The 56,712-nt window shown below is 51.7% G+C and carries 68 protein-coding genes and 1 other annotated feature (1 of these 69 cut by a window edge); of the genes, 1 reads left to right on the top strand and 67 read right to left on the bottom strand.

Translation table 11 applies throughout. The features are described 5' to 3' along the window. The 60 genes from truA to B1748_RS22935 all read right to left on the bottom strand — a co-directional run. Positions 1-600 carry the 5' portion of a tRNA pseudouridine(38-40) synthase TruA gene (gene truA / locus B1748_RS23225; RefSeq protein ID WP_087570333.1) on the bottom strand. The gene continues 201 nt to the left of window position 1, outside the view, so only the first 600 of its 801 coding nucleotides appear in the window; it begins with the start codon at positions 598-600; its stop codon lies beyond the left edge, outside the window. 216 nt (positions 601-816) lie between these two features. Next, positions 817-1,182: a 50S ribosomal protein L17 gene (rplQ, locus tag B1748_RS23220; RefSeq protein WP_087570332.1), complete on the bottom strand. Its 366-nt coding sequence runs from the start codon at positions 1,180-1,182 to the stop codon at positions 817-819. Positions 1,183-1,234: 52 nt separating this feature from the next. Then, complete coding sequence (locus tag B1748_RS23215; protein ID WP_087570331.1) at positions 1,235-2,179, bottom strand: DNA-directed RNA polymerase subunit alpha; 945 nt, start codon at positions 2,177-2,179, stop codon at positions 1,235-1,237. A 126-nt stretch (positions 2,180-2,305) separates the two neighbouring features. Next, positions 2,306-2,701: a 30S ribosomal protein S11 gene (gene rpsK, locus B1748_RS23210; RefSeq protein WP_028609630.1), complete on the bottom strand. Its 396-nt coding sequence runs from the start codon at positions 2,699-2,701 to the stop codon at positions 2,306-2,308. Between the two features lie 19 nt (positions 2,702-2,720). Continuing rightward, complete coding sequence (rpsM, locus tag B1748_RS23205; RefSeq protein ID WP_087570330.1) at positions 2,721-3,089, bottom strand: 30S ribosomal protein S13; 369 nt, start codon at positions 3,087-3,089, stop codon at positions 2,721-2,723. Between the two features lie 19 nt (positions 3,090-3,108). After that, entirely contained in the window at positions 3,109-3,222 is a 114-nt protein-coding gene (rpmJ, locus tag B1748_RS23200; RefSeq protein ID WP_003333770.1) for a 50S ribosomal protein L36, read from the bottom strand. 46 nt (positions 3,223-3,268) lie between these two features. Then, a complete protein-coding gene (gene infA / locus B1748_RS23195; protein ID WP_015847200.1) occupies positions 3,269-3,484 on the bottom strand; it encodes a translation initiation factor IF-1 in 216 nt (71 codons plus the stop codon). 2 nt (positions 3,485-3,486) lie between these two features. Continuing rightward, positions 3,487-3,768, bottom strand: coding sequence for a KOW domain-containing RNA-binding protein (locus B1748_RS23190; protein ID WP_087570329.1), 282 nt, complete (start codon positions 3,766-3,768; stop codon positions 3,487-3,489). A 1-nt stretch (position 3,769) separates the two neighbouring features. Then, the gene (gene map, locus B1748_RS23185) at positions 3,770-4,534 is read right to left on the bottom strand and encodes a type I methionyl aminopeptidase (RefSeq protein WP_087570328.1); all 765 of its coding nucleotides are present in this window, start codon (positions 4,532-4,534) and stop codon (positions 3,770-3,772) included. Beyond that, entirely contained in the window at positions 4,534-5,184 is a 651-nt protein-coding gene (locus B1748_RS23180; RefSeq protein WP_087570327.1) for an adenylate kinase, read from the bottom strand. Before B1748_RS23180 ends, map begins: the two co-directional genes overlap by 1 nt. A gap of 93 nt (positions 5,185-5,277) precedes the next feature. Beyond that, the gene (secY, locus tag B1748_RS23175; protein WP_087570326.1) at positions 5,278-6,579 is read right to left on the bottom strand and encodes a preprotein translocase subunit SecY; all 1,302 of its coding nucleotides are present in this window, start codon (positions 6,577-6,579) and stop codon (positions 5,278-5,280) included. Continuing rightward, a complete protein-coding gene (gene rplO, locus B1748_RS23170; RefSeq protein WP_087570325.1) occupies positions 6,580-7,020 on the bottom strand; it encodes a 50S ribosomal protein L15 in 441 nt (146 codons plus the stop codon). A 46-nt stretch (positions 7,021-7,066) separates the two neighbouring features. Further along, complete coding sequence (gene rpmD / locus B1748_RS23165; protein ID WP_087570324.1) at positions 7,067-7,246, bottom strand: 50S ribosomal protein L30; 180 nt, start codon at positions 7,244-7,246, stop codon at positions 7,067-7,069. A gap of 13 nt (positions 7,247-7,259) precedes the next feature. After that, on the bottom strand, positions 7,260-7,757 hold the full coding sequence (rpsE, locus tag B1748_RS23160) for a 30S ribosomal protein S5 (RefSeq protein ID WP_068679339.1): 498 nt from the start codon (positions 7,755-7,757) through the stop codon (positions 7,260-7,262). Between the two features lie 25 nt (positions 7,758-7,782). Beyond that, on the bottom strand, positions 7,783-8,151 hold the full coding sequence (gene rplR, locus B1748_RS23155) for a 50S ribosomal protein L18 (protein ID WP_087570323.1): 369 nt from the start codon (positions 8,149-8,151) through the stop codon (positions 7,783-7,785). 60 nt (positions 8,152-8,211) lie between these two features. Continuing rightward, complete coding sequence (gene rplF, locus B1748_RS23150) at positions 8,212-8,754, bottom strand: 50S ribosomal protein L6 (RefSeq protein WP_087570322.1); 543 nt, start codon at positions 8,752-8,754, stop codon at positions 8,212-8,214. 31 nt (positions 8,755-8,785) lie between these two features. Then, positions 8,786-9,184, bottom strand: a complete 399-nt coding sequence (rpsH, locus tag B1748_RS23145) for a 30S ribosomal protein S8 (protein WP_087570321.1) — start codon at positions 9,182-9,184, stop codon at positions 8,786-8,788. 32 nt (positions 9,185-9,216) lie between these two features. Next, positions 9,217-9,402: a type Z 30S ribosomal protein S14 gene (locus B1748_RS23140; RefSeq protein ID WP_013312154.1), complete on the bottom strand. Its 186-nt coding sequence runs from the start codon at positions 9,400-9,402 to the stop codon at positions 9,217-9,219. Between the two features lie 25 nt (positions 9,403-9,427). Continuing rightward, positions 9,428-9,970: a 50S ribosomal protein L5 gene (gene rplE, locus B1748_RS23135; RefSeq protein ID WP_087570320.1), complete on the bottom strand. Its 543-nt coding sequence runs from the start codon at positions 9,968-9,970 to the stop codon at positions 9,428-9,430. Between the two features lie 31 nt (positions 9,971-10,001). Next, positions 10,002-10,355 (bottom strand): 50S ribosomal protein L24, encoded by a 354-nt coding sequence (gene rplX / locus B1748_RS23130; protein ID WP_087570319.1) that lies wholly within the window; start codon positions 10,353-10,355, stop codon positions 10,002-10,004. Positions 10,356-10,404: 49 nt separating this feature from the next. Beyond that, positions 10,405-10,773, bottom strand: a complete 369-nt coding sequence (gene rplN, locus B1748_RS23125; RefSeq protein WP_087570318.1) for a 50S ribosomal protein L14 — start codon at positions 10,771-10,773, stop codon at positions 10,405-10,407. Between the two features lie 46 nt (positions 10,774-10,819). Next, positions 10,820-11,083, bottom strand: coding sequence for a 30S ribosomal protein S17 (gene rpsQ, locus B1748_RS23120; protein WP_068679351.1), 264 nt, complete (start codon positions 11,081-11,083; stop codon positions 10,820-10,822). Positions 11,084-11,134: 51 nt separating this feature from the next. Then, positions 11,135-11,335 (bottom strand): 50S ribosomal protein L29, encoded by a 201-nt coding sequence (gene rpmC, locus B1748_RS23115; RefSeq protein WP_087570317.1) that lies wholly within the window; start codon positions 11,333-11,335, stop codon positions 11,135-11,137. Continuing rightward, positions 11,325-11,759, bottom strand: coding sequence for a 50S ribosomal protein L16 (gene rplP / locus B1748_RS23110; RefSeq protein WP_087570316.1), 435 nt, complete (start codon positions 11,757-11,759; stop codon positions 11,325-11,327). The genes rpmC and rplP overlap by 11 nt, the downstream gene beginning before the upstream one ends. Positions 11,760-11,761: 2 nt before the next feature. Continuing rightward, on the bottom strand, positions 11,762-12,424 hold the full coding sequence (gene rpsC / locus B1748_RS23105) for a 30S ribosomal protein S3 (protein WP_087570315.1): 663 nt from the start codon (positions 12,422-12,424) through the stop codon (positions 11,762-11,764). A 13-nt stretch (positions 12,425-12,437) separates the two neighbouring features. Continuing rightward, positions 12,438-12,773: a 50S ribosomal protein L22 gene (rplV, locus tag B1748_RS23100; RefSeq protein WP_087570314.1), complete on the bottom strand. Its 336-nt coding sequence runs from the start codon at positions 12,771-12,773 to the stop codon at positions 12,438-12,440. 44 nt (positions 12,774-12,817) lie between these two features. Beyond that, positions 12,818-13,099 (bottom strand): 30S ribosomal protein S19, encoded by a 282-nt coding sequence (rpsS, locus tag B1748_RS23095; RefSeq protein WP_087570313.1) that lies wholly within the window; start codon positions 13,097-13,099, stop codon positions 12,818-12,820. A 67-nt stretch (positions 13,100-13,166) separates the two neighbouring features. Next, positions 13,167-13,997 (bottom strand): 50S ribosomal protein L2, encoded by an 831-nt coding sequence (rplB, locus tag B1748_RS23090; protein WP_087570312.1) that lies wholly within the window; start codon positions 13,995-13,997, stop codon positions 13,167-13,169. Positions 13,998-14,014: 17 nt separating this feature from the next. After that, entirely contained in the window at positions 14,015-14,308 is a 294-nt protein-coding gene (gene rplW, locus B1748_RS23085; RefSeq protein WP_087570311.1) for a 50S ribosomal protein L23, read from the bottom strand. Next, positions 14,308-14,931 (bottom strand): 50S ribosomal protein L4, encoded by a 624-nt coding sequence (rplD, locus tag B1748_RS23080; protein ID WP_087570310.1) that lies wholly within the window; start codon positions 14,929-14,931, stop codon positions 14,308-14,310. Before rplD ends, rplW begins: the two co-directional genes overlap by 1 nt. A 30-nt stretch (positions 14,932-14,961) precedes the next feature. Continuing rightward, complete coding sequence (rplC, locus tag B1748_RS23075; protein ID WP_087570309.1) at positions 14,962-15,585, bottom strand: 50S ribosomal protein L3; 624 nt, start codon at positions 15,583-15,585, stop codon at positions 14,962-14,964. A gap of 51 nt (positions 15,586-15,636) precedes the next feature. After that, positions 15,637-15,945: a 30S ribosomal protein S10 gene (gene rpsJ, locus B1748_RS23070; RefSeq protein WP_005544556.1), complete on the bottom strand. Its 309-nt coding sequence runs from the start codon at positions 15,943-15,945 to the stop codon at positions 15,637-15,639. 492 nt (positions 15,946-16,437) lie between these two features. Next, positions 16,438-17,232, bottom strand: a complete 795-nt coding sequence (locus B1748_RS23065; protein WP_087570308.1) for an ABC transporter ATP-binding protein — start codon at positions 17,230-17,232, stop codon at positions 16,438-16,440. After that, positions 17,232-18,143: an ABC transporter permease gene (locus B1748_RS23060; RefSeq protein ID WP_087570307.1), complete on the bottom strand. Its 912-nt coding sequence runs from the start codon at positions 18,141-18,143 to the stop codon at positions 17,232-17,234. The genes B1748_RS23065 and B1748_RS23060 overlap by 1 nt, the downstream gene beginning before the upstream one ends. A gap of 80 nt (positions 18,144-18,223) precedes the next feature. Further along, positions 18,224-19,198, bottom strand: coding sequence for an ABC transporter substrate-binding protein (locus B1748_RS23055; RefSeq protein ID WP_087570306.1), 975 nt, complete (start codon positions 19,196-19,198; stop codon positions 18,224-18,226). A gap of 386 nt (positions 19,199-19,584) precedes the next feature. Further along, positions 19,585-20,775, bottom strand: a complete 1,191-nt coding sequence (gene tuf, locus B1748_RS23050) for an elongation factor Tu (protein WP_087570305.1) — start codon at positions 20,773-20,775, stop codon at positions 19,585-19,587. Between the two features lie 120 nt (positions 20,776-20,895). Continuing rightward, the gene (gene fusA / locus B1748_RS23045; RefSeq protein WP_087570304.1) at positions 20,896-22,977 is read right to left on the bottom strand and encodes an elongation factor G; all 2,082 of its coding nucleotides are present in this window, start codon (positions 22,975-22,977) and stop codon (positions 20,896-20,898) included. A gap of 29 nt (positions 22,978-23,006) precedes the next feature. Further along, the gene (rpsG, locus tag B1748_RS23040) at positions 23,007-23,477 is read right to left on the bottom strand and encodes a 30S ribosomal protein S7 (protein WP_087570303.1); all 471 of its coding nucleotides are present in this window, start codon (positions 23,475-23,477) and stop codon (positions 23,007-23,009) included. Between the two features lie 64 nt (positions 23,478-23,541). After that, a complete protein-coding gene (gene rpsL / locus B1748_RS23035) occupies positions 23,542-23,961 on the bottom strand; it encodes a 30S ribosomal protein S12 (protein ID WP_087570302.1) in 420 nt (139 codons plus the stop codon). A 471-nt stretch (positions 23,962-24,432) separates the two neighbouring features. Continuing rightward, positions 24,433-24,597, bottom strand: a complete 165-nt coding sequence (locus B1748_RS36990; protein WP_179215758.1) for a hypothetical protein — start codon at positions 24,595-24,597, stop codon at positions 24,433-24,435. A 197-nt stretch (positions 24,598-24,794) separates the two neighbouring features. Beyond that, on the bottom strand, positions 24,795-28,421 hold the full coding sequence (gene rpoC, locus B1748_RS23030) for a DNA-directed RNA polymerase subunit beta' (protein ID WP_087570301.1): 3,627 nt from the start codon (positions 28,419-28,421) through the stop codon (positions 24,795-24,797). A 194-nt stretch (positions 28,422-28,615) separates the two neighbouring features. Further along, positions 28,616-32,161 (bottom strand): DNA-directed RNA polymerase subunit beta, encoded by a 3,546-nt coding sequence (rpoB, locus tag B1748_RS23025; RefSeq protein ID WP_087570300.1) that lies wholly within the window; start codon positions 32,159-32,161, stop codon positions 28,616-28,618. A 390-nt stretch (positions 32,162-32,551) separates the two neighbouring features. Continuing rightward, entirely contained in the window at positions 32,552-33,148 is a 597-nt protein-coding gene (locus B1748_RS23020; RefSeq protein WP_087570299.1) for a class I SAM-dependent methyltransferase, read from the bottom strand. A 131-nt stretch (positions 33,149-33,279) separates the two neighbouring features. Next, positions 33,280-33,642 (bottom strand): 50S ribosomal protein L7/L12, encoded by a 363-nt coding sequence (rplL, locus tag B1748_RS23015; protein WP_087570298.1) that lies wholly within the window; start codon positions 33,640-33,642, stop codon positions 33,280-33,282. Between the two features lie 99 nt (positions 33,643-33,741). Further along, complete coding sequence (gene rplJ / locus B1748_RS23010; RefSeq protein WP_087570297.1) at positions 33,742-34,245, bottom strand: 50S ribosomal protein L10; 504 nt, start codon at positions 34,243-34,245, stop codon at positions 33,742-33,744. A gap of 57 nt (positions 34,246-34,302) precedes the next feature. Next, positions 34,303-34,464, bottom strand: a sequence feature (ribosomal protein L10 leader region). Positions 34,465-34,482: 18 nt separating this feature from the next. Further along, positions 34,483-35,175 (bottom strand): 50S ribosomal protein L1, encoded by a 693-nt coding sequence (rplA, locus tag B1748_RS23005; protein WP_087570296.1) that lies wholly within the window; start codon positions 35,173-35,175, stop codon positions 34,483-34,485. A 138-nt stretch (positions 35,176-35,313) separates the two neighbouring features. Beyond that, the gene (gene rplK, locus B1748_RS23000) at positions 35,314-35,739 is read right to left on the bottom strand and encodes a 50S ribosomal protein L11 (protein WP_087570295.1); all 426 of its coding nucleotides are present in this window, start codon (positions 35,737-35,739) and stop codon (positions 35,314-35,316) included. A gap of 65 nt (positions 35,740-35,804) precedes the next feature. Continuing rightward, complete coding sequence (nusG, locus tag B1748_RS22995) at positions 35,805-36,338, bottom strand: transcription termination/antitermination protein NusG (RefSeq protein ID WP_087570294.1); 534 nt, start codon at positions 36,336-36,338, stop codon at positions 35,805-35,807. 24 nt (positions 36,339-36,362) lie between these two features. Continuing rightward, positions 36,363-36,572 carry a preprotein translocase subunit SecE gene (gene secE / locus B1748_RS22990; protein ID WP_087570293.1) on the bottom strand — a complete coding sequence of 70 codons (210 nt, stop codon included), beginning with the start codon at positions 36,570-36,572 and terminating at the stop codon, positions 36,363-36,365. A gap of 18 nt (positions 36,573-36,590) precedes the next feature. Continuing rightward, entirely contained in the window at positions 36,591-36,740 is a 150-nt protein-coding gene (gene rpmG, locus B1748_RS22985) for a 50S ribosomal protein L33 (protein ID WP_082967189.1), read from the bottom strand. A 551-nt stretch (positions 36,741-37,291) separates the two neighbouring features. Continuing rightward, positions 37,292-37,945, bottom strand: a complete 654-nt coding sequence (gene sigH / locus B1748_RS22980) for an RNA polymerase sporulation sigma factor SigH (protein WP_087570292.1) — start codon at positions 37,943-37,945, stop codon at positions 37,292-37,294. 183 nt (positions 37,946-38,128) lie between these two features. Continuing rightward, the gene (locus tag B1748_RS22975; RefSeq protein WP_087570291.1) at positions 38,129-38,659 is read right to left on the bottom strand and encodes an NYN domain-containing protein; all 531 of its coding nucleotides are present in this window, start codon (positions 38,657-38,659) and stop codon (positions 38,129-38,131) included. A gap of 2 nt (positions 38,660-38,661) precedes the next feature. Then, positions 38,662-39,420 (bottom strand): 23S rRNA (guanosine(2251)-2'-O)-methyltransferase RlmB, encoded by a 759-nt coding sequence (gene rlmB, locus B1748_RS22970; RefSeq protein ID WP_087570290.1) that lies wholly within the window; start codon positions 39,418-39,420, stop codon positions 38,662-38,664. A 53-nt stretch (positions 39,421-39,473) separates the two neighbouring features. Further along, the gene (locus tag B1748_RS22965; RefSeq protein WP_373271297.1) at positions 39,474-39,968 is read right to left on the bottom strand and encodes a Mini-ribonuclease 3; all 495 of its coding nucleotides are present in this window, start codon (positions 39,966-39,968) and stop codon (positions 39,474-39,476) included. Continuing rightward, a complete protein-coding gene (gene cysS, locus B1748_RS22960; protein WP_087570289.1) occupies positions 39,965-41,368 on the bottom strand; it encodes a cysteine--tRNA ligase in 1,404 nt (467 codons plus the stop codon). Before cysS ends, B1748_RS22965 begins: the two co-directional genes overlap by 4 nt. Further along, a complete protein-coding gene (cysE, locus tag B1748_RS22955) occupies positions 41,365-42,135 on the bottom strand; it encodes a serine O-acetyltransferase (RefSeq protein WP_087570288.1) in 771 nt (256 codons plus the stop codon). Before cysE ends, cysS begins: the two co-directional genes overlap by 4 nt. Before the next feature lie 763 nt (positions 42,136-42,898). Continuing rightward, positions 42,899-44,359, bottom strand: a complete 1,461-nt coding sequence (gltX, locus tag B1748_RS22950; protein WP_087570287.1) for a glutamate--tRNA ligase — start codon at positions 44,357-44,359, stop codon at positions 42,899-42,901. 40 nt (positions 44,360-44,399) lie between these two features. Then, positions 44,400-44,876 (bottom strand): 2-C-methyl-D-erythritol 2,4-cyclodiphosphate synthase, encoded by a 477-nt coding sequence (ispF, locus tag B1748_RS22945; protein WP_087570286.1) that lies wholly within the window; start codon positions 44,874-44,876, stop codon positions 44,400-44,402. Continuing rightward, positions 44,873-45,637, bottom strand: a complete 765-nt coding sequence (ispD, locus tag B1748_RS22940; RefSeq protein ID WP_087570285.1) for a 2-C-methyl-D-erythritol 4-phosphate cytidylyltransferase — start codon at positions 45,635-45,637, stop codon at positions 44,873-44,875. The genes ispF and ispD overlap by 4 nt, the downstream gene beginning before the upstream one ends. Before the next feature lie 355 nt (positions 45,638-45,992). Then, a complete protein-coding gene (locus tag B1748_RS22935) occupies positions 45,993-47,090 on the bottom strand; it encodes a PIN/TRAM domain-containing protein (protein WP_087570284.1) in 1,098 nt (365 codons plus the stop codon). Between the two features lie 209 nt (positions 47,091-47,299). Between B1748_RS22935 and B1748_RS22930 the strand changes: the two genes are divergently transcribed. Beyond that, on the top strand, positions 47,300-47,695 hold the full coding sequence (locus B1748_RS22930; protein ID WP_087570283.1) for a nucleoside triphosphate pyrophosphohydrolase family protein: 396 nt from the start codon (positions 47,300-47,302) through the stop codon (positions 47,693-47,695). Positions 47,696-47,827: 132 nt separating this feature from the next. Here B1748_RS22930 and B1748_RS22925 read toward each other — a convergent pair whose 3' ends face one another. From B1748_RS22925 to B1748_RS22895, 7 genes are all read right to left on the bottom strand, one after another. Next, complete coding sequence (locus B1748_RS22925) at positions 47,828-49,426, bottom strand: response regulator (RefSeq protein WP_087570282.1); 1,599 nt, start codon at positions 49,424-49,426, stop codon at positions 47,828-47,830. Continuing rightward, the gene (locus tag B1748_RS22920) at positions 49,419-51,203 is read right to left on the bottom strand and encodes a cache domain-containing sensor histidine kinase (protein ID WP_087570281.1); all 1,785 of its coding nucleotides are present in this window, start codon (positions 51,201-51,203) and stop codon (positions 49,419-49,421) included. Before B1748_RS22920 ends, B1748_RS22925 begins: the two co-directional genes overlap by 8 nt. 93 nt (positions 51,204-51,296) lie before the next feature. Continuing rightward, on the bottom strand, positions 51,297-52,517 hold the full coding sequence (locus B1748_RS22915; protein ID WP_087570280.1) for a trans-sulfuration enzyme family protein: 1,221 nt from the start codon (positions 52,515-52,517) through the stop codon (positions 51,297-51,299). Further along, positions 52,487-53,437, bottom strand: a complete 951-nt coding sequence (locus B1748_RS22910) for a uroporphyrinogen decarboxylase family protein (RefSeq protein WP_087570279.1) — start codon at positions 53,435-53,437, stop codon at positions 52,487-52,489. The genes B1748_RS22915 and B1748_RS22910 overlap by 31 nt, the downstream gene beginning before the upstream one ends. A 22-nt stretch (positions 53,438-53,459) precedes the next feature. Then, positions 53,460-54,314, bottom strand: coding sequence for a carbohydrate ABC transporter permease (locus tag B1748_RS22905; RefSeq protein ID WP_087570278.1), 855 nt, complete (start codon positions 54,312-54,314; stop codon positions 53,460-53,462). Between the two features lie 3 nt (positions 54,315-54,317). Beyond that, positions 54,318-55,229 (bottom strand): carbohydrate ABC transporter permease, encoded by a 912-nt coding sequence (locus B1748_RS22900; protein WP_087570277.1) that lies wholly within the window; start codon positions 55,227-55,229, stop codon positions 54,318-54,320. A gap of 29 nt (positions 55,230-55,258) precedes the next feature. Then, positions 55,259-56,596, bottom strand: a complete 1,338-nt coding sequence (locus B1748_RS22895; RefSeq protein ID WP_087570276.1) for an ABC transporter substrate-binding protein — start codon at positions 56,594-56,596, stop codon at positions 55,259-55,261. Positions 56,597-56,712 lie beyond the last annotated feature (116 nt).

Below are 56,712 nucleotides of genomic sequence, written 5' to 3'. Positions count from 1 at the left end.
CATAATGACGCGCACCATATTGTATAAGAACCCGTTACCCGTAATGTACATATGAAGCGCACCTTCCTCCAATTGGAAGCTAGCTTCATAGATCGTACGAATATGGTGAGGTTTGGTGGAGTGAATCGATGTATACGATGTAAAGTCATGTCTGCCTACCAGGTAAGCCAGCCCTTCCTCCATCGCGGCAATATTCAACTTTGTCGGATGATGAAACCTATAGGGCCTCATAAATACGTCAGGAAACTTATTTAAGTCGATCGAGTAACGGTACGTCTTCCGTTTGGCGGAACGACGAGAATGGAATTCAAGCGGGACGTCCCACGCCTCCAGAATAACGATGTCCTTCGGCAACCTCGTATTCAGCGCGATCGCCCAGCGCTCCGTTGGAATCGTCGAAGCCGTATGAAAGTTGAAAACCTGGCCCATGGCGTGAACGCCGGCATCCGTCCGTCCCGAACCGATTATGACAATCTCTTCGCCCGTAAGGTGGCGAATCGCTTTCTCGATTTCGTTTTGAACGGTTCTTCCGTATGGCTGCGATTGGAAGCCGTTAAATCCGCTTCCGTCATAACTAACTTTCACGCCGATGTTGCGCATGCCTCTCCTCCCCGTTCTTCGATAGTCCCGTTGCAATGAGAAATCCCCTATCGAGGTCTTTCAGAGATGAGCGACCGCGTTTAGAGGTAGGATTTATCGCCAAATAGAATTTCGGTTTTCGAATGCTCGAAAACTTATAAATTCTATTGTGGTAAAAAAAAGATGGCCTCGAGGGCCACCCTTCCTTTTAATCAAAGTTCCATTACCATTTATAAACTACGCGCGGTCAACCAGCTCAAGGTAAACCATAGGCGCGGAGTCACCGCGACGCGGTCCAAGCTTCAGGATACGCGTGTATCCGCCTGCGCGCTCCGAATAACGAGTTGCCAGTTCGGAGAACAGCTTTTGGATTGCGTCTTGTTCGCCGTCAACAGTCTCGCGACGTACGAATGCAGCAACTTGACGACGAGCGTGCAGATCACCTTTTTTCGCTTTCGTGATCAGCTTCTCAGCGATAGAACGAACCTCTTTCGCTTTGGCTTCAGTCGTTTGGATGCGCTCATACAGGAACAAATCCGTTACGAGATCGCGGAACAATGCTTTCCGCGCGCTTGCGTCACGGCCCAATTTTTGATATGCCATTTTGTTTTCCCCTCCCTTGCTTTGCGTTTAACATTGCTGTCTGATTACAAGACTACTCTTCCATGCGCAGGCCAAGACCCAGCTCTTCAAGCTTCTCTTGAACTTCTTCCAAGGATTTGCGGCCCAGGTTACGAACCTTCATCATATCCTCTTCGGATTTCGTGATCAGCTCTTGAACGGTGTTGATGCCGGCACGCTTCAAGCAGTTATATGAACGTACGGACAGATCCAGTTCCTCAATAGTCATCTCCAGAACTTTCTCTTTTTTGTCCTCTTCCTTCTCAACCATGATTTCGGCATCTTTGGCTTCATCCGTTAATCCAACGAACAAGTCCAAGTGCTCGGTCAAAATCTTAGCGCCGAGGCTAACGGCCTCTTCAGGGCGAATACTGCCGTCCGTCCAAACTTCAAGCGTCAGCTTGTCATAGTTGGTGACTTGGCCGACGCGTGTGTTTTCTACGCTGTAATTAACCCGAGTAATGGGCGTGTATATCGAATCGACAGGGATGACGCCAATCGGTTGATCGTCGCTCTTGTTCCGGTCCGCTTGCACGTAACCGCGTCCCCGATTAGCAAAAATCCGCATATGGAGCCGCGCTCCGGAGGCCAAGGTCGCAATGTGAAGATCAGGGCTTAAAATTTCGACATCGCTATCAGCTCGAATGTCGCCCGCTGTTACGTTCCCTTCGCCTTCCGCGTCGATCTCCAACACTTTTTCCTCGTCGGAGTGTATCTTCAGCGAGAGGCCTTTCAGGTTCAGAATGATTTCCGTTACGTCTTCAATCACTCCGGGAACCGTAGAAAACTCATGCAGCACGCCGTCGATTTGAACCGACGTCACCGCCGCGCCAGGCAAAGACGACAATAAAATTCGGCGAAGCGAATTTCCAAGCGTCGTGCCGTATCCGCGTTCCAGCGGCTCGACCACGAAACGTCCGTAAGTGCCCTCGTTATTCAGCTCTACGGTTTCGATTTTCGGCTTTTCGATCTCAATCACAAATAGTACCCTCCTTCAAACGTCGCTCCGTTACCTTGTCGTTATTTATGTCAAATCTCGTAGTATGCCAAACCTTCACAACCATTATTCACAAGTTGCAGTCATTTGATACCACAGTGGATCTAACTATACGCGACGACGTTTCGGTGGACGGCATCCGTTATGCGGAACTGGGGTTACATCCTTAATGAGGTTAACTTCCAATCCAGCAGCCTGCAGCGAACGAATCGCCGCCTCGCGGCCAGCGCCAGGTCCTTTAACCATAACTTCGACAGTTCTCATGCCATGCTCCATAGCCGCTTTCGCTGCGGATTCGGCAGCCATCTGAGCTGCGAACGGCGTGCTTTTACGGGAACCTTTGAAACCAAGGTTGCCGGAGCTTGCCCAAGAGATTGCATTACCATGCGGGTCTGTGATCGTAACGATCGTGTTGTTGAACGTCGAACGAATGTGAGCCACGCCAGTGTCAATGTTTTTCCGATCGCGACGTTTTGTGCGAACGACTTTTTTTGGTTTAGCCATTGTCCATTATCCTCCTTTCTTATTTCTTCTTGTTCGCTACAGTACGACGTGGACCTTTGCGCGTACGCGCGTTTGTTTTCGTACGTTGACCGCGAACAGGAAGTCCGCGACGGTGACGAAGACCACGGTAGCAGCCGATCTCAGTTAGACGCTTGATGTTAAGCGAAATTTCGCGACGAAGGTCGCCTTCCACTTTAACATTCTTGTCGATGGCTTCGCGCAGACGAGCCAGCTCATCCTCAGTCAGATCGCGAACGCGAGTGTCTGGGTTAACTTCCGTGGAAGCCAGGATTTTTTGCGAAGTCGTTTTGCCGATACCGAAAATATACGTCAGGGCGATTTCAACGCGCTTGTCGCGCGGAATATCTACACCAGCTATACGTGCCATGGGCTATATTTCCCTCCTTTTATCCTTGTTTTTGTTTGTGTTTCGGATTTTCACAAATCACCATAACGTTGCCTTTGCGACGAATGACTTTGCATTTCTCGCAAATCGGCTTAACCGAAGGTCTAACCTTCATTGTGATTACCTCCCGAATCTTTCGAAAAGCTTGCCGCTAACCGCGGTTACTTCCGATAGGTGATGCGCCCTCTTGATAAATCGTAAGGCGATAACTGTATAACCACTTTGTCTCCGGTCAGAATGCGGATGAAGTGCATTCTAAGTTTGCCGGATACATGTGCGAGAATTTGATGACCGTTCTCCAGCTCCACCTTGAACATCGCATTCGGCAACGGCTCAATAACCGTACCTTCGACCTCAATGACGTCTTCCTTCGCCACCGTCATTCTCCTTTCGCATGCGCGTACTTCTGAATTGCGTAACGTAATTTGGCATTCGTCACTCTGCCTGTTTCTTGCAAGCTGCTTATTACCTCATGACTAAAGGCAGGCTGTAACATCAGATGCAGAACGTTCTTTTTCTTGGGCTGGTCGAACCTTCGCTTGTCGCCGTCCGCAATCATGACGAACTTGTCGTCGATAATGGCAATGACCACGGCATAACTGTCTTCGTCCTTGCCTCGAAGTACTTTGACGAACTGACCAATCCGGGGATGAGCATCCACCTTACACCTCGGACTGCTGCGGCAGAATGGTCAATATTTCAAAGCCGTCCTCTGTGACGGCAACCGTGTGCTCAAAATGAGCGCACCAGGAACCGTCTTGCGTTACGACTGTCCAATCGTCTTCGAGCGTTCGTACATATCGTTCTCCGATATTAACCATCGGCTCGATGGCAAGCACCATACCCGGCTTCAGCCGCGGCCCCCTGTCCGGTATACCATAGTTCGGTATTTGCGGTTCTTCATGCAGTTCCGCGCCGATTCCGTGCCCTACGTATTCCCGTACTACCGAGAAACCTGCTGCTTCAATAACCTTCTGGATGGCGTGCGATATCGTATAAAGCCTGACATCAGGCTTAACGAGCGCAAGTCCCGCGTATAGCGATTCTTCCGTCACGTCGAGCAGTCTCTGAACTTCTGGCGTCACGCTCCCGACCGCATAGGTCCAAGCGGAATCGCCATGATAGCCTTCGAACTGCGCTCCGATGTCGATGCTTATTATATCGCCCTCGTTCAACTTGCGTGATCCAGGGAATCCGTGCACCAACTCGTCATTTACAGAAGCGCAAATGCTGGAAGGAAACCCATTGTAACCTTTAAAGGAAGGAACGGCATTCTGACTTCGAATGTACTGTTCGGCAATACGGTCAAGCTCACCTGTGGTGATGCCCGGCTTTACTGCTGCTGCCATCAACCGATGCGTTTCCGCAACGATCCGTCCGGCTTCCCTCATTAATCGCAGCTCCGATTCGGATTTGCAAATAATCATTACAACGTACCTTTCAGGCAGGAAACGATATCGCTTGTAACAACGTCGATATCCTTCTCGCCGTCGACTTCGCGCAGCAGACCTTTACCGCTGTAGTAATCAAGAAGCAGAGCCGTCTTGGACGTATATTCGTCCAGGCGCGTGCCCATCTTCTCTTCCGTATCATCGGAACGTTGATACAGCTCTCCGCCGTCCTTGTCGCAGATGCCTTCGACCTTAGGCGGGTTGAATAGTACATGGTAAGTCGATCCGCAAGACTTGCAGATGCGTCTGCCCGTCAAACGAGCAAGCAGCAATCCGCGGTCAACCTTCAGGTTCACGACATGATCGACGCTCCGGCCTAGCTCCGTCAGCATGACATCAAGCGCTTCGGCTTGCTGCAGCGTACGGGGAAAGCCATCCAGAAGGAAACCCTTCTCGCAATCGTCCAGAGCAAGACGCTCCTTCACGATGCCGTTCGTAATTTCGTCCGGAACAAGAAGACCTTGATCGACATATTCCTTCGCTTTCAGACCGAGCGGCGTGCCTTGTTTCATCGCAAGACGAAATGCGTCGCCCGTCGAAATGTGGGGAATGCCGAACTCTTCTACGATCCGCTCTGCTTGTGTACCCTTGCCGGCTCCCGGGGGGCCCATGAATAAAATGTTCATTACCGTGTTCCTCGCTTTAAACGCAGGAAGGCTCGTTCGGGCACCGCACCGCACTAGCCTTAAGAGCGCGGCAGCCCGCTTTCGAACCTGCTGTTATTTATTGATAAACCCTTTGTAATGACGTTTGATCAACTGGCTCTCGATCTGCTTCATCGTATCAAGCGCAACGCCGACAACGATGAGGAGCGATGTGCCGCCAAGCTGCACGGACCGCGGTAATCCCGCCAATGCTCCAAAGAACACTGGGAATACGGAGATCGCTGCCAAGAAGAGTGCACCCGTGAGCGTAATCCGCGACATAACGCGAGTCAGGTAAGCGGACGTCGGCTTGCCAGGACGGATGCCCGGGATATAACCGCCGTTCTTCTTCATCTGATCTGCCATTTGCACAGGATTAATTTGCACGAATGTGTAGAAGAAGGTGAAACCGATGATCAGCAATACGTACAATACCATGCCAAGCGGCCGGTCATAGTTCATATTGTCGATGATCCATTGCGCCCAAGGCTTGGTGGACCAGAAGTTGGCAATCGTTACAGGGAACATGATCAGGGATACCGCGAAGATAACCGGGATTACGCCCGCGCCGTTAACCTTCATTGGAATGTGAGTCGATTGTCCGCCGTACATCTTACGTCCGACAACACGCTTCGCGTATTGAACCGGGATCTTCCGGATACCTTGCTGAATAAAGATAACGCCGACGATGATCGCGATAATCACGAGTACGATCAGCACCATCTTCGCGATGTTCAAGAAAAGCTGGTCTTGCGCATCGATGAATTGATCTTGATACAACGTGCGGATGTGACCAGGGATACCGGCTACGATCGCTGCGAAGATCAAGATGGAGATACCGTTGCCGATACCTCTCTCCGTAATTTGCTCGCCGAGCCACATCAAGAAAGCTGTACCAGCTGTCAGGATGATTGCGATGACCAAGTAGTCTACGAAGTTTGCGCCCGGAATCATTTCAAGTCCGAAGGAGCGGTTGAAGCCAATCGCTGTTGCGAAGCCTTGCACCAAACCAAGGATAATCGTGCCGTAACGCGTAATTTGAGCCAGCTTGCGCTTGCCGTTTTCGCCTTCCTTCGCCCATTCCGCAAACTTCGGGATAACGTCCATCGACAAGAGCTGCACGATGATCGATGCCGTGATATACGGCGTAATACCGATCGCGAAAATGGAGAATTGGAAGAGCGCACCGCCCGAGAACGTGTTCAGCAAGCCGAACAAGTCAGCGCCTTGCGAATCCATGTTCTCGAATACGGTTTTGTCTACTCCCGGTACCGGAATGAAAGAACCGATCCGGTAAATGAAAAGAATGAAAAGCGTGAAGAGGATCCTTGTACGCAGATCCGCCACTTTCCAAATGTTGGACACGGTTGTGAACAATTAGATCACCTCGGTTTTACCGCCGGCAGCCTGGATTTTCTCTACCGCAGATTGAGAGAACTTGTTTGCTTTAACAGTGAGCTCTACTTTCAATTCACCATTACCCAAGATTTTGATTCCTGCCAAAGGGTTACTGATAACTCCTTGCTCAAGAAGAACCTCTGGTGTAACTTCTGTCCCTGCAGCAAAGCTGTTCAGATCTTCAATGTTAACAATCGCGTACTCCTTGCGGAATGGATTGTTGAAACCGCGCTTCGGAACGCGACGGTACAAAGGATTTTGGCCGCCCTCGAATCCAGGACGAACACCGCCGCCGGAACGAGCATTTTGACCTTTATGGCCTTTGCCTGCCGTTTTGCCGTTGCCGGAGCCGATACCGCGACCTTTGCGCTTAGGCGCCGCAGTCGAGCCTGGTGCTGGTGCTAACTCATGCAATTTCATCGTTCGTGCACCTCCTTGTTTATTTCGTGTACTGCATTATCGTAATTTAAACTTCTTCGACTTTAACCAGGTGGTTAACTGCGTTAACCATGCCGCGAATCGCCACGTTGTCGTCATGAACGACCGATTGACGAATTTTGCGAAGGCCAAGCGCTTCAACCGTTGCGCGTTGCTTCTCGTTGCGACCGATTAAACTGCGAACGAGGGTGATTTGCAATTTTGCCATCTTATTTCCCTCCTTAACCTAACAGCTCTTCGACTGTTTTGCCACGCAGCTTTGCAACGTCTTCCGCACGTTTCAGACGGGACAGACCTTCCAGCGTCGCGTTAACCATGTTCAGAGAGTTCGAAGAACCAAGAGATTTCGTTAAAATGTCGCCTACGCCAGCCAGCTCGAGAACCGCACGAACCGGGCCGCCGGCGATAACGCCAGTACCTTCGGAAGCAGGCTTCAGCAGAACTTCGCCAGCACCGAAGTGACCAAGTACGAGGTGAGGAATCGTCGTTCCTACGAGTGGAACGTGGATCAGGTTTTTCTTCGCATCTTCAATGCCTTTGCGAATCGCATCCGGCACTTCGCCTGCTTTACCGATTCCCGCGCCAACGTAGCCTTTGCCGTCGCCGACTACTACAAGCGCGCTAAAGCTGAAACGGCGTCCGCCTTTTACAACTTTTGCAACGCGATTGATATGAACAACTTTTTCAGTCAGTTCTAACGTATTAGGATCTACACGCAAGTCGTTTAACCTCCTTATTGAGTGATTAGAAATTCAAGCCAGCTTCGCGTGCCGCGGTTGCCAGCGCAGAAATTCTGCCGTGATACAAGTAACCTCCGCGGTCGAATACAACCTCGGTTACGCCTTTTGCTTGAGCGCGTTTCGCGATCAGCTCGCCAACTTTAGCAGCAGCTTCAACGTTGCCGCCGTTGCCGATTGCCTCTACCAGCTCTTTATCCTTAGTGGATGCTGCAGCCAGTGTTACGCCTGCTACGTCGTCGATCAGTTGAGCGTACATATGTTTGGCGGAACGGAATACGGACAGACGCGGACGTGCTGCCGTGCCGTTGATTTTCTTGCGAACACGAAGGTGTCTTTTCAGACGGGCCTTGTTTTTGTCGCCTTTCGTAATCATGCTTGTGTTCCTCCTTTCTTAACGCCTTAGGAAGCTATTGCATGGAACGTCTCACGTTCCTTATTTCTTCTTACCAGCTTTACCTTCTTTGCGGATGATGCGCTCGCCTTCGTATTTGATACCTTTGCCTTTATACGGCTCAGGCTCGCGTACGGCACGGATTTGAGCGGCAACAGCGCCTACGCGCTCTTTGTCGATTCCGCGAACGGTAATTTTCGTGTTGACTGGCACTTCGAACTCGATGTTGCTCTCGGGAGCAATTTCAACCGGGTGGGAGTAACCAACGTTAAGCACGATTTTATCACCGGATTTGCTAGCACGGTAACCTACGCCAACGAGCTCCAGATTTCTTGTGAAGCCGTCAGTAACACCTGTCACCATGTTTGCGATAATGCTGCGCGTCGTTCCGTGCAGGGAACGATGCAATTTATTGTCGGAAGGACGTTCGATCACGATCTCGTTCTCCGCTACATTCACTTTCATGTCCTTGTGAAATTCGCGAGTAAGCGTGCCTTTCGGTCCTTTAACAGTAATGATTGTGTTGTCCAAGTTGATAGTTACACCAGCTGGGACAGCAATTGGTTTGCGACCAATACGGGACATTGTTACACCTCCTGTCTTTCTGACTTATTTCTTACCAAACGTAGCAGACGACTTCGCCGCCGGATTTCACCTGGCGAGCTTCCTTGTCTGTCATAACGCCTTTGGACGTGGAAATAATCGCGATTCCCAGTCCGCCAAGCACGCGAGGAACCTCAGTTGCTTGCGTGTATACGCGCAGACCTGGCTTCGAGATACGCTTAAGGCCAGTGATAACGCGCTCTTGGTTAGGGCCGTATTTCAGGAAAATACGGATAATCCCTTGTTTGTTGTCTTCGATATATTCAGCATCGCGGATAAAGCCCTCGCGCTTCAAGATTTCAGCGATTTGCTTCTTCACTTTCGAAGCAGGCATCTCCACTGTTTCGTGACGAACGACGTTCGCATTGCGAATGCGCGTCAACATATCTGCAATCGGATCAGACATAACCATTTATGTGAACCTCCTTCCCGAACTAGGCTTGATTACCAGCTTGCTTTTTTCACGCCAGGAATCTGGCCCTTGTATGCTAACTCGCGGAAACAAATCCGGCAAATTTTAAACTTTTGAAGAACAGAGTGCGGACGGCCGCAACGCTCACAGCGCGTATAAGCGCGCACTTTGAATTTCGGTGTGCGTTGTTGCTTCACTTTCATCGAAGTTTTTGCCACTGGGTATTACACCTCCTAAAGTGGATTACTTCGTGAACGGCATGCCCATTTGGGTCAGCAGCTCACGAGATTCTTCGTCCGTTTTTGCCGTCGTGACGATGACGATGTCCATACCGCGTACTTTATCAACTTTATCGTATTCGATCTCAGGGAAGATCAGCTGTTCCTTAAGGCCCAGCGTGTAGTTTCCACGTCCGTCGAACGCTTTGGTCGATACACCGCGGAAGTCACGTACACGCGGAAGGGAAATGTTGAACAGCTTGTCGAGGAAGTGGTACATGCGCTCGCCGCGCAGCGTTACTTTAACCCCGATCGGCATGTTCTCACGAAGCTTGAAGCCCGCGATGGATTTTTTGGCACGAGTGACAACCGGCTTTTGACCGGAGATGATGCGCAGCTCTTCTACGGCAACATCGAGAATTTTGGAGTTGGAAACTGCTTCGCCAACACCCATGTTAATTACGACTTTCTCAATCTTCGGAACTTGCATAACCGAAGTATAGTTGAACTTCTGCATCAGGGCAGGAGTGATTTCATTAAGAAAGCGACCTTTCAGTCTTGCTGTCATTGTTCATGGACCTCCTTTCTTACCATAACGATTAGTCGATCTGTGCTCCGGATTTTTTAGCAATCCGTACTTTCTTGCCGTTATCCAGCACTTTGTAACCGATACGGGTTACGCCGCCGCTCTTCGGATCTACGTGCATCACGTTCGAGACGTGGATTGGAGCTTCCTGCTCGATGATTCCGCCTTGCGGGTTCGCTTGGGAAGGACGCGAATGCTTCTTCACCATGTTGACTCCCTCAATCAGCACGCGGTTCTCACGAGGATAAGCTGCGATGACGCGGCCCTTCTTACCTTTGTCTTTACCGGTAATGACGATGACCGTATCGTCTTTCTTTACATGCAATTTATTGTTGTGGGATTCCAATACTTTTTTCAGTCTTGGCATTTGTTACACCTCCTGCTCGCTAAGCTATCAGGCCTTTATCTTGTCGTTCTTAGATTACTTCCGGTGCAAGCGATACGATCTTCATGAAGTCCTTATCGCGAAGCTCACGGGCAACTGGTCCGAAGATACGAGTGCCGCGAGGGCTCTTGTCTTCTTTGACGATTACGGCAGCATTCTCGTCGAATGCGATGTAGGAACCGTCTTTACGGCGAACCGAACGCTTCGTACGAACGATAACCGCCTTTACTACGTCACCCTTTTTGACAACGCCGCCTGGCGTTGCTTGTTTGACGGAGCAAACGATCAGATCACCGATGTGGCCAACGCGACGGCCAGTACCGCCGAGTACGCGGATACACATCAATTCTTTAGCGCCGGAGTTGTCGGCAACACGCAAACGTGTAAATGGTTGAATCATGGATTACGTCCTCCTTTCGACATTCATGCGGGCACTGCTGCGCTCATTAAAGTACAACGGCTACTTCGACAACCTCAACCAATCTGAAGCGCTTGTCTTTGGATAGTGGACGAGTCTCCATGATTTTGACGGTATCGCCGATTTTCGCTTGGTTGTTCTCGTCATGGGCTTTATATTTTTTCGTGTATTTGATGCGTTTATGGTACAAATCATGTTTTTTGTAAGTTTCTACAGCCACCACGATTGTTTTATCCATTTTGTCGCTTACCACTTTGCCGATTTGAACTTTGCGGGCATTGCGTTCGCTCATGTTTTGCCTCCTTCCTTCATCCGTGATCGTTTTTTTGTGCAAGGTTTATAATTAGCTGGTAATTCCGAGTTCTCTTTCACGCAAAACGGTTTTAGCACGAGCTATTTCCTTACGCACATCACGGATTCGAGTCGGGTTGTCCAGTTGACCCGTAGCCAATTGGAAACGAAGGTTAAACAACTCTTCTTTGAAACCGGCGATTTGTTGTTCAATCTCAACAGAGGTTAGGTTGCGAAATTCACTAGCCTTCATTTGCTTCACCACCCACTTCTTCGCGTTTCACGAACTTCGTTTTAACAGGCAGTTTGTGAGCCGCAAGGCGCATTGCTTCACGAGCTACTTCTTCAGGTACGCCAGCCAGCTCGAACATGATTTTGCCCGGCTTAACAACAGCTACCCATTTCTCAACGTTACCTTTACCGCTACCCATCCGCACCTCGAGAGGCTTTTGAGTGATCGGTTTGTCAGGGAAAATCTTGATCCATACTTTACCGCCACGCTTGATATAACGAGTCATCGCGATACGAGCCGCTTCGATCTGGCGGTTCGTGATCCATGACGGTTCAATAGCTTGAAGGCCGTATTCGCCGAAAGCAACCGTAGTGCCGCCTTTCGCGCGACCTTTCATATTACCGCGTTGTTGCTTGCGGTGTTTTACACGTTTAGGTACCAACATGATTAGTTGCCTCCTTCCTGGGGAGCTTTCTTCTTCGTAGGAAGGACTTCGCCACGGTAGATCCATACTTTTACGCCGATGCGGCCGTAAGTCGTATGTGCTTCAGCTGTGCCGTAGTCGATATCGGCACGAAGCGTATGAAGCGGAACCGTGCCTTCGCTGTAGCCTTCACTACGCGCGATCTCTGCACCACCGAGACGGCCGCTGACAGCGGTTTTGATCCCTTTGGCACCAGCGCGCATGGAACGTTGAATTGCTTGTTTCAATGCACGACGGAAAGATACGCGACGCTCAAGTTGTTGTGCGATGCTTTCAGCTACCAAGATAGCGTCCAGATCGGCTTGTTTGATTTCAGAGATGTTGATGTGGACTTTTTTGCCCTTCGAGATCTTGCCCAGCTCCGTACGCAGGTTTTCCACTTCGGAACCGCCCTTGCCGATAACCATACCCGGTTTAGCGGTTTGGATCGTCACGTTCACGCGGTTAGCCGCGCGCTCGATCTCGATGTGGGATACTGCTGCGTCTTTCAGCTTGTTCTTCAAGTACTCACGGATTTTTACGTCTTCCAAAAGAAGATCGCCAAAGTCTTTGCCTGCGTACCATTTGGATTCCCAATCACGGATAATCCCGACACGAAGACCGACTGGATTTACCTTTTGACCCACACGTTATCCCTCCTTATTTTTCAGATACCACCAAGGTGATGTGGCTGGTTCTTTTGTTAATCCGGCTTGCGCGACCCATCGCGCGCGGGCGGAAACGTTTCATAGTAGGACCTTGGTTTGCGTATACTTGCGATACGACCAAGTTGTTTACGTCCATTTGGTAGTTGTGCTCGGCATTAGCAATCGCAGAGTTAAGCAGCTTCTCGATGATCGGGGAAGCAGCTTTAGGCGTGTGACGCAAAATCGCGATCGCCTCGCCAACCTTCTTGCCACGGATCAAGTCCGCTACGAGCTGCGCTTTGCGAGGAGCGATACGTACGAAATTAACGTGCGCTTTTGCTTCTGGCATGTGGGAACCTCCTCTCGTTCGTTAGAAAATAGATAAAGGGCAAATTAACGTCTGCCCGTTTTTTTATCGTCGTTCGCATGGCCTTTGTAAGTACGAGTCGGTGCAAATTCACCGAACTTGTGTCCTACCATGTCCTCAGTCACGTATACCGGCACGTGTTTGCGTCCGTCGTAAACCGCGATCGTGTGTCCGATGAATTGCGGGAAAATCGTCGAACGGCGGGACCATGTTTTGATTACGACCTTTTTGTTCGTTTCGTTCAGGCCCTCGACTTTCTTAAGCAGATGACCGTCGATGAATGGACCTTTTTTCAAACTGCGACCCATGTAGAATCCTCCCTTCGCATAAGCGCTGGCGTGAGACTGCTCTCACGCGGATTGTATCAAGCAGTTATTACTTCGTACGTTTGCGAATAATGTATTGGCTCGATGCTTTCTTTTTCTTGCGAGTTTTGTAGCCCAGTGTCGGTTTGCCCCATGGGGACAACGGCGACTTGCGTCCGATTGGAGCGCGGCCTTCACCACCACCGTGCGGGTGATCGTTCGGGTTCATAACTACGCCGCGGACTTGAGGACGTTTGCCGAGCCAACGATTACGGCCGGCTTTACCGATTTTCACGAGTTCGTGATCTCCGTTGCCTACGGAACCGATTGTAGCACGGCAAGTGCTCAGGATGCGACGAACTTCGCCAGAGCTCAGGCGAATGGATACGTAGTCTTCCTCTTTACCCAACAATTGAGCTTCCGTACCGGCTGCGCGAACCAATTGGCCGCCTTTGCCTGGTTTAAGTTCGATGTTGTGGATAACTGTACCAACAGGAATATTTTTGAGCGGCAATGCGTTGCCGATCTTAATATCCGCGTCCGCTCCGGATACGATTTGATCGCCTACTTTAAGGCCCTGTGGAGCAATAATGTAAGCTTTCGCGCCGTCAACGTAGTGGATCAGTGCGATGTTCGAGGTACGGTTCGGATCGTATTCGATCGTTGCTACGTTACCTGCGATACCGTCTTTGGTACGTTTGAAATCAATGATACGATATTTACGTTTATGTCCGCCGCCATGGTGGCGAACCGTAATTTTACCTTGGTTGTTACGGCCGGCTTTTTTAAAGAGCGGCGCAAGCAACGATTTCTCCGGTGTGCTTGTCGTGATTTCCTCGAATGTGGATACGGACATCGCACGACGAGCTGGAGAGGTCGGTTTGTACTTTTTGATTGGCACTTGTATTCCCTCCTTTTCTATACAGACGTTTCAAAGAACTCAAGTTCTTTGCTGTCATCGCTCAGCTGAACGATTGCTTTTTTCCAGTCAGGTCTGTAGCCGCTATGTCTGCCATAACGCTTCGGTTTACCTGCAACACGCATTGTGTTAACGCCGGTTACTTTTACGTTAAAGATTTGTTCGATAGCTTGTTTGATTTCGGTTTTGTTCGCGCGAAGGTCTACTTCAAACACATAACGTTTGGCAGCCATGTAATCGCTCGTACGTTCCGTAATAACCGGGCGCTTGATAATATCGCGTGGATTTTTCATTACGCAAGCACCTCCTGTACTTTCTCTACTGCTTCCTTGGTGATGATCAGCTTGTCATACACAAGCACATCGCGAACATTGATGCCGTCAGCAGCGACGAACTTCACGCCAGGGATGTTGCGTGCGGACAATGCTACATTATCCTCATAGTTAGCTGTTACAACCAGAGCTTTGCGATCAGCTTTCAGGTTGTTTAGAATGCTTTGGAATTCCTTCGTCTTAGGAGCCGCGAATGTCAGTTGATCCAGAACGATGATGTTGTTCGCGATCACTTTGGAAGACAATGCGGATTTGATCGCCAGACGACGAACTTTCTTAGGCAATTTGAAGCCGTAAGAGCGTGGTGTAGGTCCGAATACCGTTCCGCCGCCAACCCATTGCGGGGAGCGAATGGAACCTTGACGTGCGCGGCCCGTGCCTTTTTGTTTCCAAGGTTTGCGACCGCCGCCGCGTACTTCGGAGCGACCTTTCGTCTTGTGCGTCCCTTGACGTTCGGCAGCTTGCTGCAGAACGACTGCGCTATGCATAACATGAGTGTTAGGCTCGATTCCGAATACGTTCTCGGCCAATTCCAATTCGCCTACCTGCGAACCGCTCACATTAAATACTGTTACTTTAGGCATTTCGTGTTCCTCCTTTCTTTTTAAGAACGATTAGTTCTTAACCGTTTGTTTGACTTTTACGAATCCGTTCTTAGGTCCAGGAATGGAGCCTTTAACGAGGATGACGTTGCGTTCCGCATCGACGCGGATAACTTCAAGCTTCTGGATCGTGATCGTCTCATGACCCATGTGGCCTGGAAGGCGTTTGCCCTTCGGTACGCGGTTCGCCTGGATGGAACCCATGGAACCTGGACCGCGGTGATAGCGGGAACCGTGGGACATAGGTCCCGTGCTTTGTCCCCAACGCTTGATAACGCCGGCAAAGCCTTTGCCTTTCGAAATACCTGTTACGTCAACAAATTCGCCCTCTGCGAAAAGGTCCGCCTTCACTTGTTGGCCAACTTCATACTCACCAAGGTTGATACCGCGAATTTCGCGAACGTAGCGCTTAGGAGTCGCGTCAGCCTTCTTGGCGTGACCGATCTCTGGTTTGTTGGATCTTTTTTCTTTCTTATCAGCGAAACCGAGTTGAACGGCTTCGTAGCCGTCAGTTTCTACTGTTTTCTTCTGAAGAACAACGTTCGGGCCAGCTTCGATTACCGTTACTGGAACCACGTTACCTTCAGCGGTAAATACTTGAGTCATTCCAAGCTTTTTCCCTAAGATACCTTTCATGTTGACACCTCATTTCCTCTCTATGATCGTATATACGGATGTTCTTGTTAATTAAAGCTTGATTTCGATATCTACACCGGACGGCAGATCCAGACGCATCAACGCATCAACGGTTTGCGGCGTAGGATTCACAATGTCGATCAAGCGCTTGTGTGTGCGCATCTCGAATTGCTCACGGGAATCCTTGTACTTGTGAACCGCACGAAGAATAGTGATGATTTGCTTTTCCGTAGGCAACGGAATCGGCCCGGAAACGCCTGCACCGGAACGTTTTGCAGTTTCAACGATTTTCTCTGCGGATTGATCAAGAATTCTGTGATCGTATGCTTTCAAGCGGATACGAATCTTTTGCTTTGCCATATAAGTCCCTCCTTCTTTCGCCCAATTTTTTAATCGGACATACTCCGTGAGAATAACCCGCACAGGTCCCATGGCAAAGGGGCCGGGTGTGTCGGCAACCTCTCACATCAACGCAACGTCAGACCAACAGTCAATATTATATCGGATTGGGCGGGCGATTGCAACTAAAACATTCAATCATTTGAATAAAAGTTGAGATCGCCGGAACCCGCGCCGCGCAAGGCTTTGAGAAGGTTGCATATCTGACCGACCCCACAATCCATATCATCCCTTTGCGATGCTCTATGTGTTTCTTCTATATATAATGGTGCGGATGCAACGTACAGGGCGGCATTACACTAGTGCTAGCTGGACGCGGGAGTTACAAGACTAGAGAGCGCGCGGCAGAGCGACAGTCCACGTCAGTGTTTATCCGATCAAACACAAAAAAGCTCGGCAGCCAACGGATACCCAATTGCATCCGCAAACTGCCGAGCTTTTTGATTAGTTCTGCTACCCCAGCACGACGCGATCGTCCGCCATCTTCTTGCCGCTGATCTGTTCGAACTCTCCAAGCAAACGCTCGACGGTCAGATCTTTTTTGCGATCTTCATCGACTTGCAAGATAATTCTGCCCTTATCCATCATAATGAGGCGATTTCCAAGACGAATGGCTTGCTCCATGTTGTGCGTGACCATAAGCGTCGTCAAGTTCAGCTCGCGCACAATAGCTTCGGTCAGCGTCGTCACGAGCTCCGCTCTAGCAGGATCCAGCGCTGCCGTATGCTCGTCGAGCAAAAGGATCTGCGGACGCGTGAACGTGGCCATCAGCAGGCTCAACGCTTGCCGCTCCCCGCCGGACAGCAATCCGACCTTGGCGCCCATACGGTTCTCGAGCCCGATTCCGAGACGATGCAGCTCCTCTCGGAAAATTTTACGGGTTTTACCCGTTACACCAAGCGAGAAGCCGCGAGCTAGGCCTCTCTTGTACGCGATGGCCATATTCTCTTCGATTGTCATACGCGGCGCCGTGCCTGCCATAGGATCCTGAAACACTCGGCCAATCCACTGACTTCTTTTATGTTCAGGCACCAACGTTACATTATTGCCATCTATTGATATGTTGCCCGCATCCGGCTTCATAACACCGGAAATTAAATTCATCAGCGTTGATTTCCCCGCGCCGTTGCTGCCAATGACGGTTACGAAATCGCCTTTTTTCAAATGAAGTTCCGCATTCATCAATGCAATTTTCTCATCTACGGTACCTGGGTTAAACAGTTTGGATACGCTCTCGACCTTTAGCATTAGCGATCACCTCCGTTTATACCATGAATGGAATTCATGACTTCTTCGGTACGCCGCTTAGCTACAGCTTTGCTTTTCATGGCTTTGCGGGCCGTTGGAATAATTAGTGCCCCAATAATAATTATAGAGGTAATAAGTTTCATATCGGAGGCATCCAACCAACCTACGCGAAGCGCAATGGCATAGATCAAGCGATAAATAATAGCTCCTAGAACGATAGCCATAGTAGCACGGAATATGGTTTTGGCTCCAAAGATGGCCTCTCCAATAATAACCGAAGCCAGTCCTGCCACGATAATACCTACCCCCATCGTGGCATTGGCCGCGTTACTTGAAAAAGCGATCAGTGCGCCCGAGCCGGCAACGAGAGCGTTCGAAAGCGATACGCCGATTATGGTCGTTCGATCCGTATTCGCCCCAAAGCTTCTTATCATGCGATTGTTGTCTCCCGTTCCCCGCAAACTCATGCCGAGATCCGTTTTGAAGAACCAATCCAAACCTACTTTAATAATGATCGCGAATAACAAGCCCGCAATTATCGGATCAATGCCATTGAATATATTGTCCGCATTTCTCAACGATACATTCGGTTTACCCAGAATTCTAAGATTGATAGAATATAGAGCGATCATCATAATGATCCCGGATAGCAGGCCATTGATCTTGCCTTTGGTATGAAGCAAACCCGTGCATAGCCCTGCCAGAGCTCCGCCTAAAAAGGCGCAAAGCAGTGCGATCCATGGGGAAACTCCCGATATGGTCATAACGGCAGCTATCGCACCGCCTGTCGTGAAGCTTCCGTCGACCGTTAGATCGGGAAAATCCAGTATTCTAAACGTGATGAATACCCCTAACGCCATTAGCGCATATAACAAACCGCTTTCCAGTGCACCGGTCAGAGAAACGAGCATTGAAATTGCCTCCTCTAATCATAAGGATGGGGTGAATCAGCCCCCCGATCACCCCATGGTTTTGTTTATCCTGATGTTATTTATTCCAATATATTGGCCTTGTCTTTCACATAAGCTTTCATAGCGTCCGTTACTTCGATCCCTTGCTCCTTAGCTGCCTTCAAGTTCAGGACGAAATCCAATTTTTGCGGAGTTTTAACGTCCATCTCGCCCGGATTTTTCCCATCCTTTAAGATTTCGATTGCCATTTGACCGACTTCATAACCGTGGTCGAAGTACTGGAAGCCGATTGTCGCGAAGGCTCCTCTTACAACCGTATCCCTATCAGCCGAGAAGAAAGGAATATCGTTCTCTTCGGCTACGTCGATAATGGCATCTAGCCCTTCCACAGCCGTGTTATCCAAAGCGATGTAGATTGCATCAACCCGGCCGACAAGAGATTGAGCAGCCTGCTGAACGTCCGAGCTGTTGGCCACCGCTGCTTTAACGTACTCAATGCCATGTTTAGCAAGAGCTTCAGCGGCAATACCGCTCATAATGACGGAATTATCCTCAGACTCGTTAATAACCGTGCCGACTTTCTTTACATTAGGAAATTCTTTCGCGATAAATTCCATTAAGTCCGTAATGGATTGAGGATCCAAGTCCGAAGCGCCCGTAACGTTACCGCCGGGAGCCTGCAATTTGGGCACTAGACCCGCATCGACAGGGTCAGTGATAGCGGCGAACAATACAGGCTTGTCTGTAATGGCTTCGACCAATGCTTGGCTTGTTGGAGTAGCAATGCCAAGAGCCAAGTCAGCCTTGCTGGAAGCAATCGTTTCCGCTATTGACTTAAAGTTGTTAGGATCGCCCTGTGCATTGTTATAATCAGCTTTCACCTTGATGCCAGCATCTTCGAATGCTTTCAAAAATCCCTCACGCGTTGCATCCAAAGAAGGATGTTCGACTACCTGGGAGATTGCAACTGTGTAATCAACCTTCTCTTCGCTGCATGCGGCAGTAACAGTCATCATTGCCGTTAAGGCCAAACCGATTAATACTTTCTTCTTCACCTTAAAACCCCTCTCGCTCTTTTCATTATTTTGTATTACTTCCCCGCAATTCCCTGTAGATGCATCAAAGCTTTATCGCTTTTTGTCGTTAAAGTATTAGAGAAAACGATAATAATTTTGATATAAATACAAAAAAATGCGTTTATACTCATATAAACTTAATCATAATTGTTTACTAGCGACCTCGTCAATGCCAATTTTTATGATAATTATTGTCATTAAGAAACGTTAAGAAAAAACCACTTGAAGGTGATTTAAAATACCAAAATCCAGTCACTCTCTGCCTATCGGACATCAATGGCTCTATTCATCAATTTCTATCCAACGAAAAAAAACCTCCACCGAAGTGGAGGTTTTCCATGCATGCGGCGAGTCGCCGCATGTCATTATTTTTGGATCGTTGCAACAGCGCCAGCGCCTACAGTACGGCCGCCTTCACGGATGGAGAAGCGAGTTCCTTCTTCAACCGCGATTGGAGCGATCAGTTCAACTGTAACCGTGATGTTGTCGCCAGGCATAACCATCTCAGTGCCTTCTGGCAGGTTGATGATACCTGTAACGTCAGTTGTACGGAAGTAGAACTGTGGACGGTAGCCAGTAAAGAAAGGCTTGTGACGGCCACCCTCTTCTTTAGTCAGAACGTAGATTTGAGCTGTGAAGTTCGTGTGTGGCTTAACGGAACCTGGTTTAGCCAGAACTTGACCACGCTCGATGTCTTTACGGTCAACACCGCGAAGAAGTGCGCCTACGTTGTCGCCAGCTTGAGCGGAGTCAAGCAATTTACGGAACATCTCAACGCCCGTAACAACGGATTTGCGAGTTTCTTCAGCAAGACCGATAATTTCGATCTCGTCGCCAACTTTGATAACGCCACGCTCTACGCGACCTGTAGCAACTGTACCACGGCCTGTGATTGTGAATACGTCCTCGACAGGCATAAGGAAAGGCTTAGCCGTGTCGCGCTCAGGAGTTGGGATGTAAGTGTCAACTTGCTCGAACAGCTCGATGACTTTGTCAGCCCAAGGACCATCTGGGTTAGCAAGTGCTTCACGAGCCGCGCCGCGGATGATTGGCGTGTCGTCGCCTGGGAAGTCATACTCGGACAGAAGATCGCGAACTTCCATTTCAACCAGCTCAAGAAGCTCTTCGTCTTCAACCATGTCGCATTTGTTCAGGAATACAACGATGTAAGGAACGCCTACTTGACGGGAGAGCAGGATGTGCTCGCGCGTTTGCGGCATTGGGCCGTCAGATGCGGATACAACCAGAATCGCTCCGTCCATTTGTGCAGCGCCTGTGATCATGTTTTTAACATAGTCGGCGTGACCTGGGCAGTCAACGTGAGCATAGTGACGGTTAGGAGTCTCATACTCAACGTGGGATGTGGAGATTGTGATACCGCGCTCGCGCTCTTCTGGAGCTTTGTCGATTTGGTCAAACGCGATAGCCGCGCCGCCGTATCTTTTGGAAAGTACAGTTGTGATCGCAGCAGTCAGAGTTGTTTTGCCATGGTCGACGTGACCGATTGTACCGATGTTAACATGCGGTTTAGTACGTTCAAATTTAGACTTAGCCATTGAACTTAATCCTCCTCAATATCACTTGATATTTTATGTGTGGGCCGGCATCGAGAGCGAAATCACACCTGAACACCGGCCAAAATACAACTTGTTCATGCTAGAGCAGCCAGTCGGCTATTACTCAGCCGAACCTTTGTGCTTGGCAATGATCTCTTCGGAGATCGATTTCGGAACTTCTTCGTAGTGAGAAAGCTCCATCGAGAATACGCCGCGTCCTTGCGTACCGGAACGAAGAGTTGTGGAGTAACCGAACATCTCGGAGAGAGGCACCTTGGAACGGATAATTTGCGCGCCTGCGCGGGAATCCATACCCTCGATGCGACCACGACGGGAGTTCAGCATACCCATAACGTCGCCCATGTACTCTTCTGGAACCGTAACTTCGACCTTCATGATTGGCTCGAGAAGGACAGGTTTACACTTGTCTTTCGCTGCTTTAAGCGCCAGGGAACCAGCAATCTTAAATGCCATCTCAGAGGAGTCGACGTCATGATAGGATCCATCGACAACAGTCGCTTTGATATCAACGAGCGGGAAGCCGGCGATAACGCCATTCTTCATCGACTCTTCGATACCCGCTTGGATTGGGGCGATGTATTCACGAGGAATCGATCCACCCACAACCTTGCTTTCGAATACGAAGCCTGCTCCAGCCTCTTGTGGTTCGAACTCGACCCAACAATGACCGAACTGACCTTTACCGCCGGATTGACGAACGAATTTACCTTCAACCTTAGCGCCTTGGCGGAAGGTCTCACGGTAAGCAACCTGAGGTTTACCTACATTCGTCTCTACTTTGAATTCACGAAGCATACGGTCAACGAGGATCTCGAGGTGAAGCTCACCCATACCCGCGATGATCGTTTGGTTCGTTTCTTCGTCCGTATAAGCGCGGAATGTCGGATCTTCCTCGGCGAGCTTGGAGATTGCAACGCCAAGTTTGTCTTGGTCTGCTTTCGTCTTAGGCTCGATTGCGATTTGGATAACGGGTTCAGGGAAGTTCATCGATTCAAGAACGATTGGGAACTTCTCGTCGCACAGCGTATCTCCCGTAGTCGTATCCTTCAGACCTACCGCTGCAGCGATATCGCCCGAGTGTACTTCCGAGATCTCTTGACGGCTGTTCGCGTGCATCTGCAGAATCCGGCCAATCCGCTCGCGTTTGCCCTTAGTTGCGTTAAGAACATACGAACCGGATTTCAGGATACCCGAGTAAACGCGGAAGAACGTCAAACGTCCTACGTAAGGGTCCGTCATGATTTTGAATGCCAGAGCCGAGAACGGCTCCGAGTCGGAAGAAGGACGTACTGCTTCTTCGCCATCTTCGAGCGTACCTTTAATAGATGGTACGTCAACTGGCGCAGGCAAGTAGTCAACAACCGCATCCAATACCAATTGAACGCCTTTGTTACGATAGGAAGAACCGGCTACTACAGGGAAAATCTTAACGTCGCAAACGCCTTTACGAAGAACAGCCTTCAGTTCTGGAATTGTGATTTCTTCACCTTCCAGATACTTCATCATCAGATCTTCGTCCAGTTCTGCAACCTTCTCTACGAGCTCGCTGCGAAGTTCTTCAACTTGGTCAGCATACTCAGCAGGAATTTCGCCTTTAACCGGGTCCTTGCCCAGATCATCAACGTACTTGTAAGCCACACGCTCAACAATGTCGATTACGCCGACGAAGTCGGATTCTGCGCCGATAGGCAATTGAATCGCAACGGCATTGGCTTGCAGACGCTCACGCATGTCTTTGACAACATTCAGGTAGTCTGCGCCGATGATATCCATCTTGTTAACGTAAGCGATCCGTGGAACGCCGTAGCGGTCGGCTTGACGCCATACCGTTTCGGACTGCGGCTCAACGCCTTCTTTTGCACTGAAAACACCAACGGCCCCGTCCAATACGCGTAGGGAGCGTTCAACTTCAACTGTGAAGTCAACGTGACCCGGAGTATCGATGATATTGATGCGGTTACCCTTCCATTGAGCGGTAGTAGCGGCAGACGTAATCGTGATGCCGCGCTCTTGTTCCTGTTCCATCCAGTCCATTGTAGCTGCACCTTCGTGCACCTCGCCAATTTTGTGGGTACGGCCCGTGAAGAACAAGATCCGTTCAGTGGTTGTAGTTTTACCAGCGTCAATATGCGCCATAATCCCGATATTACGCGTATTTTCCAAGGAGAACTCTCTTGCCATAAATTTGTCTCCTCTCGATTATGGTTATCCTACCAACGGTAGTGAGCAAACGCTTTGTTTGCTTCAGCCATTTTGTGCGTGTCTTCACGCTTCTTAACAGATGCGCCTGTGTTATTGGAAGCATCCAAAATCTCGGCAGCCAGACGTTCAGTCATCGTTTTCTCGCCGCGGTTGCGCGAGTAGTTCACGAGCCAACGAAGACCAAGAGCCGTACGGCGCTCAGGCTTAACCTCGATTGGCACTTGATAGTTAGCGCCGCCTACACGGCGAGCTTTAACCTCAAGAACCGGCATGATGTTTTTCAATGCTGCTTCGAACACTTCCATTGGATCTTTACCGGAACGCTCCTGGATCAGCTTGAAAGCATCGTATAACAGCGTTTGTGCAGTACCTCTCTTGCCGTCGATCATAATACGGTTGATCAGACGAGTTACCAGTTTGCTATTGTAAACCGGATCCGGCAGCACATCGCGTTTTGTTACAGGACCTTTGCGTGGCATGTAAAGTCCCCCTTTCTTCTAATAGTGGCTTGTACTTGCTTGGAATATCCCGATCGGGCTATTCTTACTTTTTAACTTTAGGACGTTTCGTACCGTATTTGGAACGGGCCTGGTTACGGTTGTTAACACCCGCAGTATCCAATGCGCCGCGAACGATATGGTAACGTACACCCGGAAGGTCCTTAACACGACCGCCACGGATCAAAACAACGCTGTGCTCTTGCAGGTTATGACCGATACCTGGGATGTACGCAGTAACCTCAACACGGTTAGTCAAGCGTACACGCGCGTACTTACGAAGCGCGGAGTTCGGTTTTTTCGGAGTCATTGTACCTACACGAGTGCACACACCGCGTTTTTGCGGAGCGCTGATTTCAGTTGCTTCACGTTTCAGAGCGTTGAAACCTCTTTGCAAGGCTGGCGATTTCGATTTCACGACTTTCGCTTGACGGCCTTTGCGAACGAGCTGGTTAATAGTTGGCATGTTGCCACCCCCTTCCCCTTATTCATGTCTTGATGTCCACATAAGAATTGACAATTCCCGTACATGTCGGAAACATAAAGTCTTATTGGCGATAAAACCTACCTTAAGAACGCGGTCTCTCATCTTTGATTGACCTCGATAAAGGTTTTCTCATAGTAGACATTTCATCCACAGTTTAAGCCCACAGACCCAGGCGGTTCATAATGAAACAAAAGTATTCCATAAGCCCGGTCATCAGGCACACTTCGATATATTATCACTTCGCCTATACCAATGTCAAGCAAGATTAGTGGCACTTTTTGTCGTTTAGCCATATTTACGAATATTTTGCATATCGCTCTTAGTCATTTGACTTGGCGGAAAGGTACGGATTGGCCAGCGACCGCTCTATACCTGCCCGAGCTTTATCGATATGCAATACCCGTTTCTCATACGGAATCGACTCGCTGTTACGACCGGAGCAGGTACAGCCTATCCAAAATTCGCTTGTATAATCACTGATTTTTTTTGCAGCTTCTCGAGCTCTGCTCGAATGCCGGCCAGCTCAAGCTCAAGCTCAACATCTCCATGCGGAACCTCAAATTTAATTCTGATGTATTCAAGCACTTCGTCGATTTCGTGGCTATTCGACAACATGGATCCCTCTCCTATCGCGCATGTACCTTCATCCTATAAACACCTGTAAGACGCAAGTAGTTGTAGGTTTTATAAAAAAAATTTTATCTATTTTTTCGACTCTTTTTCGCATGCAAAAAAAAGAAACGACACCTTCCCCCTCAAGGGGAAAGCATCGTTTCTGTTGAGATCAGCACATCTGTGCTGATCCTTAATCATTATTCAACCACTACAGCTTCAGCAGCTTCTTCAAGCTCCATGCCTTCGACAATTTCGTCTTCCAACCCGGCGAAGCGAATGTTGCGGTAGCGTTGCATACCCGTACCAGCCGGGATCAGCTTGCCGATGATAACATTCTCCTTCAGGCCGAGCAACTGGTCGACTTTGCCTTTAATAGCAGCGTCGGTCAATACGCGAGTCGTCTCTTGGAACGATGCCGCGGACAGGAACGAATCCGTCTCCAGCGACGCCTTCGTAATACCAAGCAGTACGGGCTTCGCAACCGCAGGCTCCTTGTCAGCGAAAATCGCTTCGCGGTTAGCGGACTCGTATTCGTGAATGTCTACGAACGCGCCTGGCAGCAGTGTCGTACCTCCAGCGTCCACGATACGGATCTTCCGGAGCATTTGCTTGATCATAACCTCGACGTGTTTGTCGTTGATCTCAACGCCCTGGTTCCGGTATACGCGCTGTACTTCCTGCAGGATATAGTTCTGAACGCCACGGATACCTTTAATGCGCAGCATATCCTTCGGATCGATGGAACCGTCGGTCAATTCGTCGCCTGCTTCGATGTGCTGTCCTTCCGTCACGCGAATACGCGAGCCGTATGTCACAGCGTACACCTTTGTCTCGGCTTCGCCTTGCACTTCGATCTCTCTGCGGTCCTTCGCCTCGCGAATTTCCTTGATAACGCCGTCGAGCTCGGAGATAATCGCTTGACCTTTCGGATTACGCGCCTCAAAGAGCTCCTGGATACGCGGGAGACCTTGCGTAATATCGTCGCCGGCAACGCCGCCGGTATGGAATGTACGCATCGTCAGCTGTGTTCCCGGTTCGCCGATGGATTGCGCCGCGATAATGCCTACCGCTTCGCCGATCTCAACGTGCTTGCCGGTTGCCAGGTTACGGCCGTAGCAGATTTTGCAGACGCCATGACGCGCGCGGCAGCTTAGTACGGAACGGATTTGAAGTTTCTCTACGCCCGCATCGATAATCGCATCTGCTTTGCCGGAGTCGATCAGTTCGCTGCGGTTGACGATAATTTCGCCAGTCTTCGGATGACGAATCGTCTCGAATGCGTAACGCCCTTCGATACGGTCGTACAGGTCCTCGATGACTTCTTTGCCGTCCTGGATCTTGCTAACGGTAAACCCTTTGTCCGTGCCGCAATCGTCTTCGCGAACGATAACGTCCTGCGCAACGTCTACGAGACGGCGAGTCAGGTAACCGGAGTCGGCCGTACGAAGAGCCGTATCGGCAAGACCTTTCCGTGCTCCGTGCGTCGAGATGAAGTACTCGAGGACGGTCAGACCTTCGCGGAAGTTCGATTTGATCGGCAACTCGATGATACGGCCGGATGGATTCGCCATCAGACCACGCATGCCGCCTAGCTGTGTAATCTGGGATTTGTTACCCCGTGCTTTGGAGTCGACCATGAGCATGATGTTGTTGTAACGATCCATCGATTTCATGAGGACTTCCGTAATCTCATCCTTGCATTTGCTCCAGATGCTGATGATCCGGTCATAACGCTCTTCGTTCGTAATCAGACCGCGGCGGTACTGATTCATAACGGTAGCGACCTTCTCGTCGGAAGCCTTCATGATCTCCGCTTTTTCCTTCGGAACAATAACGTCGGATACGCCGATCGTAATGCCCGCTTTGGTGGAATAAGTGAAGCCCAGCTGCTTGATGCGGTCAAGAATAACCGCAGTCAAGGTTGTATGGTACTGACGGAAGCATTCTGCAATGATCGTGCCGAGGAAGTCTTTGCCTACCGCGCCAGCTGTTGCGATCTCATCGACAAACTTCGTCAAGTCCGAACCCTTCTCGTACACAAAGTACTTGTCTGGCGTACCTTGCAGAAGGTTTACTTTCGTCGCTTCGTTGATATATGGGAAATCTTCGGGGAAGATTTCGTTAAAGATCACTTTACCTACCGTAGTAGCCATTAGAGAAGCTTGCTGTTTCTCCGTAAAGTTTTTCTTATTGAGCACTTTCACCGGGATGAAAATACGCGCATGCAGCGATACGATACCACGTTGGTACGAGGAGATCGCTTCGTTGACCGTCGCGAAGACGGATCCGGAGCCTTTGGCTTCCTTGTTGTCCATCGTCAGATAGAAGCTGCCAAGCACCATATCCTGGGAAGGTGTGACGACCGGTTTGCCGTCCTTAGGGTTAAGGATGTTGCCGGACGCCAGCATAAGCAGGCGCGCTTCCGCTTGCGCTTCCGCGGAGAGCGGTACGTGAACGGCCATCTGGTCACCGTCGAAGTCGGCGTTGTAAGCCGTACATACGAGCGGATGCAGCTTGATCGCGCGTCCCTCGACAAGAATCGGCTCGAATGCTTGAATGCCGAGTCTGTGCAGCGTGGGGGCACGGTTCAGGAGAACCGGATGTTCTTTAATTACTTCTTCGAGAACATCCCATACCTCAGGGCTTACGCGTTCGACTTTACGTTTCGCGCTCTTGATATTATGGGCAAGGCCTTTGTTTACAAGCTCCTTCATCACGAACGGCTTGAACAGCTCCAGTGCCATTTCCTTAGGAAGACCGCATTGGAACATCTTAAGGTTTGGTCCTACGACGATAACGGAACGACCGGAATAGTCAACCCGTTTACCCAAAAGGTTCTGACGGAAACGTCCTTGCTTACCCTTCAGCATGTGGCTGAGGGATTTCAGCGGACGGTTGCCGGGACCAGTTACCGGACGTCCGCGACGTCCGTTATCGATCAGGGCGTCAACCGCTTCCTGAAGCATGCGTTTTTCGTTCTGTACGATAATGTCCGGCGCGCCGAGATCAAGCAGACGCTTAAGACGGTTGTTCCGGTTGATTACGCGGCGATACAGATCGTTCAGGTCGGAGGTCGCAAAGCGGCCGCCGTCCAGCTGTACCATCGGACGAAGCTCCGGCGGGATAACCGGGAGCACGTCTAGAATCATCCATTCCGGCTCGTTGCCGGAGTTGCGGAAAGCTTCGATAACTTCGAGACGCTTGATAGCACGGTTACGACGCTGCCCTTGAGCTGTACGAAGATCTTCCTTCAACTGCTCGAGCTCACGCTCTACGTCGATATCCTGAAGCAGCTTCTTGACGGCTTCGGCGCCCATGCCGGCCTGGAAGCCGTAGCCGTATTTCTCACGGTAGCTGCGGTATTCCTTCTCGGACAGGAGCTGTTTCTTTTCGAGAGGCGTATCCCCTGGATCCGTTACGACATAGGATGCAAAGTAGATGATCTCCTCCAGCGAACGCGGGGACATATCTAGTGCAAGCCCCATGCGGCTCGGAATGCCTTTAAAATACCAGATATGGGAGACGGGAGCGGCCAGTTCAATATGACCCATCCGCTCGCGGCGAACTTTGGCGCGAGTTACTTCGACGCCGCAGCGATCGCAGACAACGCCCTTGTAACGAACCCGCTTATATTTGCCGCAATGGCACTCCCAGTCCTTGGTCGGACCGAAGATCTTCTCGCAGAAGAGACCTTCCTTCTCGGGTTTCAACGTTCTGTAGTTAATGGTTTCCGGCTTCTTGACTTCTCCGCGGGACCACGAGCGAATTTTATCCGGCGAAGCCAGACCTATTTTCATATACTCGAAGTTGTTCACGTCCAACAAGGAGCAACCCTCCTTCGTCATGTATGACGGTGTCTATTGAGAAAACCTCTATCGAGGCCAATTCGAAGATGTGCGACCTCCTGCTTTGCAAAGCAAAGCCGCTTGGTAAGCACGAGACAGGTTTTATCGCCAATAAGAATTTCAGATTTCCGACATGATCGGAAACCTGTAAATTCTTATGCGGTCGATAAAGCTTATTCGGCTCCTGCTTCGGCGCCTTCCAGATTGAGGTTCAGCTTGTCGCCCGTACCCTCATCCTCGTCGTCGATTTCTTTCATTTCGATCTCTTCTTCATTTTCGGACAGGATTTTAACGTCCATACCCAAGCTCTGAAGCTCTTTGATCAAAACTTTAAACGATTCTGGAACGCCAGGCTCTGGCACGTTCTCGCCCTTGACGATCGACTCGTACGTCTTCACGCGGCCGACCACGTCATCGGACTTGACGGTAAGAATTTCTTGAAGCGTATATGCAGCGCCATAAGCCTCGAGCGCCCAAACTTCCATCTCGCCGAAGCGCTGTCCGCCGAACTGGGCTTTACCGCCCAGCGGCTGTTGCGTAACGAGGGAGTATGGACCCGTGGAACGGGCATGGATCTTGTCGTCGACCATGTGCGCGAGCTTGATCATGTACATGACGCCAACCGTTACTTCGCGTTCGAACGATTCGCCTGTACGTCCATCGTACAGAACCGTCTTACCGTTCCGCTGCATGCCTGCTTCTTCCATCGTATCGAAGACGTCTTCTTCGTTCGCGCCGTCGAATACAGGAGTAGCGGCATGAATGCCCAGATGCTTGCACGCCATGCCAAGGTGAACCTCCAGCGCTTGACCGATGTTCATCCGGGAAGGTACGCCGAGCGGATTCAGAACGACCTCTACAGGCGTTCCGTCCGGCAGGAACGGCATATCTTCTTCCGGCATGATACGTGCGATAACCCCTTTGTTACCGTGACGTCCGGCCATCTTGTCGCCTTCGGAGATCTTACGCTTCTGAGCGATATAAGCGCGAACGAGCTGGTTAACGCCTGGAGGCAGTTCGTCGCCGTTTTCGCGGGTAAATACTTTTACATCCACGACGATGCCGTCGGTACCATGCGGTACGCGAAGCGAAGTGTCGCGAACCTCGCGCGCTTTCTCGCCGAAGATGGCATGAAGCAATCTCTCTTCGGCCGTCAGCTCAGTAACGCCCTTCGGAGTAACCTTGCCGACCAGGATGTCGCCTGCGCCGATCTCGGCGCCGACGCGGATAATACCGCGCTCGTCGAGATTGCGAAGCGCCTCTTCGCCGACGTTCGGGATGTCGCGTGTAATCTCTTCCGGACCCAGCTTCGTATCGCGGGCTTCGGATTCGTATTCTTCGATATGAATGGACGTGTATACGTCTTCCTTAACCAGCTTCTCGCTAAGCAAGATGGCATCCTCGTAGTTGTAGCCTTCCCACGTCATAAACGCAACGACAACGTTGCGGCCAAGCGCGAGTTCGCCCATCTCCGTGGAAGGACCATCCGCCATGATATCACCCTTCTTGATGATATCGCCTTTGCGGACCAGCGGACGCTGATTGATGCATGTGCCCTGGTTGGAACGCATAAACTTGTGAAGCTTATGCTTCACGAGATCTCCGTTCACCGGCTTGCCATCGATCATCTCGACGCGGCGAAGCCAAATTTCGTTGGCGGACGCACGTTCAATGACGCCATCGTATTTCGACACGATACATACGCCGGAGTCTTTCGCACCCTTATGCTCCATGCCAGTGCCCACGAATGGAGCTTTAGGAATGAGCAGCGGTACAGCCTGCCGTTGCATGTTGGAACCCATAAGCGCGCGGTTGGAGTCGTCATTTTCAAGGAACGGAATGAGCGCCGTCGCAACCGACACGACCTGCTTAGGCGATACGTCCATATAGTCGACGCGGTCGCTTGGCATAGTCAAAATGTTATCGGCTTGTTTATTGTAACGGACAATCGTCTGCGACTCGGCGAACTTGTTATCCGGAGTGAGCTCCGCGTTCGCTTGCGCAATAACGTAGTTATCCTCTTCGTCTGCCGTCAAATAAGCGATCTGATCCGTCACGATACCCGTCTTGGGATCCACCCAGCGATACGGCGCTTCGATAAAGCCGTATTCGTTAATGCGGGCGAACGTCGACAAAGAGTTGATCAAACCGATGTTCGGTCCCTCAGGCGTCTCGATCGGACACATCCGGCCATAATGCGAGTGATGGACGTCACGAACTTCGAAGCCTGCGCGCTCCCGCGTCAGACCGCCGGGGCCCAGAGCGGACAGACGGCGCTTATGCGTAAGCTCGGCAAGCGGATTCGTCTGGTCCATGAACTGGGACAGCTGGGACGAACCGAAAAACTCCTTGATGGATGCGATAACGGGACGAATGTTGATCAGCGCCTGCGGCGTGATCGCGTTGGCGTCCTGAATCGACATTCTCTCGCGGACAACGCGTTCCATACGGGATAGACCAATTCGGAATTGGTTCTGCAGCAGCTCGCCTACGGAGCGTAGACGACGATTGCCCAAGTGATCGATATCGTCCGTGCTGCCGACGCCGTGCAGCAAGTTAATGAAATAGTTAATCGACGAAATAATATCCGCAGACGTGATATGTTTGACGGATTTATCGATTATACCGTTCGCGATAACTTTGATTACCTTATTTTCGTCGAGCGGCGAGAATACGCTGATGGCTTGGAGTGGAATACTATCCGCATCCAGAACGCCGTTAGCGACATGGTACGTTTTGAAACCCACGTCGGTCTCGAGCTTTTCGAGAATTTCGTCAAGAAGGCGACGGTCAATCATCTGGCCGGATTCCGCGATGATCTCGCCGGTAGACGGATCAACGAGGTTCTCGGCAAGACGCTGATTGAACAGACGGTTCTTGATGTGCAGCTTCTTGTTTATTTTGTAACGGCCAACATTGGCCAAGTCATATCGTTTGGGATCGAAGAAACGAGCGACAAGCAAGCTCTTCGCGTTGTCCAAAGTAGGCGGCTCGCCCGGACGAAGACGCTCATAAATCTCGATCAGCGCTTTCTCCGTGGAATCCGTGCTGTCTTTGTCCAGCGTGTTGCGGATATACTCGTCATGTCCGAGCAAATCCAAAATTTCGGCGTCAGTGCCAAACCCAAGCGCGCGCAAAAGTACCGTTACCGGAATTTTCCGGGTCCGGTCGATACGAACGTAGATGATGTCCTTGGCATCCGTTTCCAGTTCCAGCCAAGCGCCACGGTTCGGAATAACCGTCGCCGTGTACGTCTTCTTGCCGTTCTTATCTACCTTCGTGCTGAAGTACACACTCGGGGAACGAACCAATTGGCTGACGATAACGCGTTCTGCGCCGTTAATAATGAATGTGCCGGTCTCGGTCATAAGCGGGAAATCGCCCATGAATACTTCTTGCTCCTTAACCTCGCCCGTCTCCTTATTGAACAGCCTTACTTTTACGCGCAGCGGAGCCGCGTAAGTTACGTCGCGTTCCTTCGACTCATCCACCGAATACTTCGGCTCGCCTAAGCTATAGTCGATAAATTCCAGTGAAAGATTGCCCGTAAAGTCCGAAATCGGAGAGATATCCTGGAACAATTCGATTAAATCGCTGTCCAAAAATTTCTCGTACGATTTTTGTTGGATTTCAATCAGGTTCGGGACTTCCAGCACCTCGCTGATCCTAGCGTAGCTTCTTCTAGCACGCCGACCATACTGAACAAGTTGTCCTGCCAACTTAACCTCACCCCTCGTGTCTGTCTCACAGCATCGATACTACTGCGTTACTCTCTTAGGCGGCGGCAGCCGCCCATACAGATAAATAAAGAAAAGCCCTTATCGAATAGGTTCGAAAAAAGAGCATGTTTCCGGCAGTTTGCCTGACGCGGCTGACCGCGCAGGTCCCATATCAAGTATTTTGCCCAAAATGTAAACATTATACGTCAAATGCTCCAAAAGTATGCATTCACTACGGAAAATTGCACTTGACATTTTAGTTAACTAAAGAGAATTACAGCAATTTTATACTGACATTTTATAATATTACCATATCCAAATTGTCAAGTCAATTCATTTCCAACGTTTCAAACAAAAAAACATTGACATTTGATCAAAAATCGGGTATTTCTATTTTTTGGCTCGAAAAATCCGGTATCCCTTGTCTTTGGTCACTTCGACCACTTCCTCGTACAATTGCTCCAGCTTCTCCAGCGCGGATGGGGCCCCTTGCTTTTTCTGAATGACGACCCACAAGCTGCCGCCCTTCTTCAAAAAAGCATGTCCTTCTTCAAAAATCCGGTGGACAACCGCCTTGCCGGCACGAATCGGCGGGTTTGTCAAAATGGCGTCGAACTCTCTCTCGGATACGGACTCATAGAGATCGCTTTGCATGATCTGCACATTGCCAATCTCGTTGAGCGCAGCATTCTCCTTCGCAAGTTCTACTGCTCTCTCATTAATATCGACCATCGTTACCGACCCTCGCGGGACTAGTCCTGCCGCGCTAAGCCCGATGGGCCCATAGCCGCAGCCGATATCGAGCACTCGGTCGCTCTCCGACAGCTCCATGGCATCAATCAACACTTTACTGCCATAATCGACGCCCGTCTTGGAGAACACGCCTGCATCTGTCGTAAACTTCAGCTTGCGTCCCCTTAGAAGCGTCTCGACGGTTTGGCGATTATGTTTCGCCTCCGGCGCTTTGGAATAATAGTGATTCGACATGTTCCGCCGCCTCCTTATCCTCATAACTCGGCAACATGCAAGGAACCCCTTGTTACCTCACGGTATCAAGGGGTTCGCCAGCGGGATTTTCGTCAGACGATCATCCCGCTGCAGGTTATCGAGAAGCGATATTACTTAACTTCAACGGCTGCGCCAGCTTCTTCAAGCTTAGCTTTGATACCGTTAGCTTCGTCTTCGCCGATTTTTTCTTTGATAGCTTTAGGAGCGCCATCAACCAGCTCTTTAGCTTCTTTCAGGCCAAGACCCGTGATTTCGCGAACAACTTTGATTACGTTGATCTTCGAAGCGCCAGCGCTTGTCAGGATAACGTCGAATTCAGTTTGAGCAGCAGCTTCAGCAGCGCCGCCGCCAGCTACTACTGCTACTGGAGCTGCAGCAGTTACGCCGAATTCTTCTTCGATTGCTTTCACGAGATCGTTCAGTTCAAGAACTGTCATACCTTTAATGGCTTCCAAGATTTGCTCTTTAGACATGGTATATACCTCCGAATGGTTTAGTTTTGGTTGTTGTATTGCTAGTTATGATGCCTGACCTGTCAGGCGGCATCGGTCTTGCCGGGGCAGAAGCTTTGCTTACGCGCTAGCTTCTTGTTTTTCTCCAACTGCTTTAACCGCAAGCGCGAAGTTGCGCATTGGAGCTTGAAGCACGCTGAGGAGCATGGAGAGCAAGCCTTCGCGGGAAGGAAGCTCTGCAAGCGCCTTGATTTCTTCAGCGCTAACGACTTTACCTTCTACAACGCCGCCTTTTAATTTCAGGGCATCGTTCTTTTTGGCAAAGTTGTTAAGAATTTTGGCCGGAGCAACAGCGTCTTCACCGCTGAATGCTACTGCCGTAGGACCTGTAAGAATGTCGTTCAGCGACGTCAGTTCTGTACCTTCCGTGGCGCGACGAACGATCGAGTTTTTCAGAACTTGGAAGTCAACGCCCGCTTCGCGGAGTTGCTTACGCAGTTCCGTTACTTGCGCGACGTTCAATCCGCGATAGTCGGCGATAACCGTGCTGGAGCTCGAAGTGAGCTTCGACGCGACAACCGCAACCGCTTCTTGTTTCTCTTGGATGATCTTAGCGTTAGCCAAACTGTACACCTCCCGTTAAATTTTACATGCCGTGATACGATAAATTTCCTTCTCCTTGGGTGCATGAGAAAAGGCCTTCGCAGACACTGCGAAGGCCATGATGTCGTTATCAAGTACATGCGGCAGGCCGCGACTTCATTAACGTATTATCATAACACCTCGGTAGGAAATTAAGTCCTTCCGGACACCTACTGTCTACGGTATGCGTATTCGAATTTAGTGTCGTTTCCTTTTTGCTTAGCGGTAGCTAGCAGTTGATACGCGAGCGCCAGGGCCCATCGTGGAGGAAACGGCGATGTTTTTCAGGTAAACGCCTTTGGCAGCAGCCGGTTTAGCGCGCACCAGAGCGTCGATCAGAGCTTTCAGGTTTTCGTTCAGCTTTTCAGCGTCGAACGACACTTTGCCGATTGGAGCGTGGATTTGACCCGCTTTGTCCAGACGGTACTCGATCTTACCTGCTTTGATTTCTTGAACGGCCTTGGCAACGTCGAACGTTACCGTACCTGCTTTCGGGTTAGGCATGAGGCCTTTACCGCCCAGGATACGACCGAGCTTACCAACTTCAGCCATCATGTCCGGCGTTGCTACGCAGACGTCGAATTCGAACCAGCCTTGTTGGATTTTGTTGATCATGTCTGCGTCGCCGACATAGTCAGCGCCTGCAGCTTCCGCTTCTTTCACTTTTTCGCCTTTAGCGAAAACGAGAACGCGTTTTGTTTTGCCTGTGCCATGCGGAAGTACGACAACGCCGCGTACCGCTTGGTCTTGTTTACGTGGGTCTACACCCAGACGAACGGCCACTTCGACGGATTCGTCGAACTTGGCTGTTGCCGTTTTCTTTACAAGCTCGATTGCTTCAGCCGGCTCGTAAGTAGCTTCGCTGTCGATCAGCTTGGCTGCTTCTGCATATTTCTTGCCGTGTTTAGCCATTGAAATTGTCCTCCTTTGTGGTTATAGCGGAACGGCCTCCTGGGACCGATCCTCCCACCTCGCGAAGCTCATGCTTCGCCAAGCGTCGGCGTCTTCGAAGACACCTTGGGCTTCCCGTCCCGATGGACGTTTCCCCCATTAGTCGGCGATGGAGATACCCATGCTGCGGGCAGTACCTTCAACCATACGCATTGCCGCCTCGACGGAAGCTGCGTTCAGATCCTGCATCTTCGTTTCTGCGATTTCGCGAACTTTGTCACGTTTCACAGTTGCGACTTTTTTCTTGTTCGGTTCGCCGGAACCCTTCTCGATACCAGCTGCCACGCGAAGCAATACTGCTGCCGGTGGAGTCTTCGTCTCGAATGTGAAGGAACGGTCCTCGAATACCGTGATCACGACTGGAATAATCAGACCTGCTTGATCCGCTGTGCGAGCGTTGAATTCTTTACAGAACGCCATGATGTTAACGCCTGCTTGACCCAGTGCCGGACCGATTGGAGGAGCCGGATTCGCTTTGCCTGCAGGAACTTGCAGTTTGACCATCTTGATGACCTTTTTTGCCATGATTCACACCTCCTTGCCCTGATATACAAACCCGCGTCAGCGAGTTTGCTCCGGAAACCGGATAATTATATCTTCTCCACCTGAGTGTAATCCAGCTCAAGCGGGGTTTCCCTGCCAAACATGTTGACGTGAACCTTCAGCTTCGCCTTGTCCAGCAAAATTTCTTCTACCGATCCGACAAAGTCCGCAAAAGGACCAACTTTGACGCGAACCGTTTCCTTTAGATCGAATTCGATCTTCGGCTTCGGCTCTTCCATGCCCATGTGTTTCAGAATCTGATCCACTTCGTCAGGCAGCAGAGGAGTCGGCTTGGAACCGGAGCCCGTCGAACCTACAAATCCCGTTACTCCCGGCGTATTGCGAACAACGTACCACGAATCGTCGGTTTGAACCATCTCTACGAGAACGTAGCCAGGGTAGACCTTGCGTTGGACGGTTTTCTTCTTTCCGTCCTTTTCTACCACTTCGTCTTCCATAGGAACGAGCACGCGAAAGATCTTGTCTTCCATGCCCATCGATTCAACCCGGCGCTCCAAGTTGGCTTTCACCTTGTTCTCGTAGCCGGAGTAAGTGTGTACGACATACCATCTTTTTTCCATCACAAATCCACCTTTGGTCCCTTATTAGACAATGAGTTGAACCAATTCAGAGATTCCGATGTCAAGAAGCCAGAAGTAAATCGTCACAGCGACAACTGTCAGCAAGACGACGATGGAATAGCTCGTCAACTCCTTACGACTTGGCCAGCGAACCTTCTTCAGTTCCGCCCAGCTGTCGGCAAAAAAACTAAACGTCGTTCCAAAGCCTTGCTTCAGTTTGGCCAAAAATGTCACGGTTACACCTCCAATGGACTATCTCGTCTCGCGATGAGGAGTCTGCTCGTTACAGAACTTGCAAAACTTCTTCAACTCGATGCGGTCGGGGTGATTACGTTTGTTCTTGGTTGTCGCATAGTTTCTTTGTTTGCAGTTTGTGCATGCCAACGTGATGATTACCCGCATTGAATTACACCTCCCGAACTGCTAAAAAATACGAATCGCGAAACTCTATAGTCAAGTTTATTGATTCCATCACCAATACTTCGGCCAAACAAAAAAAGAACCCGTTTGCAGGCCTACCTAAACACTTTATCACAAGGGCTATGTCGTGTCAACGCATGCATCCTGTTGCTGACTTGCGAAATATTGGCATCGATCTCTGAATTCTATCATTGCGAGTTCAAAAAGTTCGGTTTTCAGCACCGAGAAGATTGAAAGAAGATAGAAACTGAGGAGCGGAGCGTAGTGGAAGCTACGTGAGCACCGGAAGTTTCGCCTGAATTCAATGTTCGAAGTCGACTATGCCCCGTGGCATACTTCGTGATGGGAAGCGGACTTTTTGAACTACCTCTGTACAGTATGACCGATTGCGCCTCCATATAAACCAATGGACTGTCTTCGCCCCCTGAAACGTTGATCAGATGGCCAAGACAGTCCGTTGTCTTAAAACGATGACGACATCCTCGTCCTGCAAGTCCAGTCGTCAAAACGTCCTCTATGCCGGAACCGCGGAGCTATACTCCTCCAAAATCGCGAATCTCCAAATACTTCTCCAGCTTGCGCTTGACTCGCTGAAGCGCGTTGTCTATCGACTTTACGTGACGATCGAGATCAACGGCGATCTCCTGATAGGATCTTCCGTCCAGATACAGCATTAGAACCTTGCGTTCCAAATCGCTCAAAATCTCCGCCATCTTGTCTTCAAGACCGATGAATTCTTCCTGGTTGATGATCAGCTCTTCGGGGTCGGATACGCGAGTGCCGCAAATGACATCCAGCAGCGTTCGGTCGGAATCCTCGTCGTAGATAGGCTTGTCCAGGGAAACGTAGGAGTTGAGGGGGATATGCTTCTGCCTCGTGGCCGTCTTGATCGCGGTAATGATCTGCCTGGTAATGCAGAGCTCAGCGAATGCCTTAAAGCTCGCGAGCTTGTCGCCCTTGAAGTCTCGGATCGCCTTGTACAGGCCGATCATGCCTTCCTGGACGATATCTTCGCGATCGGCTCCGATTAGGAAGTAGGAACGGGCCTTCGCCCGCACAAAGTTCTTATATTTGTTAATCAAATATTCAAGCGCAATGCTGTCGCCGTTACGGACCGCCTCTACGATGTCCTCGTCCGTACTGCACTCATATTCGAGCGTACTCCATTCTTTGAGGTCGTAACTCACACACTATCCCTCCGGCCTGCAAGGCGTACACCGCGCTAGATTCAACAGATAGAAACATAGAGTCAGTATACATTATGTAACCTTGCAACGTCAACAGAACCACACCCCGAAACCTATCGTATTTCTAGCAAAAATGTAACAATATGACACGTTGTGGAAAAATGTCCCTGTCCGCTAGATAACTTATTCCTCTCCGCGGCGAAGTCGTTCAAGCTTGCTCCAGACGTCGAGGCTGACATTCTCGTCGACCGAGTTGCGGCGAATCGGCTTCGTCTCCCGCTCCCGAATGTTCTGCTCGATCAGCTTCCGGTTCTGATTAATGTCGATCAGCAGCTCCCGGGCAGACAGTCTCAGCGCTCCCTTGCCGAATGCCACATGCTGCTCGACAAGATCCGAAGTCGCCACGTAGATGCTGCGTCTCCGGACCATCAGCTCGCTGCATAGCCGCTCGATGCATTCGTCCGCCGTCTCCTTCTCCTTCGTGTACACGACGGTAAGCTTATGCTGCTTGTATGTGGCTCCGAGACCGGGTACCTGATGCGCATCGAAGATGACGTAGATCTCCATGCCCGAGAACCCCTGATAGTCGGCCAGCATATCGAGGAGCTTGTCTCGCGCGTCCTCCAGATCCGACTCCTTGAGCTTCTCCAGGACCGGCCACGCCCCGATTATATTGTAGCCGTCGACCAGGAGCACATCATTGGGCCGATTCATCGCTATTGGCCCCGTCTCTGCCTAACAACCTCGTACATCAACACGCCTGCCGCTACCGAGGCGTTAAGGGAATTCAAACGGCCAAGCATGGGAAGCTTGACAAGAAAATCGCATTTTTCTTTGATCAAGCGGCCCATGCCCTTGCTCTCGTTGCCGATGACAATCGCAAGCGGCATGTCGAACTTCGATTTGTATACATCCTGAGCGGCCGACACATCCGTGCCAGCTACCCAAACGCCCGCTTCTTTGAGCTTCTCGATGGTCTGGGCGAGATTCGTCACGCGAGCGACGGCGACGTGCTCCGCGGCGCCCGCCGACGTCTTAAGCACAGTAGCGGTCAAGCTGGCCGAACGGCGCTTCGGAATGACGACGCCGTGCACCCCCGTGCACTCCGCCGTACGCAAAATGGACCCTAGATTATGCGGGTCCTCGATCTCGTCGAGAACGAGGATAAACGGCGTCTCGCCCTTCTTCTCCGCGATAGCCAGAATATCGTCGACCTCGACATAGTCGAACGCCGCGGCTTGGGCAATTACGCCCTGGTGGGCAACGCCTGCGGCCATGGCGTCCAGCTTGCGCTTGTCCACGAATTGAACAACGATGCCAAGCGCCTTGGCCTCCGCCGTAATGGGTCCCGTCACGCTTTTCTGGGAGCCCTCGGCAATCCATATTTTATTGATCTCGCGTCCCGAACGGAGCGCCTCCAGCACGGGATGTTTCCCGGCGATGATTTCTTCTTCTTGCCCATTATGTTCGGACATGGTAGCCCTCCTTCATTCTTGCCTGTCTATGCCTGCTTTCGCCAATCGCCGGACTATTCGTCTTCTCCAAGGGCTACGCGCATCAGCTCGCCGATCCGTTCCATGCGCCCTTCGAAGTACAAATAGCCGAATAAACATTCCAGCGCGGTCGCCTGACGGTAATCGGCCGGGTCCGCATTTTTCGGAGGCGCCCCCGACTTCGTGTTGCGCCCTCGGCGCACCATATCGGCTTCCTCTTCGGTCAGGAGCGGCTGCAGACGCTCCAACTGCAGGCGCTGCGCTTTCGCAGACACCCTCTTAGTCGCCTCTTGATGCAGATGATGCGACTTGTTGTTGGGAAGCGAGATCAGGTATTGCCTCACAAGCAATTCGAAAACGGCATCTCCCATGTACGCCAGCACGACGGGATTGATGAGGCCGCTCTTCTTGCCGGGCGCGTGTATGGCGAGGGGATTGGCGAAGGACGCGGCAGGCGATGCCTTCTCCTCGCCGATTCTCCCCGCCTTCTCAATCGGTTCTTGATTGTTCTCGTCAGGATGCTCCATCATTTGCGCCGCCACCTGATGCCTTGCGGCGTATCCTCAAGGACGATATTCATCTCGTTTAACCGATCCCGAATCTCGTCGGCCCGCGTCCAGTTCTTCGACTTGCGAGCCTCGGTCCTCTCGAGAATCAGCGCTTCTACTTCTTCCGCGAGCGAATCGGCGTCATCTTGACGCGGGAGCAGGCCGAGCACGCTGTCGAAACGCTCCATCAGCGCGATCAGAGCTTTCAGCCCCGCCACGTTCGCCTCCGGGCGGTTGATGTAGAGATTAGCTTCGCTCACCAGTTCGAACACGGCGGTAATGGCGTCCGGCGTGTTGAAGTCGTCGCCCATCTTCGCCGCGAATTGATCCGCGAGCTGCGCAAGCTTGCCCGCGAGCGCATCATCGACCGGACCAGCCATCCCTTCCGCCGCAAGGCGGTGCTGCAGATTGGCATAGCAGATCGCGATGCGCTCCACGCTGTTTGTCGCTTGCGCAATGGATTCGTCGCTGAAGTTCAACGGACTCCGGTAGTGCGTCGACAGCATAAAGTACCTAATCGCCTCCGGCTTGACGCGTTTGACGATCTCTTGAACCGTAATCCCGTTGCCGAGCGACTTCGACATTTTCTCATTGTTGATATGAATGTAGCCGTTATGCATCCAGTAATTAGACAGCGGCTTGCCTGTCAGCGATTCGGACTGGGCCACCTCGCATTCGTGATGCGGGAATTGCAGATCGTGGCCGCCGCCGTGAATATCAAGCGTATCGCCGAGATATTTGCGCGCCATCGCGGAGCATTCGATATGCCAGCCCGGACGGCCCGGCCCCCAAGGACTATCCCACTTGATCTCGCCGGGCTTGGCGCCTTTCCAGAGCACGAAGTCGCCTTGATGCTCCTTGCGCTCGCCGATCTCGATGCGAATGCCGAATTGGAGCTCGTCGATCTTCTGATGGGACAGCTTGCCGTACTCTTCGAACTTCGCCGTTCGGAAGTAGACATCCCCTTCGCTTGGATACGCGTAACCTTTATCAACCAGACCCTCTATAAAGTCGATGATCTCCGGTATATGATCCATGACGCGCGGATTAAGCGTCGCCTTTCGCACGCCCAGCGACTCGATGTCCTCGTAAAAGGCCTCTATAAATTTTTCCGCCACATGCGGCACGTCCGTGCCAAGCTGCTCCGCTTTGCGAATCAGCTTGTCGTCGACATCCGTAAAGTTGCTGACGTAATTGACTTCATACCCCGCATACTCCAGATAACGGCGAACAACGTCGAAAAAAATGACAGGTCGCGCGTTGCCGATATGAATATAGTCATATACCGTTGGTCCGCATACGTACATCTTCACTTTGCCCGCTTCCTGCGGAGCAAACGGCTCCTTGGCCTGCTTGAGCGAGTTATAGATGGATATCGTCATACTTTGCTCTTTCCTCCCTCTTGCAATTCCTTCTGCATGGTTTCCTTGACCTCGTTCGCGGGGCGGCCCTGCGCGCCGTTCTCCGCACTGGCCGGCGCAATTGCCCGAACGGTTCCCGGCGCGCCCTCTCCTGCGGACGTCAGCCGCCCCACTTCATCCTTGAGACCGTTGATCTCGCCCTGCATCGCCCGGAACATCTCGATGACCGGATCGGGCAGCTGCGTATGGTCGAGCCGATCGCCCACCCGTTCTCCGTTCCGTCTGACGACGCGCCCCGGATTGCCTACGACCGTGCAATTATCCGGAACCTCGCGCAGAACGACGGCGTTGGAGCCTATATTGGAATTATCGCCCACGCGGAACGATCCCAATACTTTGGCCCCGGAGCCTATGACGACATTGTTGCCGATCGTGGGATGCCGCTTGCCCTTCTCCTTGCCCGTGCCGCCGAGCGTCACGCCTTGATAGATAACGACGTCGTCCCCGATCTCGCATGTCTCCCCGATCACCACGCCCATGCCATGATCGATAAAGAGCCGCTGTCCGATCGTAGCTCCGGGGTGAATCTCGATCCCGGTAAAGAACCGGCTCGTCTGCGAGATGATTCTGGCCAGCGTGAACCATCTTCTCCGATAGAGGGCATGCGACACACGATGCGCCCAGATGGCATGTACGCCGGAATACGTAAAGATAACCTCGAACCTGCTGCGAGCCGCAGGATCATTTTCGAACACCGTCTTGACATCCGAGCGAAAATGGCGAAACATATCCGTTCCTCCCCCTTCCAAATTGCCTGCTTTCGTCTCTGCGATGCACGGACGGGAGCTTACACTCTTATACCCCATATAAGCTCGACATGCGCAGATTTTCTCTATCAGCGAGGATTTTTTTTGGAAACTGACAAAATCGCTTCGAGCTCCATTGTGTATGATTTTTCATACTCATCTGCCTCGAATTCAGGGTTCCAGCACCATTGTGTATGATTTTTCATACCCGCGCGCCTCGAAGCCACCTTTTCAGCTCGACTGTATATGATTTTTCATACTCATACTCCATCCCGAATCCAGGGGTTCCAGCTCGATAGTGTGCACAGTTTCCTGAAAACAAAAAAACCTCCGCAGCATCCTGTGCTGCAGAGGCGTTATGATCGCGGTCCCACTCTGCTTGAACGGGCGTTGTTCGGGGAATATCCGGAAAACGCGGCCGCTCGTCTCGAAGCCCGTAACGCAGGCAATGCGTTGCCGCCTACCCTGACTGCCTCCGTCCGGACCAATCGTCCGTATTCGCGCGGGGCAGCAGCTCGGAGCAAGGCTCCCAGGTGCATGTTCCGTTCCAGCGGATTAGGCAACTTCCAGCACTGTCCTCTTCCGCGCGCAGCAAATGCAATCGCTGCCTACGGATTCTCATGACGGTTGCCCTCTCTGACAATCCACAGATTAACGTACTTCTCCTGATCATAGCCGATAATTAATAATAGTCATAGTATACCGGATCGTCGGGAAAGTGCAAGCAAAGTTATTGCCGCCCCCTCTAACCCAGCCGTTCCTTCAGACGGGCAAGCACCTTCGGCTTGCCGAGAAGCACGATAGACTGGTTTAGATCCGGACCGTGCGTCTGACCGGTGAGCGCCGCGCGGATCGGCATAAACAGCGCTTTGCCCTTATGACCCGTTTCCTTCTGCACGGTCTTGATCATATCCTTGATGCCATCCGCCGAGAATGCCGCAGCATCGCTCTCGAGCAGCCCCAGGAAAGCCGACAGAACGGCCGGCACCTGCTCTTCCGCCAGCACGGCGGTCGCTTCTTCCTCGTCCGCCACCTCTTCGCGGAAAAACAGCTCCGTAACCGGGACGATGTCGGACGCGCAGCGCAGCTTGTCCTGGTGCAGCGCGACCAGCGCCGTCACCCATTCGCGTCCTTCGCCGTCCAGCGCGTCCGGGATGCAGCCCGCCTTCTTCAGATGCGGCAGGCACAGGTCGACGATACGCTCCAAGTCGGCTTTTTTAATATATTCATTGTTCATCCAGCTCAGCTTCTGCGTATCGAACACGGCCGGGCTCTTGCTCAAGCGGTCGGCGTCGAACGCATTTACCAGCTCTTCGCGCGTGAACATCTCCTGCTCGCCCTCCGGCGACCAGCCCAGCAGCGCGATGAAATTGAACATCGCCTCCGGCAAGTAGCCTAGGTCGTCATACTGCTCGATGAACTGAATGATGGATTCGTCGCGCTTGCTCAGCTTTTTGCGGCTTTCGTTCACGATCAGCGTCATATGCGCGAAAACCGGCGGCTCCCAGCCGAACGCTTCGTAGATCATAAGCTGGCGGGGCGTATTGGAAATATGGTCCTCGCCTCGCAGAACATGGCTGATCTTCATCAGATGATCGTCGAGCACGACCGCGAAGTTATACGTCGGAATACCGTCCTTCTTGACGATGACGAAGTCGCCCATCTCCGCCGTATCGAACGTGATGGCGCCTTTAACCATATCGTCGAATGTATACGAGCGGCCTTCCGGCACCCGGAAGCGAATGCTCGCGACACGGCCTTCCGCCTCGAACGACGCCTGCTGGTCTGCGGTCAGATTGCGGTGACGTCCGGAATACCGCGGCGTTTCGCCGCGCGCTTGCTGCTCCTCGCGTTCCTGCTCCAGCTCCTCTTCCGTGCAATAGCAGCGGTAAGCAAGGCCTTTGTCCAGCAGCTCCTGCCAATATTCCCTGTACAGGTCGAGCCGTTCCGTCTGGCGATACGGGCCGTAGCCGCCGCCTACGTCAATGCTTTCGTCCCAATTAATGCCGAGCCACTTCAAGTAGGTAAGCTGGTTCTCTTCTCCGCCCGCCACGTTGCGCTTTACGTCCGTGTCCTCGATCCGGATAATGAATTTGCCGCCCAGATTTCTTGCGAATAAATAATTGAATAAGGCCGTTCTCGCATTGCCAATATGCAGATGCCCCGTCGGCGACGGCGCATACCTTACGCGCACTTCCGTTGTCATGATGAGCCACTCCCCACAATCGTAAATTTAAACGTCCTGCCTATACGGCCACCAAACACACCACCGATTGCGCCGCGATGCCCTCGCCCCGGCCGGCAAAACCAAGCTGCTCCGTCGTTGTCGCCTTCACGTTGACCAGCGACACGTCCGCCTCCAGCGTTCTGGCAATGACCTCCGCCATCTGCGGGATATACGGCAGCATCTTCGGCCGTTGCGCGATAATCGTGGAATCGATATTGCCGAGCTTGAAGCCCCGTTCCTTGGCCATCGCCCAAACGCGCTCCAGGAGCACTACGCTGTCGGCATCCTTAAACGCCTCGTCCGTATCCGGGAAGTGCTTGCCGATATCGCCCAGCCCCAGCGCTCCAAGGATGGCGTCGCTGATCGCATGAAGCAGCACGTCCGCGTCGGAATGGCCGAGCAACCCCTTCTCGTACGGAATCGTCACGCCCCCGATAATGCAAGGCCTGCCTTCCGCCAACTGATGGACGTCGAATCCTTGTCCTACTCTAATCATCTCGTTTCTCCTCCATGCGAAGCCCCCGGCTCGCGATCCGGGACGTCCGGCGAGCCGCAACTGCCGGATATGTCCTTGCGCCGAGCCAGCAGAAATTCCGCGTACGGCAAATCCTCGGGCGTCGTAATTTTTATATTCGTGTAATCCCCTTCCGTTACCGTCACGGGATGCCCCAGCCGCTCGACGACCATTGCGTCGTCGGTGCCGAGGAATCCCTCCGCTTCCGCACGCTCATGAGCTTCCACGAGCAGCTCCCGGCGAAACGCTTGCGGCGTCTGAATCGCCCATAAGCTACGTCGGTCGGGCGTCGCTGTGATCACGCCGACGGCGTCCACCTGCTTGATCGTGTCCTTTACGGGCACGGCCAGCACCGACGCTCCGCCGGCAAGCGCGGTCTCGCAGCAGGCAGCGACCGACGCTTCGGTAACGAGCGGCCTTACGCCATCATGCACCATAACCCAATCGCAGTCCTCAAGCGACCGCAGCCCCCGCAGCACGGAATGTTGGCGCTCCGCACCGCCTTCAAGCACATGCGTCACCTTCGTCAGCCCGTATTGGCGGGCCCAGCGACCGCATCTATCGATATCCTCGCCGCCCACAACAAGCGCGATCTCGCGAATAAGGTCCATCCGCTGGAACAGCTCCAGCGTATGGACCAGAATCGGCTTGTCCGCAAGCCGCAAGTATTGCTTGCTTTCGCGCGTTCCCATGCGCGTGCCGCGACCGGCCGCCACAATGACAACGCCCCACTTCTCCGCCATGCCCTCTACCTGCCTTAGCCTTGTATATGAGGTTCAAAAAGCCCGCCAAAACCGCACCTTTCGAACGCTTACCATATGTACGATTATATTCCATGTGCCTCTATGACACATTGAAGTCCGGTTCAAAAAGTTCGGTTTTCAGCACATGAGCGTATGCTTCCGATGCTGCGTTTTTTTCAAAAACGCTGTAGAAGATTGAAAGAAGGTAGAAACTGAGTAGCGGAGCGTAGTGGAGGCTACGTGAGCAACGGAAGTTTCGCCTGAATTCAATATTCGATGCCGAGTATGCTTCTTGGCATACTTCGTGATCAAAAGCGGACTTTTTGAACAACCTCTTGAATACTATCATACCTTTTTACAACGCTTTTTCCAACAGCTTCGGCTTGGCAAAAATCATTCTTCCCGCAGACGTCTGCAGCACGCTCGTTACAAGCACTTCCATCGTCGTGCCGATGTAGTCGCGTCCGCCCTCCACCACGATCATCGTGCCATCGTCCAGATAAGCGACGCCCTGGCCGTGCTCCTTGCCGTCCTTGATCACTTGAACGATAATTTCCTCACCCGGCAGAACGACCGGCTTGACGGCATTGGCAAGATCGTTAATGTTCAGAACCGACACGCCCTGCAGCTCGCACACCTTATTCAGGTTGAAGTCGTTGGTGACAACCTTGCCGCGCAGAGCCTTGGCGAGCTTCACCAGTTTGCTGTCGACCTCGCCAATCTCCTCGAAGTCTCCTTCGTAAATCAGCACTTTGACGTCGAGCTCCTTCTGAATCTTGTTCAGGATATCGAGCCCTCTGCGCCCCCTGTTGCGTTTGAGCAGATCCGAGGAATCCGCGATATGCTGCAGCTCTTCGAGCACGAATTCAGGAATGACCAGCGTTCCCTCAATGAATCCCGTTTTGCAAATATCCGCGATCCGCCCGTCGATGATGACGCTCGTATCCAGAATTTTGTGCTCTTCGAAGCCCTTCGCTTCAGGCGAGGCAGACACGGGCTTGGGCTTCTCCAGCAGCGCCGCGAAGCCTGCCGCGATCTCCTCCTGCTTTAGCACGCCGATCCGCAGGCCGACGAAGCCGAATGCCAGCGCCATGACCGCGGGCAGCAGATTGCCGATTCCGCTCAGATCGGCGACGACGGGATACAGCATAACCGCAAGCAGCAAGCCTGCCAGCAGGCCGCCTGTGCCGATGAGCAATTGCCTGATCGGCATGTCCGTTATCGCGTCTACGCCTTTGTGTAAGGATCGAACGATCGGTCCCGCCAGCACCGAAGCCATAATAACGCCAAACACGGCTCCGAGCGCCACATTCATGTAATAAGTGCCGGATTGCAGCATGCCATAGGACGGAGTGGACCATGCGGCCGCGCCGCTCCCCCATCCGTATACTTCGCTGCCGGCCATCGCGCCAAACCATAATCCAATAAGTTGTATCATTCTTCTAATCACCATAATGGTTCACCTCCATTACAATTATGTTCCAATCTTTCGCCCTCTAATCGTCCCCCTGCCCTTTTTCGCCAAAAGTTTCCTGACCTGCGCCCCTTAAGGACGCGCCCCGGATCCAGTCTGCAACTTCTGGCATGTGGAAAACCGTGTGCGAGAGCATTATAATGGAAATAGTGACGACTACTATAAGGCGGTGATTTGAGGTGGAATCTATGAATGCTCCAACATTGGATCAATTCCAGCAGCAGGTATCTGAGCTGTTGCTGCGGCATCGCAGCTTGCTTGACGTGATGTCAAAGTTCGGTCAATCCGGCGCGTCGGTAAACCGTGCTGTCAGCAAGGCCGTAACAGACTGCGGATGTATCGAATTGAATGCGAGGAAGCAGCAGTATTCCGACACACACGAGCTTGAGAATGCCAAGGAAACGTTGCAAAGCCATCTATCAGGAGCGTTGTGCGAACATTGCAACGAAGTGCTGAAGAGCGAGCTGGGTCGCAATTTGTTCTATATGACGGCGCTCTGCAATTTGCTTCAGATCCAGCTGGACGAAGTCGTCGCGGACGAATACGACAAATGCTCGACGCTCGGACTGTTCAATTTGACTTAGGCGAGGTTGTTCAAAAAGTCCGCTTTTGATCACGATCGCCCAAATGGGCTCGCACAACGACAATAAGGGCTTGAGGCAACCGCCTCAGCCCTTTTTTCTCTTTCTGTTTCATTGACGCCCTGATTTCAGAATTTATCCCCCCTTCCGTTCCGCAGCGATGCGGGACTTATACTCCTGCGGCGTGCAGCCCGTCTGTTTTTTAAACAAATTGCTGAAATATTTGGGATCGCTCCCCATCCCCGACATCTCGGCCAGTTCATAAATTTTGTAGTCGCCGGAGCGCGCGATCGCTTCTTTTGCTTTTTCGATGCGCGCCTTGGCTACGTACTGCGGAAAGCTCATCTTCATTTCCTTGCGAAACAACTTGCCCAAATAATCGGGATTCATAAACAGCTTATGCTTGGCTAGCCATTGCAAGGACAGCTCCTCCCGCTCCAGATTGTCATGCACGTACTGGGCCATCCGATGGGCCGCCATTTTGCCCCTCGCCGCCGGCGTACCGTAATACGTATCCAAAATGGAGTGGGCCTCCTCGGAAATATACCTCTCCACTTCCCCCAGCGTTTTCATCTGGAGAATCGGAACCGTATGATTCAAATATTCGTTGGTTGGATTGGGAACGCATTGTTTGTGCAAGATCGCAATCAAGTCGATGCTAATGCCGGTTGTCGTTCCGATGGACAGCCGCAGCTGTCTCAATTTGGAGAATAACGCCGCGAGTTCCTTGTTCAATCCCTCTCTGGACCCGATCCGAATGTGGTCCAATATGCCGGAATAATGATCCAGCTCGGCCGCAGCGAACACCGCGGGCGACTCGGCCTTGTCGACAGATCCCTCCGTCCGCAATGCCGTAATGGAGCGTTCGCCCAAATAATAAGCTTGCTCCATATGCCGCATCGCATCCTCGAAAGCGCGAGGCTTGTCCGTCATGGCGCCCTCGTGTCCTATCGACCAAATGAACTTGCTTCCCGCTTCCGATTCGAGGCGTGTTGTCGTGTATTCCATCCGTTCAAGAAGATCCGTCCTGGAATAATTCGCTACGAGCAGTACCATGACCTGATGAATAACGGCGTAATGCTTTACATGGTTTTCGCCGAGATGTTCGACGATCAGCGGTATGAGCTTCTTCGCTTCCTCGTACCGCAATTCCGTCTCCGTCCTGCATGCCAGCAGGCGCAGCATGCCTTCTCCGTCATGAAGACGAACCTGTTCGAGATAGTCCGCCGTTTCGTCTTCCGTCATCCGGCCGAGCAAATAATCGGACAACAACTTCTCGCGGGCTCTCGGCACTACTTCGGAGAGCATCCGCTCCATTTGCCCTAATGCCTTGCGCTCGCGCGATTCCACATCCAGTTCATTGACAATGTCCGTCAATACCTTCTTAATATCATGCTCATCGCATGGCTTGAGAATATAATGTTTGACGCCGTGCTTCATGGCTTGGCTGGCGAACCGGAATTCCCCGAACCCCGACAATACCACGAACTTCATACCAGGAAACCGCTGCTTGGCATGCTTGATCAGCTCCAGCCCGTCCATGCGGGGCATCTTGATATCCGTAATGACGATATTGGGCCTAAGCTGCTCCATCTCTTCCAGCGCAGCCGCTCCATCCTTCAGGCAGCCCGCCAGCTCCAGCCCCATGCCCTGCCAATCCACCAGCGTGGCGATGCCTTCGCGTATTATCCTCTCGTCGTCGACCACCATTACTCGATATGGCTCGTTAGTCATGTGCAATCACCTCGTAGCGATTAATCATCGAAGCAGACGAATCCGGTTCATGCGTGTACGGCACCGCGATTGTAATCGATGTTCCCTGGCCCGGCTCGCTTGCGATCGACAAGCCGAAACCGGAGCCGTACAACAGCCGAAGCCGGTCATGAATACTCTTAAGCCCGACTCCCGTCCCTTCCGCCTTAATCTCTCCCCGTTCGAGCTTCTCCAAGTATCGAGGATCCATTCCGGCCCCCGTATCGCGAACGACAATGTCCAGCCGATCCGGTCGCTCCGCTGCGAAGACAACGATCCGACAGGGCTCCGTAGAAGTCTCTACCGCATATTTGACGCTATTCTCCACGATCGGCTGAAGAATGCCGCATGGCATATAGAGCAGACGCAGACGCTCGTCGATCTCGATGCGGAAGTCGAGCCTCTCTTCGAATCTGAATCTTTGAATATAAATATACTGCTCGAGGTGGTCGGCTTCCTCGCCGATCGTAATATAAGGTTTTTCGGTTATGGAGTGTCTGAGGAGCTTGCCGAGCGCCTTTACCATGCCCGAAATTTGAAGCTGACCGTTCATTCGCGCCAGCCAGTTGATCGACTCCAGCGTATTGTACAGAAAATGCGGATTGATTTGCGATTTCAGCCTCTCATACTCCGCGTTGCGCAGCATAAGCTGCTTAATATAGTTTTCTTTGATCAGCTCATTTAGCCGATCGACCATGCGGTCGAACGATAAGCTGAGCAATGTAATTTCATTGCGTTGGTTGGAAACCTCCAGCCGATCGAGCTCCAGATTCCCTTTCTCGACGACGGCCATTTTATCAATGAGCTTCCCGATCGGCTTCGTAATATACCTCGATACCCGCAAACCTGCCGCAAGTATGGCAAGCAGCAGCAACGCATATAATCCAAGCAGCAACAGCTGCATTTTTTCGATCTCCATAAATAACGTTCCATAGGGAACCAATTGGGTAAACGTCCATCCCGTGTAATCCAGCGTAAACTGCGCCTCCAAATATTTGCTGCCCTCGATCGTGATGACCTTATAGGAGCCGGTGCCGGTGTCGATTGCCGCGTCTTTGTCGCCCAGCCGATAAGCCAACCGCTCCGGTACTCTGGCATGGGGACTGGCGAACAGCAATTGATTATCGGAGGAGATCATCAGCTTCGTATCGTAATAATTCGCCTCTTCCGGACTGGAATATACGATGTTATCCGCGTGCGCCCGCAAGACGAGCGTGCCTAGCGGGTCCATGCTATAATCGCTAACCTCGCGGATCTCCCTCAGCGATTGGAAATACCCCTCCTTGCCGCCGACCCATACGCTCGCTCCCTTAAATTCGGCCGCCTTCCCGACCACTCGCGCTATCTCCTCCCCGTTCATCGGATTCGTATGCAGTCCAGAGGTATGATGCGTGCCATTGCTATCGATAATGACGATAGAAGCTACCGCATAATCGAATATTTGGTAAGAGAGCAGCCTGCGCTTGAGACTGTTCGAGGCGCTGTAAGCTTCATAGGTGCCCGGTTCGGTTTTGATCGTAAGCAGATAGGATTGAATATGGGGATCCGACATGATGGATAAGGACAGCCGATCGATATTTTCAAGCTTCTCCTCGATTCGTAGCGAAAAAAGATGGAATTTCTCCGAAGATTCGCGATAGATCAGATCATTGTACTGTGAGCGGGAGAACTGGACGAACAAATAACCAAGGACGCTTGTGGTCAATGCCGCCATCACGATAAATAGAACCAGCTTTCGCTCGAGCTTCATTTGTTTCATCCATACTCCCCCTCGCCACTTATTATATCAGCCGACTGCAACGACGATAAGATCGACGCTTCAAGCGCCGATCTTATCGTCCGTCCCGCCCTGTTATTGCGCCTGCTCCCGCAGGCAGCTGTTTTCATTCCCGTTTCCGTTCCCGCTCCCGTTCGCGAAAAACGTATGACAGCTGTCGAGATCCCGAATCAAATCCGCCGGATCCTCCAGCCCCACATTAAACCGAATGAGCGTAACCGGCTTTTCCTCCGTACTCTGCTCGGCCGCCCCGACTACAAGCACCAGGCTTTCATAACCGCCAAAGCTGAGACCGATCCGGAAATAGACGAGTTGATCAATCCATTGTTTCGCTTTCTCCAGCGGTTGCTCCAATTCGATCGACAGAAGGCTGCCCCAGCCGGTCATCTGCCGCTTTGCCAATTCGTGCTGGGGATGCTCGGGCAGCCCGGGGAAATTGACTTTGCGTATGCAGGGTAGCGTGCCGAAATATTCGGCAATCTTCATCGCCGTATCGCCCAGCCGTGCCATCCTTAGCGGCAATGTCCGCAATCCTCTCATCATCAAGGAAGCCGTATGCGGAGTCATGATGCCCCCAAGCAGCTGATGGTCCACTTGAGAGAGCCGCTCAATCCACGAAGAGCTGCCGATTACCGCTCCGCCCAGCACATCGCTGTGGCCGCTCACGTATTTGGTCAGCGAATGCACAACCAGATCGATGCCGATATCGAGTGGATGCTGATGGCAAGGCGACGCCCATGTATTGTCGATAATGGTTTCCAGTCCGCATTCGCGAGCAAGCCCGACGCAAGCTTGCAAATCCTGCAGCTGAAAGTAATAGCTGGTCGGACTTTCCAAATACAGAACCCTCGTATTGCTCTGCACCGCTTGCCGAATGGCTTCTATCGAGGCGCCGTCCACATAAGTCACTTCTACTTGATAGCGGGACAGAAAACTGTCCATAAACTCCCGGGTGCCGAAATACACTTGACTGACGCAAATCACATGATCGCCTGCGCTTACGCGCGACAGAATCGCTGCCGAAATAGCCGCCATCCCCGAGGCGAAACATTGCGCGCGCTCCCCGTGCTCCAGCGCCGCAAGCCGCTTCTCCAGCTCCATAACGGTCGGATTGCCCATGCGGCTGTACTTGTAGCCATGCCCCGGATGATCGCTGCTCGCATAAGTGAACAGCGTATTCTGGTAGATCGGGTACACGACGGCTCCCTGATGCCGTTCATCATGCTCGTCATGCGCGACCAGCGTATAGGGCATCGGATCAGAATCTAGGCCGAACGGATGGTTTCGACTACCCATTTGATTCGCTCCCTGTCTATGTCATGCGATAACGAACAGTCCGCGCCGACAATAAGCCCTTGCGTTCCCGCCTCGGCTACTAATTGTTTGGCAAATTGCTCAACCTCCGAGCGAGTGCCGCTGTGCAGAACGCCTGACTTCGTATTGTCGAAGCCGCCTAGAACGGCATGATCCCCCAAGTACTCCCTTCCCTCGCGAATGCCGAGCCCTTCGACGTAGATCGCCCAGTTGACCGCTTTCGCAGGGTATTCCCTCCAATTATCCAATCTGTTGCGCACGCCCGCCCAGCCGCACATATGAAGGAGGTTGTTCGGACTGAAGCCGTTCGCGCGATCGAGCACGTATCTGTCGCTCGGCATAATCAGGTTGCGATACTCCCCTTCCGAGAACCGATCCATCTCGCCGCCTTGCAAGCAATAATAGATGCCTGTGCAGCCTGCCTCCGCAATGAGCCGTTCCGCCAGCGCCGCTTGATCCTCGGCTATTACGGTAAGCGCGTACAAGACGGCTTCCGGATCTTCCTTGAGATGTTTCATGACCAACTCGTCGGACGTCGCGAACCGGATGCAGGAGAAGGGGGCGAACAGGCTGTAGAAGGTACAGCATTCCCCGTTCACGCCTTCCGTAATAAGCCGCGCCCGCTCCACTTGCTCCGTGATATAAGGATGATCCGCGCTCAGCGGCTTTATCTTTCTCCAATCGGCCGCTTCCTTGATTTCGACGGCTAGCGGGAATTGGAAATATCCGTCGCACATGATCTTAATGAAATCGATGTCGGTCTCCCTGTAGTAGTTCAGATGGGCGTCGACGCAAGCTTGCCCCATTCCTTCCTCTCCGTTGAAATGAAACCAGAACCCTACCGGCGGATAATCAACCGCCTCCTGATTAAGCGTACGCAGCATCCTTGTTATTTTGTCCATTTCTTCTGCTCCTCTCCTCTTTTTACCCTTTGAGTCCCGTCGTGCTGATTCCGTCAACGATGTAGCGTTGGAAGAGGAAAAAGACGACGACGATCGGTATAATCGATAACACGGACATCGCAAACATCGCTCCCCAATCCGTCTTCATCGTCGGATCGGAAAAATTTTTGATCGCCAGCGATACGGTTGCCAGCTTAGGTGAATTCAAGTAGAGCAACGGACTAAAGAAATCGTCCCAGGTCCAATAAAACTTGAATATCGCGGTCGTAATAAGCGGCGGCGTCAGCAGCGGCAGGATGACCATGGCGAATGTACGATATTTGCCGCATCCGTCAATGACCGCCGCCTCGTCCAGCTCCTTCGGAATCCCCCTCATAAACTGAATAATCAGAAATATGAAGAAAGCTCCTCCGAAAAACGACGGCACGATGAGTGGAAGAAAGGTATTGATCCAGCCTATTTTGTGAAACAGAATATATTGGGGAATCATAAGCACTTCAGCCGGAAGCATCATCGTCAACATCATGCATGCAAACCAAAACGGCGCGAACTTGAAGCGGATTCTGGCAAAACCGTAGGCCACCAGCGCGGAGGATATCACCGTCCCCAGAACCGATAAAATCGTTATGATAAACGAGTTTTTGAAAAATACAGAAAACGAAATGCCGGCAAACCCTTTAAACCCCGTCACATAGTTATCGAAGCTCCACTCGCTTGGAATTAACTGATGCGAATTGACGAAAATCTCGGTCGTATCCTTGAGCGAACTCGACAGCATCCATAACATGGGATACAGCATGACGAGCGCAAAGGCCGTAACCGCCAGATGAAAAATCCCTCTTCGGAACAGGCGTATTGTCCTCACAGACGTTCCCATGCGTTAGTCCCCCTTCGACTCGTAATGCACCCAATGCCTGGACGTCGTAAACACGATCGCCGTGAAAGCCGCGATAACCATCAGCAAGATCCAGGCCATCGCCGAGCCATAACCCATCTCGTAATAGCGGAACGACTTTTCGTACAAATACAGCACGTAGAACAACGTTTTGTCGAAAGGTCCCCCTCCGGTTACGATCATTCCTTCGGTAAACACTTTAAATCCGTTAATGATGCCCATGATCAAGTTGAACAGCAGCACAGGCGTCAGCAGCGGCAACGTTATCGACTTAAAACGTTGGAAGGAACCGGCCCCGTCTACTTCGGAAGCCTCGTAGAGCTCCTTGGGCACTTGCTTCAATCCTGCGAGGAAGATCAGCATGGCGGATCCGAATTGCCATACCGACAACAGGATCAACGAAGGCAGCGCCGTTGACGGATGAGTGATCCACGATATTTTGTCAGTGATGCCGAAGGCGCTCTCGAGAAATGAGTTCAGCGCTCCGTTAAGTCCGAACAGATGGCGCCACATCACCGCGACCGCCACGCTGCCTCCAATAAGCGTAGGCAAATAATAAGCGGAACGGAAAAACCCGAGAAATCGGAGCTTCTGGTTCAGAACCATCGCCACGATCAGCGCAAAGACGAGACGCAAGGGGATGGCAATGAATACGAAGAGAAGCGTCGCCTTCACCGACAGCCAGTACCGGCTGTCTTCCGTAAACATCGCTTTGAAGTTGTCCATTCCTACCCATTCGGGCGGGGATAAAATATCGTAGCGCGTAAAGGCGAGAAACAAAGACGCTCCGATGGGAATGATTGAAAAGACAAGAAATCCGAACAGCCAGGGGAATATGAAGAGATATCCTGCCGTATTGTCGGAAGACCATATGGATTTGTTGCCAACTCCGCGCATGCTCTTGTCACCTCCTGGCTGTGGAATCGTTACTTGGCTTTCGCCAAAGCCGCATTCGCTTCCGTTCTGAATTTGGCCGCGCCTTCTGCGGGCGTAATTCGCTCGTAGAAAATTTCCGAAGCTACGTTGGTAAAGATTTTCCCGACCTCCGAGCCGGCAACCGGCGCAGGCGGATCTATCTCCGAGGAATGCTGCTCAACCACTTGGAGATATGCGGACACCCGCTTCTGAGTCTCCGAGAACGTTGCTTGCATCTCCTGCACCAGATTCGGATGATACGGCATGCCGAAGTAAGCGTTTAGAGATTTGGCCGCGTCGATGTTATTGGTAAAAAATTCGATGAACATGGCCGCTTCCTTCGGATGTTTGGAACCCGACCAAACCCCGTGGAAGAAGGACGGTTTCATATACATGCCTTTGCCGTCGCCGGAGCCCGGATACATCGCCATCCCTAGCTCTTTGCCGAGTTGAGTCTCCATAATGTCGGCGTGATTGCTCCAGTAGGAATAGCCGCCAAAGGCGGATTCGCCTTTCGGAAACGGTCCGTCTTCCAAACCTCGAATTTCCAGCTCAACGCTGATAGGGCTGATCATTTCTTCCTTCTGCCATCTAAGCTGCTGTTCCATAAACTCAACAAACAATTGATCGTCCTCATAACCTAACGTCTTCTGGTCGGCTGCGTACAGCTTCTGCCCATGCTGCCTCAACCAGACTTCAAAGTGTTCTCGGGCCAGATGGGTATCTCCGTACAAACCAAGCTTATCCTTTACGGCACGCAGATCGGCTTCGTATTGCTCCCATGTATAATCCGGTCCGGGTGGATTTACGCCGGCTTCCGCGAGCTTGTCGGGATCGTAGAACATAACTAGCGCGTTGTTGCCGATGTTAATGCCGTACGTGACGCCGTCGATCATGCCGCCCTTCATATTAACTTCGGCAACGCCCTCCATATTGATGGTTTGATCGGAGATGTAATCGTCAAGCGGCGCCAGCAGCCCTTTATTGACATAGTTTTTAATTTGCGCGTAGTCCACCCGGATAATGTCCGGCAAGCTGTTGGATGCAGCCTGTACATTGATTTTGTCGTTGTAGGCGTCTCCGGCGTAATATTCGGCTTCGATCTTGATGTGAGGATACGCTTTCTCGAACAGTTCGATTACAGCATTGTTTTTGTCTACGGTTAGCTGCGAGCCCGCCCAATAAGACATTCTGAGCGTTACGTCCTTAGGCGCCTTGTCCGTTTGGTTCGAACCGTTGTTCGTCGAAGGCGACGACCCTGGATTTCCATTACTGCCTTGCGAGCAGCCTGCCAGCGTCATTGTCAGCGATATGGCGAGCAGACCGATAACCTTCATTGCTTTCCTCAAGACTATCCCCTCCCAAATAATGTTGCAGATGGCGTTTTACCCTGTTCTCAACTTGTCTGCTTCCTAATTGTAACCGCTTGCTGTTTTTCGAATAACCGAAAAAGCAGAGACTTTAG

This window comes from Paenibacillus sp. MY03 (assembly GCF_002165585.1).
Taxonomy (GTDB): Bacteria; Bacillota; Bacilli; order Paenibacillales; family Paenibacillaceae; genus Pristimantibacillus; species Pristimantibacillus agaridevorans.
Note: the sequence above shows the minus strand (reverse complement) of the source record. Positions and strands in the feature narration are given on the sequence as shown.

Coding starts and splice junctions, on each gene's coding strand:
- fusA (WP_087570304.1), bottom strand. CDS start 22,977: ATGGCAAGAGAGTTCTCCTTGGAAAATACGCGTAATATCGGGATTATG.
- B1748_RS22965 (WP_373271297.1), bottom strand. CDS start 39,968: ATGATGGAGCATCCTGACGAGAACAATCAAGAACCGATTGAGAAGGCG.
- rpsG (WP_087570303.1), bottom strand. CDS start 23,477: ATGCCACGCAAAGGTCCTGTAACAAAACGCGATGTGCTGCCGGATCCG.
- B1748_RS22900 (WP_087570277.1), bottom strand. CDS start 55,229: ATGCGCGGAGTTGGCAACAAATCCATATGGTCTTCCGACAATACGGCA.
- rpmD (WP_087570324.1), bottom strand. CDS start 7,246: ATGGCAAAATTGCAAATCACCCTCGTTCGCAGTTTAATCGGTCGCAAC.
- B1748_RS22930 (WP_087570283.1), top strand. CDS start 47,300: ATGAATGCTCCAACATTGGATCAATTCCAGCAGCAGGTATCTGAGCTG.
- rplV (WP_087570314.1), bottom strand. CDS start 12,773: ATGCCAGAAGCAAAAGCGCACGTTAATTTCGTACGTATCGCTCCTCGC.
- rpsL (WP_087570302.1), bottom strand. CDS start 23,961: ATGCCAACTATTAACCAGCTCGTTCGCAAAGGCCGTCAAGCGAAAGTC.
- B1748_RS22905 (WP_087570278.1), bottom strand. CDS start 54,314: ATGGGAACGTCTGTGAGGACAATACGCCTGTTCCGAAGAGGGATTTTT.
- rplR (WP_087570323.1), bottom strand. CDS start 8,151: ATGATTACGAAAGGCGACAAAAACAAGGCCCGTCTGAAAAGACACCTT.
- rplP (WP_087570316.1), bottom strand. CDS start 11,759: ATGTTGGTACCTAAACGTGTAAAACACCGCAAGCAACAACGCGGTAAT.
- rpsJ (WP_005544556.1), bottom strand. CDS start 15,945: ATGGCAAAGCAAAAGATTCGTATCCGCTTGAAAGCATACGATCACAGA.
- rpmG (WP_082967189.1), bottom strand. CDS start 36,740: ATGCGGGTAATCATCACGTTGGCATGCACAAACTGCAAACAAAGAAAC.
- B1748_RS36990 (WP_179215758.1), bottom strand. CDS start 24,597: ATGTTGTCGAATAGCCACGAAATCGACGAAGTGCTTGAATACATCAGA.
- rplC (WP_087570309.1), bottom strand. CDS start 15,585: ATGAAAGGTATCTTAGGGAAAAAGCTTGGAATGACTCAAGTATTTACC.
- B1748_RS22935 (WP_087570284.1), bottom strand. CDS start 47,090: ATGGTGATTAGAAGAATGATACAACTTATTGGATTATGGTTTGGCGCG.
- rplK (WP_087570295.1), bottom strand. CDS start 35,739: ATGGCAAAAAAGGTCATCAAGATGGTCAAACTGCAAGTTCCTGCAGGC.
- cysE (WP_087570288.1), bottom strand. CDS start 42,135: ATGTTTCGCCATTTTCGCTCGGATGTCAAGACGGTGTTCGAAAATGAT.
- gltX (WP_087570287.1), bottom strand. CDS start 44,359: ATGACAACGGAAGTGCGCGTAAGGTATGCGCCGTCGCCGACGGGGCAT.
- rpsQ (WP_068679351.1), bottom strand. CDS start 11,083: ATGAGCGAACGCAATGCCCGCAAAGTTCAAATCGGCAAAGTGGTAAGC.
- B1748_RS22925 (WP_087570282.1), bottom strand. CDS start 49,426: ATGACTAACGAGCCATATCGAGTAATGGTGGTCGACGACGAGAGGATA.
- rplD (WP_087570310.1), bottom strand. CDS start 14,931: ATGCCTAAAGTAACAGTATTTAATGTGAGCGGTTCGCAGGTAGGCGAA.
- rpmC (WP_087570317.1), bottom strand. CDS start 11,335: ATGAAGGCTAGTGAATTTCGCAACCTAACCTCTGTTGAGATTGAACAA.
- rpsM (WP_087570330.1), bottom strand. CDS start 3,089: ATGGCACGTATAGCTGGTGTAGATATTCCGCGCGACAAGCGCGTTGAA.
- B1748_RS22915 (WP_087570280.1), bottom strand. CDS start 52,517: ATGGGTAGTCGAAACCATCCGTTCGGCCTAGATTCTGATCCGATGCCC.
- rpmJ (WP_003333770.1), bottom strand. CDS start 3,222: ATGAAGGTTAGACCTTCGGTTAAGCCGATTTGCGAGAAATGCAAAGTC.
- ispF (WP_087570286.1), bottom strand. CDS start 44,876: ATGATTAGAGTAGGACAAGGATTCGACGTCCATCAGTTGGCGGAAGGC.
- rpsH (WP_087570321.1), bottom strand. CDS start 9,184: ATGGTTATGTCTGATCCGATTGCAGATATGTTGACGCGCATTCGCAAT.
- tuf (WP_087570305.1), bottom strand. CDS start 20,775: ATGGCTAAGTCTAAATTTGAACGTACTAAACCGCATGTTAACATCGGT.
- cysS (WP_087570289.1), bottom strand. CDS start 41,368: ATGACGATATCCATCTATAACTCGCTCAAGCAGGCCAAGGAGCCGTTT.
- rpsS (WP_087570313.1), bottom strand. CDS start 13,099: ATGGGTCGCAGTTTGAAAAAAGGTCCATTCATCGACGGTCATCTGCTT.
- rplF (WP_087570322.1), bottom strand. CDS start 8,754: ATGTCCCGTATTGGTCGCAAACCAATTGCTGTCCCAGCTGGTGTAACT.
- rplW (WP_087570311.1), bottom strand. CDS start 14,308: ATGAAAAATCCACGCGATATTATCAAGCGCCCGGTTATTACGGAACGT.
- B1748_RS23065 (WP_087570308.1), bottom strand. CDS start 17,232: ATGCTAAAGGTCGAGAGCGTATCCAAACTGTTTAACCCAGGTACCGTA.
- B1748_RS23060 (WP_087570307.1), bottom strand. CDS start 18,143: ATGCTCGTTTCTCTGACCGGTGCACTGGAAAGCGGTTTGTTATATGCG.
- rlmB (WP_087570290.1), bottom strand. CDS start 39,420: ATGTCCGAACATAATGGGCAAGAAGAAGAAATCATCGCCGGGAAACAT.
- ispD (WP_087570285.1), bottom strand. CDS start 45,637: ATGGCGGAGAAGTGGGGCGTTGTCATTGTGGCGGCCGGTCGCGGCACG.
- rplO (WP_087570325.1), bottom strand. CDS start 7,020: ATGAAATTGCATGAGTTAGCACCAGCACCAGGCTCGACTGCGGCGCCT.
- rplX (WP_087570319.1), bottom strand. CDS start 10,355: ATGCCAAGACTGAAAAAAGTATTGGAATCCCACAACAATAAATTGCAT.
- B1748_RS23180 (WP_087570327.1), bottom strand. CDS start 5,184: ATGAACATTTTATTCATGGGCCCCCCGGGAGCCGGCAAGGGTACACAA.
- map (WP_087570328.1), bottom strand. CDS start 4,534: ATGATTATTTGCAAATCCGAATCGGAGCTGCGATTAATGAGGGAAGCC.
- rplN (WP_087570318.1), bottom strand. CDS start 10,773: ATGATTCAACCATTTACACGTTTGCGTGTTGCCGACAACTCCGGCGCT.
- B1748_RS22975 (WP_087570291.1), bottom strand. CDS start 38,659: ATGAATCGGCCCAATGATGTGCTCCTGGTCGACGGCTACAATATAATC.
- nusG (WP_087570294.1), bottom strand. CDS start 36,338: ATGGAAAAAAGATGGTATGTCGTACACACTTACTCCGGCTACGAGAAC.
- B1748_RS22910 (WP_087570279.1), bottom strand. CDS start 53,437: ATGGACAAAATAACAAGGATGCTGCGTACGCTTAATCAGGAGGCGGTT.
- rpsK (WP_028609630.1), bottom strand. CDS start 2,701: ATGGCTAAACCAAAAAAAGTCGTTCGCACAAAACGTCGCGATCGGAAA.
- B1748_RS23020 (WP_087570299.1), bottom strand. CDS start 33,148: ATGTCGAATCACTATTATTCCAAAGCGCCGGAGGCGAAACATAATCGC.
- rplL (WP_087570298.1), bottom strand. CDS start 33,642: ATGTCTAAAGAGCAAATCTTGGAAGCCATTAAAGGTATGACAGTTCTT.
- B1748_RS22920 (WP_087570281.1), bottom strand. CDS start 51,203: ATGAAACAAATGAAGCTCGAGCGAAAGCTGGTTCTATTTATCGTGATG.
- rplE (WP_087570320.1), bottom strand. CDS start 9,970: ATGACAGCAAGACTGAAAGGTCGCTTTCTTAATGAAATCACTCCTGCC.
- rplA (WP_087570296.1), bottom strand. CDS start 35,175: ATGGCTAAACACGGCAAGAAATATGCAGAAGCAGCCAAGCTGATCGAC.
- rplQ (WP_087570332.1), bottom strand. CDS start 1,182: ATGGCATATCAAAAATTGGGCCGTGACGCAAGCGCGCGGAAAGCATTG.